General features: G+C 62.8%; 57 protein-coding genes and 1 tRNA gene (2 of these 58 running past the window's edge). 26 read left to right on the top strand and 32 right to left on the bottom strand.

Going from position 1 to position 56,122, the window contains the following annotated elements; genetic code table 11:
- Positions 1-242: the 5' end (the start) of a threonine/serine dehydratase gene (locus tag X757_RS144205; protein WP_023726972.1), read on the bottom strand. 700 nt of this gene lie to the left of the window's left edge; only the first 242 of its 942 coding nucleotides appear in the window; it begins with the start codon at positions 240-242; its stop codon lies beyond the left edge, outside the window.
- A 50-nt stretch (positions 243-292) separates the two neighbouring features.
- On the opposite strand from X757_RS144205, the gene X757_RS144200 reads away from it, so the two are divergent.
- The gene (locus tag X757_RS144200; protein WP_023694025.1) at positions 293-595 is read left to right on the top strand and encodes a helix-turn-helix transcriptional regulator; all 303 of its coding nucleotides are present in this window, start codon (positions 293-295) and stop codon (positions 593-595) included.
- Positions 596-614: 19 nt separating this feature from the next.
- Here the strand turns inward: X757_RS144200 and lysA are convergent, their stop codons facing one another.
- From lysA to argH, 3 genes are all read right to left on the bottom strand, one after another.
- Complete coding sequence (gene lysA, locus X757_RS144195) at positions 615-1,883, bottom strand: diaminopimelate decarboxylase (RefSeq protein WP_023726973.1); 1,269 nt, start codon at positions 1,881-1,883, stop codon at positions 615-617.
- Between the two features lie 64 nt (positions 1,884-1,947).
- Positions 1,948-2,154: a hypothetical protein gene (locus tag X757_RS144190; protein ID WP_023673325.1), complete on the bottom strand. Its 207-nt coding sequence runs from the start codon at positions 2,152-2,154 to the stop codon at positions 1,948-1,950.
- Between the two features lie 68 nt (positions 2,155-2,222).
- Positions 2,223-3,623 (bottom strand): argininosuccinate lyase, encoded by a 1,401-nt coding sequence (gene argH, locus X757_RS144185; RefSeq protein ID WP_023726974.1) that lies wholly within the window; start codon positions 3,621-3,623, stop codon positions 2,223-2,225.
- Positions 3,624-3,657: 34 nt separating this feature from the next.
- Between argH and X757_RS144180 the strand changes: the two genes are divergently transcribed.
- Entirely contained in the window at positions 3,658-4,350 is a 693-nt protein-coding gene (locus X757_RS144180; RefSeq protein WP_023726975.1) for a TlpA disulfide reductase family protein, read from the top strand.
- Between the two features lie 99 nt (positions 4,351-4,449).
- Here X757_RS144180 and X757_RS144175 read toward each other — a convergent pair whose 3' ends face one another.
- Positions 4,450-6,897, bottom strand: coding sequence for an EAL domain-containing protein (locus X757_RS144175; protein ID WP_023726976.1), 2,448 nt, complete (start codon positions 6,895-6,897; stop codon positions 4,450-4,452).
- A 147-nt stretch (positions 6,898-7,044) separates the two neighbouring features.
- Positions 7,045-7,191: a hypothetical protein gene (locus X757_RS1000000168085; protein ID WP_023685332.1), complete on the bottom strand. Its 147-nt coding sequence runs from the start codon at positions 7,189-7,191 to the stop codon at positions 7,045-7,047.
- 185 nt (positions 7,192-7,376) lie between these two features.
- Between X757_RS1000000168085 and ugpB the strand changes: the two genes are divergently transcribed.
- The 4 genes from ugpB to X757_RS144155 all read left to right on the top strand — a co-directional run bounded on the left by ugpB (position 7,377) and on the right by X757_RS144155 (position 11,569).
- A complete protein-coding gene (gene ugpB, locus X757_RS144170; protein ID WP_023726977.1) occupies positions 7,377-8,687 on the top strand; it encodes a sn-glycerol-3-phosphate ABC transporter substrate-binding protein UgpB in 1,311 nt (436 codons plus the stop codon).
- 70 nt (positions 8,688-8,757) lie between these two features.
- Positions 8,758-9,642 (top strand): sn-glycerol-3-phosphate ABC transporter permease UgpA, encoded by an 885-nt coding sequence (gene ugpA / locus X757_RS144165; protein WP_023726978.1) that lies wholly within the window; start codon positions 8,758-8,760, stop codon positions 9,640-9,642.
- A 9-nt stretch (positions 9,643-9,651) separates the two neighbouring features.
- Positions 9,652-10,500: a sn-glycerol-3-phosphate ABC transporter permease UgpE gene (gene ugpE, locus X757_RS144160; protein ID WP_023698704.1), complete on the top strand. Its 849-nt coding sequence runs from the start codon at positions 9,652-9,654 to the stop codon at positions 10,498-10,500.
- A 7-nt stretch (positions 10,501-10,507) separates the two neighbouring features.
- Positions 10,508-11,569: a sn-glycerol-3-phosphate import ATP-binding protein UgpC gene (locus X757_RS144155; protein WP_023726979.1), complete on the top strand. Its 1,062-nt coding sequence runs from the start codon at positions 10,508-10,510 to the stop codon at positions 11,567-11,569.
- Positions 11,570-11,604: 35 nt separating this feature from the next.
- Here the strand turns inward: X757_RS144155 and X757_RS144150 are convergent, their stop codons facing one another.
- The 3 genes from X757_RS144150 to X757_RS144140 all read right to left on the bottom strand — a co-directional run bounded on the left by X757_RS144150 (position 11,605) and on the right by X757_RS144140 (position 15,417).
- Entirely contained in the window at positions 11,605-12,687 is a 1,083-nt protein-coding gene (locus X757_RS144150) for an ABC transporter ATP-binding protein (RefSeq protein ID WP_023701410.1), read from the bottom strand.
- Positions 12,684-14,255: an iron ABC transporter permease gene (locus tag X757_RS144145; RefSeq protein WP_023694015.1), complete on the bottom strand. Its 1,572-nt coding sequence runs from the start codon at positions 14,253-14,255 to the stop codon at positions 12,684-12,686. Before X757_RS144145 ends, X757_RS144150 begins: the two co-directional genes overlap by 4 nt.
- Before the next feature lie 154 nt (positions 14,256-14,409).
- Positions 14,410-15,417, bottom strand: a complete 1,008-nt coding sequence (locus tag X757_RS144140; protein ID WP_023726980.1) for an iron ABC transporter substrate-binding protein — start codon at positions 15,415-15,417, stop codon at positions 14,410-14,412.
- Positions 15,418-15,621: 204 nt separating this feature from the next.
- On the opposite strand from X757_RS144140, the gene X757_RS144135 reads away from it, so the two are divergent.
- The 3 genes from X757_RS144135 to X757_RS144125 all read left to right on the top strand — a co-directional run bounded on the left by X757_RS144135 (position 15,622) and on the right by X757_RS144125 (position 19,025).
- Positions 15,622-16,173: a sigma-70 family RNA polymerase sigma factor gene (locus X757_RS144135; RefSeq protein ID WP_023685326.1), complete on the top strand. Its 552-nt coding sequence runs from the start codon at positions 15,622-15,624 to the stop codon at positions 16,171-16,173.
- 1 nt (position 16,174) lies between these two features.
- Positions 16,175-16,888, top strand: a complete 714-nt coding sequence (locus X757_RS144130; protein WP_023726981.1) for an NrsF family protein — start codon at positions 16,175-16,177, stop codon at positions 16,886-16,888.
- A gap of 211 nt (positions 16,889-17,099) precedes the next feature.
- Positions 17,100-19,025, top strand: coding sequence for a PAS domain S-box protein (locus tag X757_RS144125; protein WP_245271423.1), 1,926 nt, complete (start codon positions 17,100-17,102; stop codon positions 19,023-19,025).
- Between the two features lie 27 nt (positions 19,026-19,052).
- On the opposite strand, the gene X757_RS144120 is transcribed toward X757_RS144125, so the two are convergent.
- The 7 genes from X757_RS144120 to X757_RS144090 form a co-directional block, all read right to left on the bottom strand.
- Positions 19,053-19,931: a 3-hydroxybutyryl-CoA dehydrogenase gene (locus tag X757_RS144120; protein WP_023671668.1), complete on the bottom strand. Its 879-nt coding sequence runs from the start codon at positions 19,929-19,931 to the stop codon at positions 19,053-19,055.
- Between the two features lie 120 nt (positions 19,932-20,051).
- Positions 20,052-20,981 (bottom strand): electron transfer flavoprotein subunit alpha/FixB family protein, encoded by a 930-nt coding sequence (locus tag X757_RS144115; protein ID WP_023671669.1) that lies wholly within the window; start codon positions 20,979-20,981, stop codon positions 20,052-20,054.
- Between the two features lie 20 nt (positions 20,982-21,001).
- Entirely contained in the window at positions 21,002-21,751 is a 750-nt protein-coding gene (locus tag X757_RS144110; protein ID WP_023671670.1) for an electron transfer flavoprotein subunit beta/FixA family protein, read from the bottom strand.
- 215 nt (positions 21,752-21,966) lie between these two features.
- Complete coding sequence (locus X757_RS144105) at positions 21,967-22,767, bottom strand: rhomboid family intramembrane serine protease (protein ID WP_023701412.1); 801 nt, start codon at positions 22,765-22,767, stop codon at positions 21,967-21,969.
- Between the two features lie 31 nt (positions 22,768-22,798).
- Entirely contained in the window at positions 22,799-23,380 is a 582-nt protein-coding gene (locus X757_RS144100) for a cob(I)yrinic acid a,c-diamide adenosyltransferase (protein WP_023671672.1), read from the bottom strand.
- 19 nt (positions 23,381-23,399) lie between these two features.
- Entirely contained in the window at positions 23,400-23,591 is a 192-nt protein-coding gene (locus tag X757_RS144095) for a twin transmembrane helix small protein (RefSeq protein ID WP_023671673.1), read from the bottom strand.
- Positions 23,592-23,615: 24 nt separating this feature from the next.
- Entirely contained in the window at positions 23,616-24,482 is an 867-nt protein-coding gene (locus X757_RS144090) for an SDR family oxidoreductase (protein ID WP_081726921.1), read from the bottom strand.
- Positions 24,483-24,542: 60 nt separating this feature from the next.
- Between X757_RS144090 and X757_RS0134500 the strand changes: the two genes are divergently transcribed.
- Positions 24,543-25,394, top strand: a complete 852-nt coding sequence (locus tag X757_RS0134500; RefSeq protein ID WP_023671675.1) for a YihY/virulence factor BrkB family protein — start codon at positions 24,543-24,545, stop codon at positions 25,392-25,394.
- On the opposite strand, the gene X757_RS0134505 is transcribed toward X757_RS0134500, so the two are convergent.
- Positions 25,391-26,266 carry a DMT family transporter gene (locus tag X757_RS0134505; RefSeq protein ID WP_031251419.1) on the bottom strand — a complete coding sequence of 292 codons (876 nt, stop codon included), beginning with the start codon at positions 26,264-26,266 and terminating at the stop codon, positions 25,391-25,393. The genes X757_RS0134500 and X757_RS0134505 overlap by 4 nt on opposite strands.
- A 219-nt stretch (positions 26,267-26,485) precedes the next feature.
- On the opposite strand from X757_RS0134505, the gene X757_RS144085 reads away from it, so the two are divergent.
- Positions 26,486-26,773: a hypothetical protein gene (locus X757_RS144085; RefSeq protein WP_023701414.1), complete on the top strand. Its 288-nt coding sequence runs from the start codon at positions 26,486-26,488 to the stop codon at positions 26,771-26,773.
- On the opposite strand, the gene gluQRS is transcribed toward X757_RS144085, so the two are convergent.
- On the bottom strand, positions 26,774-27,649 hold the full coding sequence (gluQRS, locus tag X757_RS144080; protein ID WP_023701415.1) for a tRNA glutamyl-Q(34) synthetase GluQRS: 876 nt from the start codon (positions 27,647-27,649) through the stop codon (positions 26,774-26,776).
- Between the two features lie 73 nt (positions 27,650-27,722).
- Here gluQRS and X757_RS144075 point away from each other — a divergent pair, with 73 nt between their 5' ends.
- Positions 27,723-28,364, top strand: coding sequence for a DNA-3-methyladenine glycosylase (locus X757_RS144075; RefSeq protein WP_023685318.1), 642 nt, complete (start codon positions 27,723-27,725; stop codon positions 28,362-28,364).
- A gap of 127 nt (positions 28,365-28,491) precedes the next feature.
- Positions 28,492-29,049, top strand: a complete 558-nt coding sequence (locus tag X757_RS144070) for an HNH endonuclease (protein WP_008874122.1) — start codon at positions 28,492-28,494, stop codon at positions 29,047-29,049.
- Between the two features lie 404 nt (positions 29,050-29,453).
- Here the strand turns inward: X757_RS144070 and X757_RS144065 are convergent, their stop codons facing one another.
- Positions 29,454-29,972 carry a disulfide bond formation protein B gene (locus tag X757_RS144065; RefSeq protein ID WP_023726983.1) on the bottom strand — a complete coding sequence of 173 codons (519 nt, stop codon included), beginning with the start codon at positions 29,970-29,972 and terminating at the stop codon, positions 29,454-29,456.
- 63 nt (positions 29,973-30,035) lie between these two features.
- Positions 30,036-30,620, bottom strand: a complete 585-nt coding sequence (locus X757_RS144060; protein ID WP_023673756.1) for a YqaA family protein — start codon at positions 30,618-30,620, stop codon at positions 30,036-30,038.
- A gap of 205 nt (positions 30,621-30,825) precedes the next feature.
- Here X757_RS144060 and X757_RS144055 point away from each other — a divergent pair.
- The 6 genes from X757_RS144055 to X757_RS144035 all read left to right on the top strand — a co-directional run bounded on the left by X757_RS144055 (position 30,826) and on the right by X757_RS144035 (position 35,007).
- A tRNA-Leu gene (locus X757_RS144055) sits at positions 30,826-30,910 on the top strand.
- 93 nt (positions 30,911-31,003) lie between these two features.
- Positions 31,004-32,389, top strand: coding sequence for a tyrosine-type recombinase/integrase (locus X757_RS144050; protein ID WP_031251420.1), 1,386 nt, complete (start codon positions 31,004-31,006; stop codon positions 32,387-32,389).
- 90 nt (positions 32,390-32,479) lie between these two features.
- A complete protein-coding gene (locus X757_RS144045; RefSeq protein ID WP_023726985.1) occupies positions 32,480-33,667 on the top strand; it encodes a hypothetical protein in 1,188 nt (395 codons plus the stop codon).
- Between the two features lie 316 nt (positions 33,668-33,983).
- A complete protein-coding gene (locus X757_RS1000000168090; protein ID WP_023726986.1) occupies positions 33,984-34,259 on the top strand; it encodes a hypothetical protein in 276 nt (91 codons plus the stop codon).
- On the top strand, positions 34,259-34,642 hold the full coding sequence (locus tag X757_RS1000000166855) for a DUF805 domain-containing protein (RefSeq protein WP_031251422.1): 384 nt from the start codon (positions 34,259-34,261) through the stop codon (positions 34,640-34,642). The genes X757_RS1000000168090 and X757_RS1000000166855 overlap by 1 nt, the downstream gene beginning before the upstream one ends.
- 44 nt (positions 34,643-34,686) lie before the next feature.
- On the top strand, positions 34,687-35,007 hold the full coding sequence (locus tag X757_RS144035) for a DUF6804 family protein (RefSeq protein ID WP_023726988.1): 321 nt from the start codon (positions 34,687-34,689) through the stop codon (positions 35,005-35,007).
- A 91-nt stretch (positions 35,008-35,098) separates the two neighbouring features.
- Here the strand turns inward: X757_RS144035 and X757_RS144030 are convergent, their stop codons facing one another.
- Positions 35,099-35,779 (bottom strand): hypothetical protein, encoded by a 681-nt coding sequence (locus X757_RS144030; protein WP_156933459.1) that lies wholly within the window; start codon positions 35,777-35,779, stop codon positions 35,099-35,101.
- 166 nt (positions 35,780-35,945) lie between these two features.
- Here X757_RS144030 and X757_RS144025 point away from each other — a divergent pair, with 166 nt between their 5' ends.
- Positions 35,946-36,581 carry a recombinase family protein gene (locus X757_RS144025; protein WP_023726990.1) on the top strand — a complete coding sequence of 212 codons (636 nt, stop codon included), beginning with the start codon at positions 35,946-35,948 and terminating at the stop codon, positions 36,579-36,581.
- A gap of 177 nt (positions 36,582-36,758) precedes the next feature.
- Here the strand turns inward: X757_RS144025 and X757_RS144020 are convergent, their stop codons facing one another.
- Positions 36,759-37,394, bottom strand: coding sequence for a hypothetical protein (locus X757_RS144020; protein ID WP_156933460.1), 636 nt, complete (start codon positions 37,392-37,394; stop codon positions 36,759-36,761).
- A 922-nt stretch (positions 37,395-38,316) separates the two neighbouring features.
- On the opposite strand from X757_RS144020, the gene X757_RS144015 reads away from it, so the two are divergent.
- Positions 38,317-38,772 (top strand): hypothetical protein, encoded by a 456-nt coding sequence (locus X757_RS144015; protein ID WP_198024417.1) that lies wholly within the window; start codon positions 38,317-38,319, stop codon positions 38,770-38,772.
- Between the two features lie 688 nt (positions 38,773-39,460).
- Positions 39,461-39,964: a ribonuclease H gene (locus X757_RS144005; RefSeq protein WP_023726994.1), complete on the top strand. Its 504-nt coding sequence runs from the start codon at positions 39,461-39,463 to the stop codon at positions 39,962-39,964.
- Between the two features lie 225 nt (positions 39,965-40,189).
- Here the strand turns inward: X757_RS144005 and X757_RS143995 are convergent, their stop codons facing one another.
- Entirely contained in the window at positions 40,190-40,372 is a 183-nt protein-coding gene (locus X757_RS143995) for a DUF3606 domain-containing protein (protein WP_023726996.1), read from the bottom strand.
- A 124-nt stretch (positions 40,373-40,496) separates the two neighbouring features.
- On the opposite strand from X757_RS143995, the gene X757_RS143990 reads away from it, so the two are divergent.
- Both X757_RS143990 and X757_RS143985 read left to right on the top strand, forming a co-directional pair.
- Positions 40,497-41,372, top strand: coding sequence for an RNA ligase family protein (locus tag X757_RS143990; protein WP_023726997.1), 876 nt, complete (start codon positions 40,497-40,499; stop codon positions 41,370-41,372).
- A 120-nt stretch (positions 41,373-41,492) separates the two neighbouring features.
- Complete coding sequence (locus X757_RS143985; protein ID WP_023726998.1) at positions 41,493-42,179, top strand: DUF2726 domain-containing protein; 687 nt, start codon at positions 41,493-41,495, stop codon at positions 42,177-42,179.
- Positions 42,180-42,285: 106 nt separating this feature from the next.
- On the opposite strand, the gene X757_RS143980 is transcribed toward X757_RS143985, so the two are convergent.
- The 8 genes from X757_RS143980 to X757_RS143945 all read right to left on the bottom strand — a co-directional run bounded on the left by X757_RS143980 (position 42,286) and on the right by X757_RS143945 (position 49,855).
- Entirely contained in the window at positions 42,286-42,471 is a 186-nt protein-coding gene (locus tag X757_RS143980) for a hypothetical protein (protein ID WP_023726999.1), read from the bottom strand.
- Positions 42,472-43,747: 1,276 nt separating this feature from the next.
- The gene (locus X757_RS143970) at positions 43,748-44,323 is read right to left on the bottom strand and encodes a cation transporter (RefSeq protein WP_023673757.1); all 576 of its coding nucleotides are present in this window, start codon (positions 44,321-44,323) and stop codon (positions 43,748-43,750) included.
- Between the two features lie 139 nt (positions 44,324-44,462).
- Entirely contained in the window at positions 44,463-45,614 is a 1,152-nt protein-coding gene (locus X757_RS143965) for a YncE family protein (RefSeq protein WP_023727002.1), read from the bottom strand.
- 75 nt (positions 45,615-45,689) lie between these two features.
- The gene (locus X757_RS143960; RefSeq protein ID WP_023727003.1) at positions 45,690-46,970 is read right to left on the bottom strand and encodes a GNAT family N-acetyltransferase; all 1,281 of its coding nucleotides are present in this window, start codon (positions 46,968-46,970) and stop codon (positions 45,690-45,692) included.
- Positions 46,970-48,373 (bottom strand): lipopolysaccharide biosynthesis protein, encoded by a 1,404-nt coding sequence (locus tag X757_RS143955; protein WP_023727004.1) that lies wholly within the window; start codon positions 48,371-48,373, stop codon positions 46,970-46,972. Before X757_RS143955 ends, X757_RS143960 begins: the two co-directional genes overlap by 1 nt.
- Before the next feature lie 264 nt (positions 48,374-48,637).
- Positions 48,638-49,141, bottom strand: a complete 504-nt coding sequence (locus tag X757_RS143950; protein ID WP_023694007.1) for a hypothetical protein — start codon at positions 49,139-49,141, stop codon at positions 48,638-48,640.
- Positions 49,142-49,299: 158 nt separating this feature from the next.
- The gene (locus X757_RS1000000166865; protein WP_084624964.1) at positions 49,300-49,605 is read right to left on the bottom strand and encodes a hypothetical protein; all 306 of its coding nucleotides are present in this window, start codon (positions 49,603-49,605) and stop codon (positions 49,300-49,302) included.
- Positions 49,583-49,855, bottom strand: a complete 273-nt coding sequence (locus tag X757_RS143945; RefSeq protein ID WP_023727005.1) for a DUF4242 domain-containing protein — start codon at positions 49,853-49,855, stop codon at positions 49,583-49,585. The genes X757_RS1000000166865 and X757_RS143945 overlap by 23 nt, the downstream gene beginning before the upstream one ends.
- Before the next feature lie 244 nt (positions 49,856-50,099).
- Here X757_RS143945 and X757_RS143940 point away from each other — a divergent pair, with 244 nt between their 5' ends.
- Positions 50,100-52,688, top strand: a complete 2,589-nt coding sequence (locus X757_RS143940; protein WP_031251429.1) for an AAA family ATPase — start codon at positions 50,100-50,102, stop codon at positions 52,686-52,688.
- Positions 52,689-52,909: 221 nt separating this feature from the next.
- Here the strand turns inward: X757_RS143940 and secA are convergent, their stop codons facing one another.
- Positions 52,910-55,642 carry a preprotein translocase subunit SecA gene (gene secA, locus X757_RS143935; RefSeq protein ID WP_023672992.1) on the bottom strand — a complete coding sequence of 911 codons (2,733 nt, stop codon included), beginning with the start codon at positions 55,640-55,642 and terminating at the stop codon, positions 52,910-52,912.
- A gap of 244 nt (positions 55,643-55,886) precedes the next feature.
- Between secA and X757_RS143930 the strand changes: the two genes are divergently transcribed.
- On the top strand, positions 55,887-56,122 hold the 5' portion of the coding sequence (locus tag X757_RS143930) for a peptidylprolyl isomerase (protein ID WP_023672991.1). Its footprint extends 685 nt past the window's final position; 236 of the gene's 921 nt are visible here — the first part of the coding sequence; the start codon lies at positions 55,887-55,889; the stop codon falls past the right edge of the window.

Here is a 56,122-nt window from a genome sequence, read left to right on the forward strand (position 1 = left end):
CCGCCCGAAGCCGCAACCACGCCGGCCGCAGGCACCGGCCGTTCGAGCAGATTGGTGAAGGCGCCGCGCGCTTTGAACGAACCGGAATGCTGCAGGCATTCGAGCTTGAGGTCGACCGCCAGCGGCGGCCGGTCGAAATCGGCCATGTCGACGCGCAGCACCGGCGTGTGCCTGATATAGCGGCGGATGCGCGGTTCCATCGCGGCAATGCGTTCGCGCGTGACGGTGTTGCCGTTCGTCATGACCATCTCCTTGGGATTGACAGCAATTAGTAACTTGGCAAAATGGCTAAATGCAAGAGGTTGATGTCTTCAAGGCGATCGCCAACGAACGCAGGCTGCAGATCCTCGACTGGCTGAAGGATCCGCAGGCGCATTTCCCGGCCCAGGCAGACGGCGATCTGGTCGAGGACGGCGTTTGCGCGCTGCTGATCGCGGAGAAGCTCGGCATTACGCAGGCGACGCTCTCCGAACATATGCGCGTGCTTACCCAGGCCGGCCTGCTGCGCCCCAAGCGCATCAAGCAATGGACGTTCTACCGCCGCGACGAGGACAGGATCGCCGACACAAGGATGCTCATCCAGAACCGGCTGTAGCGCAGCCGGCGCTGCGGCTCTATGCAAGCCAGTCGGGCACCGAATCCAGGCCGATCAGCTCGTCATAGGTCTGGCGCCGGCGCACGACGTGGAAACGGTCGCCGTCGACCAGAACCTCAGGCACAAGTAGGCGGGTGTTGTAGGTGCCGGATTGCACCGCGCCATAGGCGCCGGCGGTGGTGACGGCAATTAGGTCGCCAGACTTGAGCCGGGGCAGGTCACGGTCGAGGCCGAGATAGTCGCCTGTCTCGCAGACCGGGCCGACGACATCGACCGCCATGCGCGGCGTGTCGGCCGGCGGCTGCACCACCGGCTTGATGTCGTGGAAGGCATCGTAGAGCGTTGGCCGGATCAGATCGTTCATGGCGGCGTCGACGACGAGGAAGTTCTTGGCGTCGCCTTCCTTCACGAATATCACTTCCGAGACCAGGATGCCGGCATTGCCGACGATCAGCCGGCCCGGCTCGAACATCACCTTCACCCCAAGCTTTGTCAGATGCTTCCTGACGATATCGGCATAGGCATCGGGCAGAGGCGGCGGGCTGTTGTCGGTGCGGTAGGGGATGCCGAGGCCGCCGCCGAGATCGACATGCTCGACGGCGTGGCCATCGGCGCGCAGCGCGCCGACCAGTTCCGCCAGAAGCGCGAAAGCATCGTCAAAGGGCTGCAACTCGGTGATCTGGCTGCCGATATGGGTATCGATGCCGATGGGCTTGGTGCCCGGCAAACCGGCCGCGCGGGCATAGACCTGGCGCGCCCTTTGCCATGGAATGCCGAACTTGTTCTCGGCCTTGCCGGTGGAGATCTTCCTGTGCGTCCTGGCGTCGACATCCGGGTTGATGCGCAGCGAGACCGGCGCCACCTTGCCGAGCGCGGTGGCGCGGGCCGACAGCAACTCCAGCTCCGGCTCGGATTCGACATTGAAGCAGAGAATGCCGGCCTCGAGCGCAAAATCCATTTCGCGCGCGGTCTTGCCGACGCCCGAGAATACGATCTTGCTGGCCGGGATGCCGGCGGCGAGCGCGCGGCGCATTTCGCCTTCCGAGACGGTATCGGCGCCGGCGCCGAGCTTTGCCAGCGTCCGCAGCACCGCCTGGTTGGAATTCGCCTTCAAGGCGTAACAGACCAGCGTGTCGAGACCGGCAAAAGCCCCGGCGAACACCCGGTAGTGCCTCGTCAAGGTTGCCGTCGAATAGCAATAGAACGGCGTGCCGACGCTTGCGGCGATGTCTGGTATCGCCACGTCCTCGGCATGGAGCACGCCGTCGCGGTAGTCGAAATGGTTCACGAGAGTGTTTCCGGAAGTTGGAGCACGAGACCTGGCCAGAAAGACCAAGCCGGTCTCATCGGCTCTAGATCAGCGGGTCCAGGATGAACTTCTTGTCCACGACCGGTTTTTCCGGCTCTGGCGGCACCGGCTGTTTGGCGCGCTCGGCGTCCTTGCGGGCCTGGACGGCCGCTTCATAGGGCGTGTCGAGACCAGCCTTACGGCCGCAAGCGGTCACGGCAGCCATCGCCGTCAGCAGCGTCAGCGTCACCAAAATCCTGCTTGCGGTCATCGATCCATCCGTCCGAAACTTTGTGTGCTGCGCTTTTAACCGAGTTTTAGGCGCATTGCACCCCGGCATCATGCCTTGGCGATGCGCTTTTTCCAGCTGCGGATCTGCTTCCTGACCTCCGATGGCGCGGTGCCGCCGAAGCTGGTGCGGCTCTTGATCGAATTCTGCACCGCCAGCACCGAGAAAATGTCTGCCGTGATGCCGGGATTGATCGACTGCAAATCCTCCAGCGACAGCTTTTCCAGGCTCACCTTCTTCTCTTCGGCCACCGCCACCGCGCGGCCGGTGACATGGTGTGCCTCACGGAAGGGCAGGCCCAGCGTTCGCACCAGCCAGTCGGCGAGGTCGGTCGCGGTCGCGTGGCCCGAGCCGGCGGCCTTCTTCATCGCGGCGGCATTGACCGTCATGTCGCGCACCATGCCGGTCATCGCCGCCAGCATCAGATCGAGCGTCTCGGCGGCGTCGAAGACCGATTCCTTGTCTTCCTGCATGTCCTTGCCATAGGTCAGCGGCATGCCCTTCATCACCGTCAGCAGCCCGACGAGATGGCCGGTGACGCGGCCGGTCTTGCCGCGCACCAGTTCGGCGGCGTCCGGGTTCTTCTTCTGCGGCATGATTGAGGAGCCGGTGGAGAAACTGTCCGACAGTCTGACAAAGCCGAATTGCGGCGTCGACCAGATGATGATTTCTTCGGCGAGCCGCGACAGATGCGTGGCGCAGATCGCGGCCAGGCTCAAGAACTCCAGCGCGAAATCGCGGTCGGAGACGCTGTCGAGCGAATTGCGCATCGGCTCGCGGAAGCCGAGCGCCTTGGCGGTCTTGTGGCGATCGATCGGAAAACTGGTGCCGGCAAGCGCTGCCGCGCCGAGCGGGCTTTCATCCATCCGCTCGATGGCGTCGCGGACGCGCGACAGGTCGCGCGAAAACATCTCGACATAGGCCATGCAATGGTGGCCGAAGGTCACCGGCTGCGCCGCCTGCATGTGGGTGAAGCCGGGCATCACGGTCGCCGCATGCTCCTCGGCGCGATCGAGCAAGGCTGAGATCAGCCCCTTCAGCGCCTCGGCGACGCGAAAGCACTCGTCCTTGACCCAGAGCCGGAGATCCACCGCCACCTGGTCGTTGCGTGACCGCGCCGTGTGCAGGCGGCCGGCGGCCGGGCCGATCAGATCGGCAAGGCGGGCCTCGATGTTCATGTGAATGTCTTCCAGCCGGGTCGAGAACTCGAACGTGCCGGCCTCGATCTCTTTTAGGATCGTGTTCAGCCCGTGAGCGATTTTTTCTTGATCGGCCGCCGAAATAATGCCCGTTTCAGCCAACATCTCGCTGTGGGCGATCGAACCTCGTATGTCTTGGGCATAGAGTTTGCGGTCGAACGAAATCGACGCGTTGATCGCTTCCATGATCGCGGCCGGACCCGAGGCAAAACGTCCGCCCCACATCTGGTTGCTGGCCTTCTTGTCGCTCATCGCTATAACCCGTGCTCCGGAGCAGTCTTAGAAAATGGCAGACGGTAACAGATACTTCCCGGCCCCGCGCCTGATCCTCGCCGCTTTGCTGGCGGGCGTGCTGGCCGGCGCGGTCGCGGTATATGTCAGCGAGAGCGGGTCTGGCAACAACGCAGCCACCGGCAGCGCACCTGCGGCCGGCGCGGGCAACAGCAAGAACGATGTCGCCTGCGCCGCCAAGAGCGACCGCGCCAAAAAGGTTGCCGCCGCGGCCACCGGCCAGGTGGCGGCATTGCTGCCCGCCGATCCGCCGCAATCGCTGAAAAGTCTCGCCTTCAACGGTCCCGACGGCAAGCCGATGACGATCGCCGATCATGCCGGCAAGACCGTGCTGCTCAACCTGTGGGCGACGTGGTGCGCGCCCTGCCGCGCCGAAATGCCGGCGCTCGATGCCTTGCAGAAGGAAAAGGGCAGCGATGCCTTCGAAGTGGTCGCGGTCAATGTCGATGCCGGCGACGATGTGAAGCCGAAGAAGTTCCTCGCCGATATCGGCATCGGGTCGCTCGGCTACTACCGCGATTCGACGCTGGCGCTGTTCAACGACGTCAAGACGCGTGGCTTGGCGCTAGGCCTCCCCGTCACCATGCTGATCGACGGCGAAGGCTGCCTGATCGCGCATATGAACGGACCGGCAGAATGGTCGGGACCGGATGCCAAGCGCCTGGTCGAGGCCGCACTCGCCCCTTAGAGCGGTTCACCGTTTCGTCGAAACGGCTACCCGCGCTAACTTTTTTGTTTCGACGCAATTTCGGACGGAAAACCGTTTCACACTTTTCCTGAAATTGCTCTAGGCTGAGCGCAGGGCCGCCGCCGGCGGCAGCATCAAGATGCTGCCGCCGCGTTGTTTGACGCTGGCGTCGTCGTGTGCCGCCGGCGCCGCGACGCCGGTCAGTTCGCTGAACGCCTCGATCGGGCTCGGCCGGCCTAGATAGTAGCCCTGGCCGATCTCGCAGGCCTCGGCGTCGAGGAATTTCAGCTCGCCCAGCGTCTCGACGCCCTCGGCCAGAACCGGCAGGCCGAGACCGCGGCCAAGCCCCAGAACGGCGCGCACGATGGCTGCCACCTGGCCGTTGCTGTCGACTGATTTGATGAATGAGCCGTCGATCTTGATCTTGTCGAAGGGGAAGGCGCGGAGATTGGACAGCGAGGAGTAGCCGGTGCCGAAATCGTCCATCGCCACACGCACGCCAAGCGCCTTCACCTGGCGCAAGGTCGCCAGCGCGCGCGGCATGTCCTTGACCAGCGCCGTTTCGGTGATCTCGAGTTCGAGCCTGCCGGGCGTCAGGCCGGAGCCGAGCAGGACTTCATGCACCTTGCGGCTGAAATTCGGATTGTGGAGCTGCACCGCCGAGACATTGACCGCGACGGTGAGATGGTTCTTCCAGCGCGCTGCCTCGGCGCAGGCCGTCGCCAGCACCCATTCGCCGATCTGGATGATGACGCCGCTGTCTTCGGCCACCGGAATGAAGGTCGCCGGCGACACGTCGCCGCGCTGCGGATGATGCCAGCGGATCAGCGCTTCGAACCCAACCATCCGCCCGCTGCTGATCTCCTTTTGTGGCTGGTAGACGAGGCGAAACTCATCGCGCGCCATGGCCTGGCGCAGTTCGTGCTCCATCACGCGCCGGTCTCGCGCCTCGGCGCCCATCGAGGCCTCGAAGTAACGGTAGGTGTCTTTGCCCTCGGCCTTGGCGCGATAGAGCGCGGTGTCGGCTTGGCTGACCAGGATTGTCGGCTCATCGGCGTCGAGCGGATAAAGTGCAATGCCGATGCTGGCCGATACCAGGCCGCCACCGACCGACAGCCGGTTTTCCTCGCGCATGGCAGCCAGCACCGCCTCGGCGATGCGGCCGGCCGCCTGCGGATCGGGAAGGTTCGGAGCGATGATGGCGAACTCGTCGCCGCCGAGACGCGCCAGCATCTGTCCGTGGCGGAGCACGGCGGAGGCGCATAGCGCCACCTTCTGCAGCATGGCATCGCCGGCGCCATGCCCGAACAGGTCGTTCACTTCCTTGAAGCGGTCGAGGTCGAGCAGCAGCAGCGCAAGATGCCCGCCCTTGCCGCCGCGGTCCATTGCGGCAATTTCGGCCTCGAGCCGGCCGGAGAAACTGCGGCGGTTGGGGAGCCCGGTCAGCGGGTCGAAATGGGCGAGGCGCAGGATCTCCTGCTCGGCCTTCCTGCGTTCGCGGATGTCGCGCACGGCGACAACGCTGTGCCGCTTGCCGCAATAGTCGATGCTCCTTGCGATAAGTTCGACGGGGATGGTGGCGCCGTCATGGGCTCTGAGTTCGGCTTCCTGTGCCTGTCCGCTGCAGTCGGACATGCCGGCCGCGGTGCGTTCGCCGAAGAGGTCGCCAAGCAGCATCGCGTTCAGCACTTCCGGCGCAATGCCGGTTAGCGCGGCGATGCTGTCATTGGCGCTGACGATGCGGGCGCCGTCGCAGACGATCAGCCCCTCGACGGCGGCGTTGGCGAGGCCGTGCATGCGCTCGGCCTCGAGCTTGTGACGCCGGAAGCGAAGGTCGATCCACAATGCTGCGGCTGAAAGCACCAGGATAGCCATGCTGACTGCAGCGGCGGCGAAGGCCTGCGACATCGGTTCGACCGTGAACTGCGATATCTCGATGGAGGAGTCCGGGAAGATCGACACCGCGCCCATCGCGATGAAGTGCAGGCTGCAGATCGCCAGCGTCAACAGGATGGCGGCGGCGATTGTGGCCTGCATGGACGGCCGTCGCAACACGACCAGCAGCGCCAGCGCGGCGAGGGTGACGCCTGTCAGCACCGAGACGCCGACCAGCAGCGGGTTCCAGACGATGCGCCCTTCGACCTCGAAGGCGGCCATGCCGATATAGTGCATGGCGGCGATACCAGCGCCGAGGACCGCGCCGCCGACCAGAGGGTAGTCGATGCCCCGGCGCAAAGTGGCGATCCACATGCCCGCAGCGGTCAGGGCGACGGAACCGGCGAGCGAAAGCGCCGACATTTCCGTATTGTAGGCGTTGGGGATTCCGGGAGAAAAGGCAAGCATTGCGATGAAATGCGTCGCCCAGATACCGAAGCCGGTGGAAGTGGCTGCTATCATCAGCCAGGTATAGCGGTTGCGCTCGCTCGAGCGGTCGACATGGCGAAGCAGGTTGACCGCCGAGAAGGAAGAAATACCGCAAATGAGCGCTGCCAGTGCGACCAGTCTCAGATCGTGCTCATGCACGATACAATTATAGACCGTCAGCATCTCGCCCCACCTGCTCTCCCACAGCAATCAAGCCGTCCACTTGATTAGTATGCCACGCTTGACGAAGAATCGGTTATGCGAACTACAACTACAGCGGGTTTTTCGGGTTGTACGTTGCGGCGATCCTGTCTCATTCCAGACGCACGGTTACAGCAGCGCCTGGCGCGATGCCGCTCGGCCGATCTCGATCTGGCCGAGCGCCGGTTTGGCGGCCGCACGGTGCAGGTGCGTGGCGCTGTCACGCGGGCCCTTCACGCATCGCTGGGCGGTCGGCGATCCTTGCAGGCCCACCATGCCCCATTCTATCGCTGAGCCGGCTTGGCATTTCTCTCTGTCCTCGTTGCAAGGCGAGGGGGCGCGAAGTTAGCCGGGTATGAAATTCACGAAACAGCAACAAATCCGTTGTCCGATTGTCATCAGCGACACATATTGCGTTCGCGGGAGCACCCCTTTCGCCAATGACAAACGGGAGATGAAACATGAAGTTGTTCGGCTTTGCGGCCGGTGTTGCCGCCACCTTGACCCTGCTTTCCACCACCTCCGCCTTCACCGCCACCCAGATCAGTTGGTGGCATGCAATGACCGGCGCCAATGCCGAGGTGGTCGACAAGATCGCCAAGGATTTCAATGCCAGCCAGAGCGACTATGAAATTCTCCCTGTTTTCAAGGGCACCTATCCCGAAACGCTGAATGCCGGCATCGCTGCCTTTCGTGCGGGGCAAGCGCCCGACATCATCCAGGTGTTCGACGTGGGTACCGGTGTCATGATGGCCGCCGAAGGTGCGATCAAGCCGGTGGCCGATGTGCTGACCAGCGCCGGCGTGACCTTCGACAAGAGCCAGTATTTGCCCGGCATCGTCGGCTACTATTCGAAGCCGGACGGGACCATGCTGTCCTTCCCCTATAATTCCTCGTCGCCCATCCTCTACTACAACAAGGATATCTTCCAGAAGGCCGGGCTTGATGTGAACAATCCGCCAAAGACCTGGAACGAGGTGTGGGAAGCCGCCAAGAAGATCAAGGCGAGCGGCGCCGCTTCCTGCGGCTATACCTCGACCTGGTTGACCTGGATCCACCTTGAGGCCTTCGCTGCCTGGAATGACGTTTCCTATGGCACCAACCAGAACGGACTTGCCGGAACCGACGTCGAGCTCAAGATCAATGCGCCGATCTTCGTCAATCATTTCCAGGCGCTCGCCGACCTGGCCAAGGACGGCACCTTCAAATATGGCGGCCGTACATCCGAAGCCAAGCAGATCTTTCTTGCCGGAGAATGCGGCATCTTCACCGAATCGTCGGGGGGTCTCGGTGACATCGTCAAGTCGGGCATGAACTACGGCATCGGCCAGCTTCCCTATGATAGTGACGCCAAGGGCGCGCCCCAGAACACCACGCCGGGCGGCGCCAGCCTGTGGGTGTTCGGCAACAAATCGGACGAGGAATACAAGGGCGTCGCGGCGTTCTTCTCCTACCTGTCCAAGACCGAAGTGCAGGAGTATCTGCATCAGAAGTCGGGTTATCTGCCGGTGACGCTCGCTGCCTATGAGGCGACCAAGAAGTCCGGCTTCTATGACAAGAACCCGGGCCGTGAGACGCCGATCCTGCAGATGCTGGGCAAGGCGCCGACCGAGAACTCGAAGGGCGTGCGCCTCGTCAATCTGCCGCAGGTGCGCGACATCGAGAATGAGGAGTTCGAGAAGATGCTGGCCGGCCAGCAGACTGCGCAGCAGGCGCTCGACAACGCGGTCGCACGCGGCAACAAGGCGATTCAGGAAGCGATCGGAAACTGAAGCGATTGTCAGTTGAACCTCGTCCACGCGGACCCGCGTGGACGATTTCCTGAATAGCGAGGGAATCACCCTGTCTCCACGCGTCGTCTTTCCCAACAAGACCCTGCCTTACCTGCTGGTGGCGCCGCAACTCGCCATTACGCTGATCTTTTTCTACTGGCCGACCGGGCAGGCGCTCTACCAGTCGATGCTTAGGGAAGACCCGTTCGGGCTGAAGAGCAAGTTCGTCGGGCTCGCCAATTTTCGCAAGGTGCTGGCCGACCCGGCCTACCTCAACTCGATCAAAGTTACGCTGGTGTTCTCTCTGGCGACCGCGATGGTCGCCATGGGTGTGGCCCTGTTGCTTGCCGTCATGGCCGAGAAGGTGGTGCGCGGCAAAGGCCTTTATCGCACGCTGCTGATCTGGCCGTATGCGGTGGCGCCGGCGATTGCCGGCATGTTGTGGCTGTTTCTGTTCAACCCCTCGATCGGTTCGCTGGCCTACGCCTTGAGAGGTCTCGGCATCGCCTGGGATCCCTTGCTTAACGGAAGCCAAGCCATGATCCTGCTGGTATCTGCGGCTGCCTGGAAGCAGATCAGCTACAATTTCCTGTTCTTCGTCGCCGGGCTGCAGGCGGTGCCGAAGACGTTGATAGAGGCGGCGGCCATGGACGGCGCCGGGGAGACGAAGCGCTTCTGGACCATCGTCTTCCCGCTGCTCGCACCGACGACCTTCTTCCTGCTGGTCGTCAACACTGTCTATGCGCTGTTCGACACTTTCGGTATCGTTCATGCCGTCACCGGCGGCGGGCCAGGCAAGGCCACCGAGACGCTGGTCTACAAGGTCTACAATGACGGTTTCGTCAATTTGATCCTCGGCGATTCGGCCGCGCAGTCGGTCATCCTGATGGTCATCGTCATCTCACTCACGGCCATCCAGTTCCGCTATGTGGAACGCAAAGTCCACTACGGTTGAGCGCGAGCGATGATTGGTCAGTCCCCGCTTCGCGCCCTCATCGCCCACGCCGTGCTCATCCTGGGCATCCTGATCGTCGCTTTCCCGATCTACTACACCTTCGTTGCCTCCACGCAGACGCTGCAGACCATCCTCAAGCCGCCATTGCCTCTTTTGCCCGGCGACCAGGTCTGGAACAATTACAGCGAGGCGCTGTTCGGCGGTGTCGGCCGCATCGGCGGCGTCAGTGTCGGCCGATTGCTGCTCAACACCACGATCATGGCGCTCGGCATCGCGGTGGGGAAGATTTTCATCTCGATCCTTTCGGCCTATGCGATCGTGTTCTTCCGTTTTCCGCTTCGGATGGTCTTCTTCTGGCTGATCTTCATCACACTGATGCTTCCCGTCGAGGTGCGCATCCTGCCGACCTACAAGGTGATGGTCGATCTCGGCATGATCGACACCTATGCCGGCCTGATCATTCCGCTGATCGCCTCGGCCACCGCCACGCTTCTGTTTCGCCAGTTCTTCATGACCATCCCAGGTGAGTTGGTGGAAGCGGCGCGTGTCGACGGCGCCGGACCATGGCGCTTCTTTTTCGACATCCTGCTGCCGCTGTCGCGCACCAACATCGCAGCACTGTTCGTCATCCTCTTCATCTATGGCTGGACGCAGTACCTGTGGCCGCTGCTCGTCACCAACAGCAACGACATGAACACCATCGTCATCGCACTTAGAAAGATGGTTTCCTTCGCCGATGCCGATACCCAATGGCATCTGGTCATGGTCACCGCGATGCTGGCCATACTGCCGCCGATCCTGATCGTGGTGCTGATGCAACGCTGGTTCGTGCGCGGACTTGTCGATTCCGAAAAGTGAGAAGCCGATGGCGACCGTCGATCTGAAGGATGTGAAGAAGGTCTATCCCAGCGGCGTCGAGGCGGTGAGGGGTGTCTCCATCGCCATTCCCGACAAGGAGCTTTGCGTGCTGGTTGGGCCGTCCGGCTGCGGCAAGTCCACGCTGCTGCGGATGATCGCCGGGCTTGAGACCATTTCTTCCGGCACCGTCGCCATCGACGGCAAGATCGTCAACACGATCGGTCCGACCGAGCGCGACATCGCCATGGTGTTCCAGAACTATGCGCTCTATCCACATATGAAGGTCTACGACAACATGGCCTACGGGTTGCGCAACCGGGGTACTCCCAAGGACGAGATCGACAGCAGGGTTCGCTCGACCGCCAAGGTGCTGGAGCTCACGGCGCTGCTCGACCGGCGCCCGCGCGAGCTTTCCGGCGGCCAGCGCCAGCGCGTGGCCATGGGTCGCGCAATCGTGCGCAATCCAAAAGTCTTCCTGTTCGACGAACCGCTTTCCAACCTCGACGCCAAACTGCGCGGCCAGATGCGGGTTGAAATCAAGAATTTGCAGCGCTCGCTCGGTGTCACCTCGGTCTACGTCACCCACGATCAGCTTGAGGCGATGACGCTGGCCGATATTCTCGTCGTCATGAATGGCGGATTGGTCGAGCAGACGGGCGCGCCGCTTGACATTTACGAGAAGCCGGCCTCGACCTTCGTCGCCTCCTTCATCGGCGCGCCGCCGATGAACCTTTTGCCTCTTTTGCAAGCATCGGCTGGTCCAGCGCTGATTGATGGCAAGACGATTGACTTTGCGCCCACGAACGCCGCCACGCTTGGCTTCCGCCCTGAGGATGCCGACGTCACCTTCAGTGCCGAGGCATCATCCGGCGCGCTTATTCTGCCTGCGGCGGTCGAGGCGGTCGAACCTGTGGGAGCCGAAAGCTTTCTTCACTGTGCCGCCGGCGGCAACCGCATCGTCGTGCGTGTGGCCGGCCGCGCCACGGCCAAACCCGGCGATCAACTGCGCGTCGTGGCCAGGGCCGAGAAGCTGCATTGGTTCGACAATGCTGGGAAACGAGTCGATTGACGCAGCCGCTCGCGCCAATCCGACGCATCGGCAGTTCAGGCGAAGACATGCGCCTTGCCGGAGACGGTCAGGCGCACGATCTCGCCGACGGAAGGCGCGTCGATACCCGGTTTGCGCAGGATCAGCGGCGTGCTGCCTATTGCCGCGGCGTCCGGCGGATCGGGGTTGTTCAACAGCCGCACGGCAATGGTGCACATCGAGCCTGCGAATTCCGAGTCCGTCACCTCGGCGAATATCGTGCCCGCAGGACCCGACATGCCTTCGCGCGACGTGCGCTTTACCTGCACCTGCTCCGGTCGCAGCATGATGCGGGCGATGTCGCGCCGCTCCTTCGAGTCGACGGCTATGCGACCAAGCGAGGAGGTGGCGAAGCCGCCTGAAATCTTTGCCGGCAAGATGATGGCGTCGCCAAGAAACTCGGCAACCATGCGGTCTTTCGGCTGCAGATAGAGTTCTCGCGGTGTGCCGATCTGAGAGAACTTTCCGTCGCGCATGACCGCCACCTGGCTGGCGAAGGACAGCGCCTCGGCCTGGTCGTGGGTGACCAGGATGGTGGTGATGCCGGCGGCTTCGAGTAGTTCGGCGACCGCCTTGCGCATCGAGGCGCGCAGACCGGTGTCGAGCGCCGAGAACGGTTCGTCGAGAAGCATCAGCCTGGGCTTCATCGCCATGGCGCGGGCCAGCGCCACACGCTGCTGCTGGCCGCCGGAGAGCTGGTGCGGGCGGCGCTTGAGGATCGCCTTGTCGAGCCCGACGGTATAGGCGAGCTCGGCGATGCGCTCGGCGCGCTGGTCCTCGCCGCGGGCCATGCCAAAGCCGATATTGTCGCCGATGCTGAGATGCGGGAACAGGGCGCCGTCCTGCGCCACCAGGCCAATGCCGCGGCGGTGCGCCGGCACCGCATGGCCGCCATTGGCCAGCACCTCGCCGTCGAGCACGACGCGGCCCTGGTCGGGCGCCTCGAAGCCGGCGATCAGCCGCAGCAACGTCGTCTTGCCGCAGCCGGACGGGCCGACGATCGCGGTGCGACTGCCGCTTGCGGCGCTGAGCTCGATGCCGGCAAGGGCTGCGACCGGGCCGTAGTGCTTGGTGAGGCCATTGATTTCGAGAAAGCTCATCGCCCGGCCATCCGTTTCGACTGGACATAGAGCAGCCAGGTCAGCGGCAGCGACATCGCCACCATGATGAAGGCGTAAGGGGCGGCGGAGGCATAGTCGATCTCGCCGCTATAGGACCAGAACGCCATGGCCAGCGTGCGCGTGCCGTTGGGCGCCAGCATCTGGGTGGCGGTCAGCTCGTTCATGATGCCGAGCGCGACCAGCGCCATGCCGGCCGCAGCCCCCGGCGCCGACAGGCGAATCGTTGTCGACCAAAGCGCCTTCAGCGGCGGCCGGCCAAGGCTGGCGGCGGCGCGTTCGAGCTCGACCGGCGCCTGTGCGATCGAGGCTCTGAGGCTGATCAAGGCGCGCGGCAGGAACATCAGCGCATAGGCGACCAGGATGGTGAACAGCGTCTGGTAGAGCGGCATGGCGATGCGCACGGTGATGGTGACCAGCGCCAACGCGATGACGACGCCGGGCAGCGAACCGACAATGTAGTTGCAGCCCTCGAGCAGCCGCTGCAGCGGCCCGGGCGCGCGGATCGAGATCCAGGCCATCGGCATGGCGGCGATTGTTGCCAACAGGGCGCCGGCGAGCGCCAGGAAGAGCGTCTGGCCAAGCGCCAGGCCGATCTCGTCGAAACGCCAGACATCGGCGCCGCCGGCGACCAGCCAGCGGCCGATGGTGACGAAGGGCACGCCGATGGCGAGCAGCGTGGTGATGGCAGGCAGAGCCAGGCAAGGCAGCGTGGCGCGCCCGAGCCTGGTGCGCTGCTGGCGGCGCGCGGCACCCGAGCCTACGCGGGCATAGCGTTCCTCGCCGCGCACCAGCACCTCCAGCGCGAGCAGCACGAAGCAGCAAGTCACCAGGACGCCGGCTAGCATGTTGGCGGCGGGACCGTTGAAGGTCGACTGGAACTGGTCGACGATCGCCGTGGTGAAAGTGTCGAAGCGGATGAAGACGTAGAGGCCGTATTCGGCCAGCAGATGCAGGCCGACCAGCAGCGCGCCGCCGCAAATGGCCAGTCTCAGCTGCGGCAGCACGACACGCCAAAACACCCGCCATGGTCCAAGGCCGAGTGCTGCGGCTGCGTCCTCCAAAGCAGGATCGAGCCGGCGCAGAGCCGCCGCCAGCGGCAGATAGAGGAACGGGAAATAGGCGAGAACCGAGACCAGCACGCCGGCCCACAGGCCGTGCAAGGTCGGCACCATGGTGATCCAGGCGTAGGAATGCACGAAGGCGGGGATGGCGAGCGGCGCCACCGACAGCCAAGCCCACAGCCGGGCGCCGGGCAGGTCGCTGCGCTCGGTCAGCCATGCCAGCGTCACCGACAGCACGGTGGCGATCGGCACGGTGAGCGCCACCAGAAGCACGGTGTTGACCAGAAGTTCGCCGACGCGCGGCCGGAAGACCAGGGCCGAAGCAGTGTCCCAGCCGATCTGCACACCGATCCAGATGATGAACGCCAGCGGCAGCAGCGACAGCAGCGAGACAATTATGGCGGCAAGCGCGATCCAGGACATGGGCTTCCGGCGGGACCGCCCGACTGTCTGGCCTGAACGTGCGAGATCGACCGCAGTTTGCATCAGCTCGACCGCGCCACTGCCGCCGGGGCGGGGGCGCCGCAGGCGCGGCCGGAAACGCAATGTGTTGTCATGGACAATGCCATCTCGAAAACAGAGCGCTCCTGCGGAAAGTCCGGCAGGAGCGCAATCGTTGCCCTTTTAGGACGAACCCAGCCTAAAGCAAGCCGGCTGCCGTCATCAGGTCCGTCACCTTTTTGGAGTTCAGTGTCGCCGGATCGACCTTCGGCGCCTGCAGGTCGGCCAGCGGCACCAGCTTGGGATTGGACTGCGCGTCCTTGCCGATAGCGTATTCGAAGGACGTGCCGGTCTTCAGCACGTCCTGGCCGCCTTTCCCGGTCACCCATTTGAGGAACGCCTGGGCTTCCTTCGGGTGTTTGCTCGAGGCGAGCACGCCGCCGCCGGAGATCGAGACGAAAGCGCCGGGATCCTGGTTCTTGAAATAATGCAGTTCGACGTTCTTGCTGTTTTCGCCGGTCTTTGCCTGATCGCCGAAATAGTAATAGTGGTAGATGATTCCGCCTTCGATCTCGCCGGCATTGACCGCCTTCATCACCGTGCCGTTGCCCTTGTAGGCGGTGAAATTCTCCTTCATGGCCTTCAGCCAGTCGGCGGTTGCGGCTTCGCCCTTGAGCTCGAGCAACGCGCTGACGATGGCCTGAAAATCGGCGCCGGAAGGCGAGGCTGCCCAGCGGCCTTTCCAGCTCGGATCGGCGAGATCGAGCATCGATTTGGGCAGCTTTTCGGCCGTGAGCTTGGTTTTGTTGTAGGCAAAGACGGTGCTGCGCGCCGCGACACCCACCCATCTGCCGCTGCTCGGCTGGAATTCGGCCGGGACTTGCGCCAGCGTGTCGGCGTCGACCGGCGCGAAAAGGCCCGCCGCTTCGACCAGGGTCATCGCCGGCGAGTTTTCGGTCAGGAACACGTCGGCCGGCGAAGAAGCGCCCTCGGCGACGATCTGGTTGGAGAAATCGCTGTCGCCGCCATTGCGCAGCGTGACCTTGATGCCGGTTTCCTTGGTGAAACCTTCGACCCATTCCTTGGCCAGGCTCTCATGCTGGGCGTTGTAGACGATGATGCCGGCATCCGCGGCCATCGCCGGCCCGGCGATCATGCTCACGGCCAGCGCTTTGGCCCCCGCTAGGGTGGAGAGCGTGTATCTCATGGCGTCATCCTCAATCTCGGTGGTTCTGGTTTCGCAGGCTGCACCTATCGATACCTGACAGCAGTAGTCAACATTGCTCGGCTGCTTCAATCGGTCGCCGCTCCCGCAAACTTTCGTGATTTTGCGGCACTTTGGCTTGGACATCATTTCGCCGGACACGTAACAAATCGGTGCCGAGGCGCGAAGATCGGGGAGTGAACTCTTGTGAGCGGCAAGGATGAGGCCGAGCTTTCCCGGCTGATGCGGGCCGCGATCGCGGGAGATGAAAGGGCCTACGCCGACTTTTTGCACCGGATCGCCGCGCTGGTTCGCGGCTTTGCGAGGCGCAAGATCGTACAGGGCGGGGTCGATCCCGAGGATGTTGTGCAGGAAACCTTGCTGGCCATTCATGTGAAACGGCATACCTGGCGCCAGGACGCGCCGGTGTTGCCATGGATCTATGCGATAGCCCGCTTCAAGCTGATCGATGCTTTCCGGCGGCGCGGACGGCGCATCGAAATCGAGATCGACGAGATCGCCGAGACCTTTGCCGAGCCGGAAACCGAGACCGTCAGCGAACGCGACATCAACCGGGCGCTGGACGGACTGCCGGCTGCGCAGCGTTCCGTCGTTTCTTCGATCTCGGTCGACGGCCGCTCCATCGGCGAGACGGCGGCCACGCTCGGCGTCAGCGAGACGGCGGTGCGGGTGTCGCTGCATCGCGGGCTTGCCGCGATCGCCAAGCGATTTGGGCAGGGGCGCTTCGGGCGGCAGTGACATGAGGACGGAGGATCTCATCAAGGCACTCGACGCCGACACAAGCAGCAAGGCGATGCCGCTGCGCTCGGCCTGGTTGATGGCGGCGGCAGCCGCGGCGGTGATCGCGGCTCTGGTCTTCTTTCTCACCATCGGCCCGCGTCCCGACATCATGACCGCCATGCACACGATGCGGTTCCTGGCGAAGTTCGTGTTCACCATCGTGCTCGCCGTCACCGCCTTTGGCCTGGTCCGGGCGTTGTCGACGCCGGGCGCTTCGACGGCAAGAGCCGCGGCCTGGATGCTGGCGGCGCCGCTGCTGGTGGCCGTGGCGGTGGCTCTCGAACTGTTCATGGTGCCGGAGCCGATGTGGAGCACGCGCATGGTCGGCTCCAACATGATGATCTGCATGGGCTTCATCCCGCTGATCGGCATCGGCCCGCTTGCCGTCTTNCGCATGGTCGGCTCCAACATGATGATCTGCATGGGCTTCATCCCGCTGATCGGCATCGGCCCGCTTGCCGTCTTCCTGTGGATGCTGCGCTATGGCGCGCCGACGCGGCCGGTGTTGGCCGGGGCGGTCGCGGGACTGCTCGCCGGCGGCCTGGCGGCGACCTTCTACGCCGCGCACTGCTTCGACGATTCGCCGCTTTTCGTCGCCACCTGGTACACGCTCGCCATCGCCGTCCTCGCCGGTCTGGGCGCGCTCGGGGGACGGTTCTTCGTGCGCTGGTGACCGGGCCGTTCAAGATCGCCCAATAATCACCGATCCTTAATCATGCCGGGAATTGTTTGCGGGTTCACCGTGTTGCCGGTGGCTCCGGCGCAACCTTTCCTTAAAATCGATCATCCAGTGTTTTTTGCAGAAATGTGTTGCGCATGGGGTGGCATGCACAGTGATGCGACGAGAGCGAAAAAGCCTGCGGGCTGACAGTCAGGTGGCTTTGGTGCTTGCGGCCGGAGGGCTTTGCGCTGCCGTGGTCGCGCTCCTGCTGTCGCGGCTCGATGTCAGCGCCGAAGTGCTGAAACTCTGCCTGCAGATATCGGTGCCGGTCGCCGCCGTTGCGCTGATTCTCGCCGCCCTGTTCATTTACCGGATACTGGACGACCGCCGGCAGATCGCCGAAAGCGAGCAGCGTTTCCGCCGCGCCATGGAGGATTCGGCGATCGGCATCGCCATTGTCGGCCTCGACGGCCGCATCCATGAAACCAACCCGGCCTTCGCCGCCATGCTCGGCTATAGCAAGCAGGAGATCGAGGCGCTGACCTTCTTCCAGATCACCCATCCCGACGATGTGCAGATCGGCCGTGAGACGATGGACGGCATGCGGGCGGGCACCGTCAACGCCTTCCACTTCGAAAAGCGCTACCTCAGGAAGGACGGCACGCCGGTATGGGCCCATCTTGCCGGTTCCGTCATTCGCGACGAGAAGAGCGGGAGCCCGCTCTACCTGGTCTCCCAGATCGAGGATATCGATGCGCGCAAGCAATCCGAGGCGCGCATAGCCGAGGCCGAAACGCGCTGGAATTTTGCCCTGGCCAGCGCCGGACAAGGCGTCTGGGATCTTGATATGCGGAAGGGCGGCACCACCTACTCCGCCACCTGGGTGAAGATGCTGGGCTATGCCGATGGCGAACTGGACGGCGACCCCGACCGCTGGCTGGCGATGATCCACCCCGACGATCGCGAAAACGTCGCCGAAGCCGATCGTGCCCATCTGGAGGGCAGGACACCGTTCTTCGAAGCCGAGTTCCGGATGCGCCACAAGGATGGCCACTGGGTCTGGATCCTCGACCGCGGCAAGACGCTCGAACGCGACAAGGACGGACGGCTGGTCAGGGCCATCGGCAGCCTGACCGACATCACCCAGCGCAAGCAAACCGAGGAAAGCCTCATCGTATCGGCGGCAATGCTGGCCGACGAGAAGGAGCGGCTGAGGGTGACGCTGCAGTCGATCGGCGACGCCGTCATCTGCACCGATGCCGCAAACCGCATCACCTTCATGAACCCTGTCGCCGAAAAGCTCACCGGCGTTGTTGGCGCAGAGGCGCTCGGCAAGACGCTTGGCCATGTCTACTGGGCGGTGGACGAAGAAACCGGGCAAAGGATCGGCATGACGCGGCCGGCGCTCGGCAGCGCCAGCCCTGTCGACCAGAACAGTCGCGCCGTCCTCATCCGTCGCGACGACACACGCTGCAGCATCCGCCAGGTGGTGTCGCCGATCATGAACGACCGCCAGGAGTTCTGCGGTCTTGTCATTGTCTTCCAGGACTTCACCGATGCGCGCGCCTTGCAGCGCCAGCTCGCCTATGCCGCCGCGCATGATGCGCTGACTGGCCTTGCCAACCGTTCGAGCTTTATCCGCACCATGGAGGAACTGGTCGACCGGAGCCGCAAGGCCGGCACAGCCAGGCCGGCGGGCGAACATCATTTCATGTTCATCGATCTAGACCATTTCAAGCTGGTCAACGACACTGGCGGGCACGCCGCCGGCGACGCCTTGCTGAAGCGGGTTGCCGAGGCCATTCGCGGTGCGCTTGGGCCGGAGGATATCGTGGCCCGCCTCGGCGGCGACGAATTCGCGGTCATCCTGAAAGCCGGGCCGAGCGCCGGCGCCAGGATTGCCGCACGCTCGGTCATCGACGCCATCCGCGGCCTGCAGTTCAGCTGGGACGGCCGGCCGCATGCGATCGATGCCAGCATCGGGCTGGCGCCAATCCACAGCAACAGCGGTGAAGTCGACGAGATCATCGCCCGGGCCGATGCTGCCTGCTATGCGGCCAAGGCCGCCGGCCGCGGCTGTGTTTCCGTGGCGCCTGACGATACCGGGTCAAGAGGCCAAGCAGAGCCGCCGCTTGCAGCGGCGTCCTGAGGGAGCACGGAACTTTCGTTCTGGTGGTTAGCGCGTCGGAACCGGATGCTCGCCGCGATAGTCGTAGAAGCCGCGCCCGGTCTTGCGGCCGAGCCAGCCGGCCTCGACATATTTCACCAGCAGCGGGCAGGGGCGATATTTCGAATCCGACAGGCCGTCATGCAGCACCTGCATAATCGACAGGCAGGTGTCGAGGCCGATGAAATCGGCGAGCTGCAGCGGTCCCATCGGATGGTTGGCGCCGAGCCGCATGGCGGTGTCGATGGCATCGACCGAGCCGACCCCCTCATAGAGCGTGTAGATCGCCTCGTTGATCATCGGCAACAGAATGCGGTTGACGATGAAGGCCGGAAAATCTTCAGAGACGGTGATGGTCTTGTCGAGCTGTTTCACATAGGCCTTGGCCGCCTCGAAGGTCTGATCCTCGGTAGCGATGCCGCGCACCAGTTCGACCAGCTTCATCAGCGGCACGGGGTTCATGAAATGTATGCCGATAAAACGCTCGGGACGGTCGGTCTGCGCCGCAAGCCGGGTGATCGAAATCGACGAGGTGTTGGTCGCCAGAATGGCTTCCGGGTTGAGCTGGGGACAGAGCTGCGCGTAAATCTTGCGCTTGACCGTCTCGTCCTCGGTCGCCGCCTCGATAACCAGATCGGCACCGGCGAGATCAGCCATGGTGGGGGCTGCGGAAATGCGCGCCATCGCTTCGTTACGCAGCTTTTCCTCAAGCTTGCCGGAGCCGACCTGACGGGCCATGTTGCCGCTGACCGTGGCAATGCCCTTCTCGATACGGTCGGGCGAGACGTCGTAGATCAGCACCTTGAAACCCGAAAGTGCTGATACATGCGCGATGCCGCCGCCCATCTGGCCGGCGCCGATGATGCCGATCGTCTCGATCTTGGCCATTTGCAGCGATCCCGTCGAAAAGGCCTTTGCGGCCTGCTTTTTGTGCAGTGCAAACTAAAAGGGTGGGGCAGCTTCGTCTACCCCACCCTTTCACAATTTAATACGCTTTGGCAGAGAGCGTCAAAGCGCCTTTTGCAGTTCCGGCAGGATGACGAACAGGTCGCCGACCAGGCCGTAATCGGCAACCTGGAAGATCGGCGCCTCTTCGTCCTTGTTGATGGCGACGATGACCTTCGAATCCTTCATGCCAGCAAGGTGCTGGATGGCGCCGGAAATGCCGACGGCAATATAGAGGTCCGGCGCCACGACCTTGCCGGTCTGGCCGACCTGCCAGTCATTCGGGGCGTAGCCGGCGTCGACGGCAGCGCGCGAGGCGCCGACGGCTGCACCGAGCTTGTCGGCGACCGGCAGGATGACTTCCTGGAACTTTTCCGAGGAGCCGAGCGCGCGGCCGCCCGAAATGATGATCTTTGCCGAGGTCAGCTCCGGACGGTCGGTTTCCGAGAGTTTGTTCTCGACGAAAGTGGAGAGGCCGGGATTGGCCGCGGCCTTCACCGTCTCGACAGCTGCCGAGCCGCCCTCGGGGGCAGCCTGGAAGGAGGCGGTGCGCACAGTGATGACCCTCTTGGCGTCGGTAGACTGCACCGTCTGGATCGCATTGCCAGCATAGATCGGCCGCTTGAACGTGTCTGGTGAAACCACTTCGATGATCTCGGAGACTTGCGCGACATCGAGCAGGGCCGCCACGCGCGGCGCGACGTTCTTGCCCGACGAGGTCGCCGGCCCGATTATGGTGTCGTAGGCGCCGGCCAGCGAGACAACGAGTGCGGCGAGCGGTTCGGCGAGGCGCTCGGCCAGTTCGTCGGCCTCGGCCAGCAGCACCTTGCTCACGCCCTTGAGCTTGGCGGCGGCGTCGGCAGCGCCTTTGGCGCCTTTGCCGGCGACCAGCACATGCACGTCCGAACCGATCTGCAGCGCCGCCGAGAGCGCTTTGGCGGTCTGGTCGGAAAGAGTTGCGTTGTCGTGTTCTGCGATGAGGAGAATGGTCATTTTATCTGTTCCTTCCAGTCTCAGAGCACGCCGGCTTCGTTCTTCAGCTTGTCGACCAGTTCGGCGACGCTCTTGACCTTCACGCCCGCCTTGCGGCCGCTGGGCTCCTCGGTCTTGAGCACCTTCAGGCGCGGCTTGACGTCGGCGCCGTAATCGGCCGGGCTCTTTTCGTCGAGCGGCTTCTTCTTGGCCTTCATGATGTTGGGCAGCGAGGCGTAGCGCGGCTGGTTGAGGCGAAGATCGGCGGTGATGATCGCCGGCATCTTCAGTTCCACCGTCTGCAGGCCGCCATCGACTTCGCGCGTCACCTTGGCCTTGTCGCCGTCGAGCACGACCTTGGAGGCGAAGGTGCCCTGTGCCCAGCCGAGCAGGGCGGCCAGCATCTGGCCGGTCTGGTTCGAGTCATCATCGATCGCCTGCTTGCCGAGGATCACGAGGCCGGGCTGCTCGGCGTCGACGACGCCCTTCAGCACCTTGGCGACGCCGAGCGGCTCGGTCTGTTCATCTGTCTTGACCAGGATGGCGCGGTCGGCGCCCATGGCGAGCGCGGTGCGGAGCGTTTCCTGCGCCTGCTGCGGGCCGATCGAAACGACGATGATCTCTTCGGCCTTGCCGGCTTCCTTCAGCCGGAGTGCCTCTTCCACCGCGATCTCGTCGAACGGGTTCATCGCCATCTTGACATTGGCGAGTTCAACCGCCGAACCATCAGCCTTGACGCGAACCTTGACGTTCGCATCCACAACCCGCTTCACGGGCACAAGGATCTTCATTTGCCTGTCACCTCTCCTGAGATATCCGGGCGCGCTATAGCAGCGTGCGCCTCCGCAGAGTTGTCGAAAGCCGACATTCCTGACTGAATTGCGGCCAAACGGAATCCTGGCCGGACGAATTCTGGTCTTCTGCCGCCTAGCGGTGGCGCTCTCCGTAGTTGTGGCGACGCAACACGTCAATATGCCACGGCAGCGGCCAAACCACTCAAATCGGTTCAGTTGTGACCGGAAGCGCCACCCCGGCCCCAACGCGTCTCAGGTTGCACGGGAGCCGGACCGGCTGGCGCCGGCCCAATAGAAGCGGCTGGCTGATCGGCGGGTTCCGGCTCGCCGTCGTCACCGGCGAGCAGCGGCACGCCGCGGCTGCGCATGATGAGCACCAGCACGCCACCGGCAATGATGCCGCCAATGTGGCAGGCCCAGGATATCTGGTTTTCGCCGCCGGCGGCAAACATCACCACCTGGAAGCCGATCCACAGGATCAGCGGGATGAAGGCCGGGATACGCAGCGGAATCCGGGCAAAGACCAGCACCCACACTTTCACCCGGGGGTAGAGGACCAGATAGGCGGCGACGACGCCGGCAATGGCGCCGGAGGCGCCGATCAGCGGAACCTCCGAACTCCAGGCGACGAGCCCCTGCAAGAAGGCGCCGGCGATGGCGCAAAGCAGGTAGAAGATGAGGTAGCGGATGTGGCCGAGTGCGTCCTCGACATTATCGCCGAACACCCACAGGAACAGCATGTTGCCGCCGAGATGAAAGATATCGGCATGCAGGAAGGCATAGGTGAGGTAACTCAGGCTCTCCGGAATGACGACGAATTGGGGCGAGAGTTCTGCCGTATCGTGGACAACGGAAGGAATAAAGCCGAGGCCGAGCACGGCGGCATTGTTGAAATTTTCGCCGCCGATCGTGGTGATGAGAAAGACCAACGCGTTGGCCGCGATCAGGCCGATCGTCACATATTGCAGCCGGATGTGGCGCAACCTGTTGGAGTCGTAAAGCGGGATGAACATGCCCCAAGCCCTTTCCCGCCTTCGAGAAAATTCAGCGGTTCTTGCCGGGCACCCATAACACGTCGGCATTTCCGTTGTCATTGACCGCACGGGCGGCGACGAACAGAAAGTCGGAGACGCGGTTTATGTATTTCAGCCCCTCGCGATTGACATGTTCGGCCGGGTCCTGCGCCAGCGCCACCATGATCCGCTCGGCCCGTCGCGCCACGGTGCGGGCAAGATGAAGTGCTGCCGCCGCCGGCGTGCCGCCATTGAGCACGAAGGATTTGAGCGGCTGCAGATCCTTGTTGAGAAGGTCGATATCCTTTTCGACGCGGTCGGTCTGCGAGGCGATGATGCGCAGCGGCTCGTAGCCCAGCGGCTTGCCGTCGTCGGGCACGGCGAGATCGGCGCCGAGGTCGAACAAATCGTTCTGGATGCGGGACAGCATGGCGTCGATGGCGGGATAACTTGCCGCTGTGTGCAGGCGGGCGATACCGATGCAGGCATTGGCTTCATCGACGGTGCCGTAGGCATCGACGCGCAGGTCGGATTTCAGCCTGCGTTCACCGGTGCCGAGGCCAGTGGTGCCGTCATCGCCGGTGCGGGTGTAGATCTTGTTGAGCTTGACCACGTCGCCTCCCGAACGGCCGTCACTTGCGGGTGAAATACACCACCAGCAGGATCAGTGCCAACGCCAGCGCCTGCAGCAGCACGCGTGCCTGCATCAGCTTGTTCGAGCTCACACCGGAGCCGCCGCGCATCATGTTGATGAGGCCGCGGACAAGCACGATCACCACGGCGACCATGACGAGGACGAGGAGGACTTTGATGACGGTTGCCATGATCTGTTCCCAGTTCTGTTGCGATCAGGCGCGTCCGGCCAGAACGCGGTAGAGCATCGATGCCGGCAGGATGCGCTTGAGCATCACGCCGATCCTGGCCGGCACTGTTACCACATAGTGCGGGCGCGGGCGCCGCGACAGAAGAGCATGGCGCAAGGCCGCATAGACCACCTCCGGCCCCTTTTTCAGCGGCGATGAACTGCCGCCGGCCCGAAGCCGCGCCAGTTGCGCGGCATAGGCGACGTGGTGGACGGAATTCTCGTGGTCGATGTTCTTCAGGAACCAGAACAGCCCGTTGCTGGCGATTTTCGAGGTCACCGGCCCCGGTTCGATCAGCGAGACATGGATGCCGCTGCCCCTGAGTTCCTGCTGCATGCACAGCATCAGGCCTTCGATCGCGTGCTTGGAGGCTGAGTAGGCGCCGCGAAAAGGCACCGGCGCGAGCCCAAGGATCGAGGAACAATGAACGAGGCGGCCATGTCCCTGGCGACGCATTACCGGTACGATGCGTCGGGTGAGGTCGTGCCAGCCGAAGAAATTGGCCTCGAACTGCTCGCGCAATGCCGCAACCGGCAGGTCTTCCACAGCGCCGGGCTGTGCATGGGCGCCGTTGTTGAACAGGGCGTCGAGGCGTCCGCCTGTCCGCTCCTGCACCGAGCCCACAAGGGCTTCGATAGAGTCCGGCTCACGGTAATCGAGGTAAAACGCCTCGATGCCGTCGGCTTCAAGTGCGGCTATGTCATCCGGCTTGCGCGCCGTTGCAAACACGCGCCAGCCATCCGCCTTCAGCGCACGGGCGCAGTAGGCGCCTATCCCGGACGAGGCGCCGGTGACGATGATGGTGCGCAACTCTTTGGCAGGCGGCATCGTGGTTTGAGCAAGGGTTGCCATTTGCCACAATCCCTTCCCATATTCGCGGCGTCGAGACAATCGAAGGGAACGCGGCTCTTGATGCGGAATATCGTCGTGCTGCGCCGCGTGCTCTATGACGCGCTTGGCCATTTCAACACCGATGACGGCTGGGCCATGGCCAGCCATCTGGCGATCACTTCGCTCATGGCGCTGTTCCCGTTCCTGATCTTCGCCACCACGCTGGCGAGCTTCCTCGGCGCGCAGGCGTTCGCCGATACTGCCGTGCACCTGGTCTTCGACACCTGGCCCGAACAGATCGCCAAGCCTATCGCGCGCGAAGTGCTCAACGTGCTGACCGTGCGGCGCACCGATCTTTTGACCTACGGCGTGCTGCTGGCGGCCTATTTCGCCTCCAACGGCATCGAGGCGCTGCGCACCTCGCTCAACCGCGCCTACCGCGTCGCCGAAACGCGCGGCATCATCTACCGCCGGGTGCAGAGCATTTTCTTCGTGCTGATCGCGACGGCCGGTTTCCTGGCGATCAGCGTGCTCCTGGTCTTTGCGCCCTTGCTGGCGCGGCTGGCGGAAGCTCATTTCGAGTGGATCAAACCCTATACGGGCACGATCACGCTGTGGCGTTACGTCATCGCCTCAACCGTCATCATTGGTGGCTTGTTTGCCGTCCACTATTGGCTGCCGGCGGGCAAGCGCCGCTTTGTCTCGCTGGTGCCTGGCATCATCTTCACTCTGGCTGCGTGGCTTGTCGGCTCGACGATGTTCGCGACCTACCTCGACCATTTCTCGTCCTATGTGACGACCTATGCCGGCCTCGCCTCGATCATGATCGCCGTGGTTTTCCTCTATATGCTGTCGGCGATCTTCATCCTCGGCGGCGAACTCAATGCGGCGATCAGCCGCTTTCTCGAAGCGCGCGCGCGTGTCGGCAGCTAGGTTTTGGCTGGCCGAGCCGTGGCCAGCCCGACGCCGAGCGTCGCGATTGCCATGCCAACGATCTGCACGAGGCTGAGCCGTTCGCCGAACAGCGCCCAGGCGATGACAGCGGTGACGGCCGGCACCAGGTAGAACAGCGACGCGACCTTCGACATCTCGCCGTCGCGAATCATCACCATCAGCAGGAAGATGGCGCCGATCGACAGCACCAGGACCAGCCAGGCCATGGCGAAGATCAGTTCCCCGTTGATGATCACCGTATGGGTCTCAAGGGCCAGCGAGGCCAGGATCATCAGCGAGCCGCCGCCGATATATTGCCACATCGTCGCCGCCACCAGGTCGCCACCCGAGGCATAGCGCTTCTGCCAGATGGTCCCGGCGCTCATGCCCAGCACCGAGACCAGCGACGCCGCCAGGGTTTCGGGCGTAACGCCGCCGCCGAGAGCGCCGAGCTTCGGCCACAGCACGATGATCACCCCCACAAGGCCGACGGCAAGGCCGGCCCAGTGGCGCGGCAGGATGGCCTCGCCGAGGAATCGGCCGGCAAGCACGGCGGTGATCAGTGGCTGCAGGCCGACGATCAGCGCCGAAAGCCCGGCGGGCATGCCCCTGTGGATCGCCCAGAACACCGCGCCGAGATAGATGCCATGCATGAGGATGCCGGCGACCGTGGCGTGAAGCGCTTCTGCCCTTGTGGCTCGCTTCGAGCCAAGCACGAGCATCAGGCCGGCGAGCAGCAAGGCGGCGATGACAAAGCGGGCCGCCAAAAAGGTGAAGGGCTCGGCCCAGGGCATGGCGTAGCGCGCGCCGATGAAACCTGTCGCCCACAGGACGACAAACGAGGCGGGGATGAACCGCTTGAGACTGTGCATTTTCGGGGAAGCCGTTTCCGGTGGAGAGGTCCGATTCGGTGAAGAGACAAATACGGCAATTGCTCTAATGCGGTTCAATCCGGCAAGCAAAGCGAAACAATTGGTACATAAGTTCATCCTGATGTAGGAGGTGGTCGAATTCAAAAGGCGGCGTCAGGGCAATCGACTTCTGTCGATCGATCCGGCGACATGGCGTTTTGGCTTCGACAGGGAGCGCGCATGCTGTTGCATCTCGATACAAGCTGGCTGTTGATGACGGTGGCCAGTGTGGCCGTGTTCGGCTTCTTCTTCGGTTCAGCGCTCGACGCCATCATGCAGGAGGACGGTTTTGGGTCGACCGGCAACACATTGCTGTTCACGCTCGGCTTTTTCGTCGCGGTCATGGCCGCGAACGAACATGGCATCGTCCTGAGAGATCTGAAGCTCGCGGTTGCCTGGGGACTGGGCGGCGCCTTCGCGTTTATCGGCGCGTTGGCGCTGCTCAAGGCGGGGCTGGCCCGGCTTTAGTCATAGCCCGACCAGCCGCCTGACATCGTCCGGCGACATGCCTGCCTGCCTCAGTGCGGCAAGGCCGGTATCAGCAAAACTCTTCGACAGTTTGCGCCCATCAGGTCCGAGTATGAGACGGTGGTGGAAATACTGCGGCTGGCCGAGGCCGAGCAATTCTTGCAGCAAGCGCTGGATGCCAGTCGCGGAATAGAGGTCGCGGCCACGCACGACATGGCTCACACCTTGCAGGGCGTCGTCGACGACGACGGCCAGGTGATAGCTGGTCGGTATGTCGCGGCGCGCCAGAATGACGTCGCCCCAGTCTTGCGGACGCGCCTCGACGCGCTGCGTCGCCGAAAGCGTCTCGTTGGTGAATTCGCGCCAGGACAAATCCGTGCCGACGCGCGCCAGCGCCGCCTTAACGTCGAGGCGCCAGGCGAAGGGCGCATTTTCGGCGATGCGGCGGTTGCGTTCGCTGATCGGCAGCGCCTTGTCGGCGCCGGGATAAAGCGGCACGCCGTCCGGGTCGCGCGGCCAGTCGCGGCCGCGCTTTTCGCTGTCGGCGATGAAGGCCCTGATCTCGCCACGGCTCATGAAGGCAGGGTAGACGAGTTCTTCGCGGACCAGCCGGTCGAGCACGGCCTGATAGTCGGTGAAATGCTCGGCCTGGCGCCGCACCGGCTGTTCCCATTCGAGACCTAACCATTCGAGGTCGCGAAAGATGCCGGCCTCGAATTCAGGCGTGCAGCGGATCGTGTCGATGTCCTCGATGCGCAGCAGCAGGCGGCCGCCGGCCGCACGCGCCAGTTGCTGGTTGAGCAGTGCCGAACAGGCATGGCCGAGATGCAGTTCGCCATTCGGGCTCGGCGCGAAGCGGAATGTCAGGAGCGTCATCTCACAAGCGGCAATCGGGTTGTGCAGCGGTTTTGCCAATTGCTACCGTGCGGTCGGTTCAGGAACAAGAAACATGCAACGCATCGCGACACTGGACGATATTGCGCGCGGGCTGGATGCGCTTTGCGCAATCGATCCGCGCCTGGAAAAGGTGCGCGGCATGGCCGGAGAGGTGCCGCTGCGGCTGTCGGAGCCCGGCTTTCGAAGCCTGGCCTCCATTATCGTTTCGCAACAAGTATCCCGTGCGAGCGCCGATGCCATTTTCGGCCGGCTGGTGAAACTGGTCGATCCGCTAACGCCGCAGGCGATCCTTGCCGCCGGCGAGGACATGTTTCGTGAGGCTGGGCTGTCGCGGCCGAAGCAGCGCGGTCTGATCGCGGTTGCGCAGGCCGTGGTTGAGGGGCTCGACCTGCATCACCTCTGTTCGCTCGACGCCGAAGAGGCGATCGCGGCTATGATCGCGGTGCCGGGCATCGGCCCGTGGACGGCGGAAGTCTATCTCCTGTTTGCCGCCGGCCACCCCGATATTTTCCCCGCGCGCGACGTCGCGCTGCAGAGCGCGGTTGGCCACGCGCTCGGCATAGAGCCGCGTCCGCCGGAGAAAACGCTGATCGCTCTGGCCGAATCATGGAGCCCGTGGCGAGGCGTCGCATCGCGGCTTTTCTGGTCCTATTATCGCGAAACCAGGGGCCGGGACGCAGCACCTCCGGCCTGAAACCGTAAAAAAGCATGAAAATCCTGCATTTTTGCCGCTTTTGGCTGATGACAATCCGCTTCACATCCCTGTCATGTCGGGCTTACAGTATCCGCGCCGATCGGTTCTAGAACGAGGAGGTCAACAAGTGACGGTTGCCGTATCTCCGGATGGGCTTCCTGCGCTGGTGCTGAATGCGGATTACCGTCCGCTCAGCTATTACCCCTTGTCGCTCTGGTCCTGGCAGGACGCCATCAAGGCGGTGTTCCTCGACCGGGTCAACATCGTCGCCGAATACGAGCATGCGGTGTCTTCGCCGACCTTTTCGATGAAGCTGCCCAGCGTCGTCAGCCTGAAGGCCTATGTGAAGCCGTCGAGGCACCCGGCATTCACCCGCTTCAACGTGTTCCTGCGCGACCGCTTCCAGTGCCAGTATTGCGGCACGCCCGAGGATCTGACCTTCGACCACGTCATCCCGCGCCATCGCGGCGGGGCGACGACGTGGGAGAATGTCGTCGCCGCCTGTTCACCCTGCAATCTGAGGAAGGGCGGCATGATGCCGGCGCACGCCAAGATGTGGCCGCTGCAGAAGCCCTACCAGCCGACCGTGCACGACCTGCACAACAATGGCCGGCTGTTCCCGCCCAACCATCTGCATGAAAGCTGGATGGATTATCTCTACTGGGATGTGGAACTCGAACCGTAGGGATCGTTCGAGAATTCGCAAGGCTGGCCGCCTGAAGCGATTTTGCGCTTCCGATGCTCACACGCCTGCCAGACCCTATCGGAACAGCTCGGCTGCGCTCACTTATCGGCGGCATCGCCTTTAAGGACCGGCTTCCCCCACTCCGTCGCTGCTTCGCAGCGCCACCTCTCCCCCCTCCGGAGGGAGAGGAAGGGAGCCCCGCTGGAGGAGCGCTGGCTGTAGAGTAGCGCCGGCTGTAATAGGCTCGCGCCTTTCCTCTACCCCGTCGATCGGGGGAGAGGTGGTTCGGCGAAGCCGAGACGGAGTGGGGGTCGACCTGGCTCGGACGTCGAAAGCCGCGCCACGCGAACCAGTCTGCAGAATTTTTGCTCGAACTCTGCGTCGTGGCGCTCGATCGAATTAGCTCAATCGCGCGCCATTGCCCCGCGAAAGGCGACGGCGGCGAGGATGAAGCTGGCGATGGCGTTCCAGCCGGCCAGCGACAGGCCGAGGATACGAAGGGCTGCCTTGTCGCAGGATGGCGGCACGAATTTGTCGAGCGCGTCGAGCACGCCCTTGCCGCCGGTATCGACCGGGCCGGCGCCGGCCGTGCAATCGGCCGGGCCCTGCCACCAGGCCCATTCGACGCCCGAATGATAGACGCCGAGATAGAGCCCGTAGAGCATCAGCAGGCCGCCGACGGCAAGCAGGCCGCGCGACAGCCATGCGGGTGCGCTGAACATCGAGGCGATCACCGCCAGCAGCATCAGCGGGGCGCCGATATAATAGGGCGTGCGCTGCTCCAGGCAGAGATGGCAGGGGATGTAGCCGCCTATGTGCTGGAAGGCGAGCGCGGAGCCGACCGTGGCGGCCATGGCGACGGCGAGAAACAAAGCGGTGCGCGTGCGCTGGCGTCCGGTATCGGCTGTCATCGTGGCTGTCATGTTTCGTCCGTTGAATTCGCCGTCCGCCGGCATAGTCCTGAAACCACCGCCCGCCTTGGGCGGTCAGAAGGCGTATTTGACGACGATATAGAGCAAAATCAGGGCGGCGGCGCCGGCGCCGACGATCAATCCCAAACGCTTCTCGATGAATTCCTTGATCTCTTCGCCATAGCGGCGCAGCAGCCAGGCAAGAAGCAGGAAACGAGCGCCACGCGCCAGGATGGCGGAGACGATGAAGACGAAAAGATTGACGTGGAGGGCGCCTGCCAGAATGGTGACCACCTTGATCGGCGGCAGGTGGGCGGCACCCGATGTGACGAGCAGCACCAGCATCAGCCCGGTGCCGGCCGACTGCCACCTCTCGAACGCGTCAAGGCCGCCAAAGTGCTCCAGCATCGGCCGTGCTATCGTGTCGTAGGCATAGTAACCGATCAGCCAGCCGGCAATGCCGCCCAGCACCGACGCGACAGTAGCGGTCAGCGCGTAGCGATAGGCGCGTTCGGGCCGCGCCAAAGCCATGGGCAGGTACAAGACGTCGGCAGGTATGAAAAACACCGAGCTTTCGACGAAAGCGATGAAGGCCAGCCACCATTCGGCGGATTTGCGGGCCGCCAGCGACAAGGTCCAGTCGTAAAGTCCGCGAAGCATCGGCTCTCCTGGATGCAGGTTGCCACACGCAACGCGCTTTGATGCGCGTCTGTCTAGAAAGATTTTCCGCGCCGCACAATGGCAGGAGCTTCACGAAACAGAAAGGCGGGCTTTTGCCGCAAGCAGGGCACGGCGGCGCATTTGGCCAGTTGACGAACAGGCCTCCAACCGTATAGTCCGCGCCCATCCAGGCCTTTGGGCCTGAGCCCCTATGGCGGAATTGGTAGACGCGCTCGACTCAAAATCGAGTTCCGCAAGGAGTGCTGGTTCGATTCCGGCTAGGGGCACCATTTCCCACCCGAGACACCTTGAAACCCAAGGATTGCAAGGGCCTTCGCTTTCCCCGAGGTACACTTTTAGGTACACCAAGGGGTACAAATCGAATGAGACTGGTTTTGAAACACGTCCAGAAGCGTGGCGACATTTGGCGCTATAGGCGCAAGGTCCCCGGTCCGCTCCGGGAGATACTGGGCAAAGGCGAGCTGGTCGCACCGCTGGGCGGAAGCGAGCAGGAGGCCGTCAAGCGATATGGCCGGGTGCATGGGGCGGCCGAGCAGACTTTGGCCGACGCCAAGCTCCGGCTAGCCGAGGCACAGGGGCTAATTCCCCCGCGCACCGAAACGCCATTGGATCGCTTCGCCAAAACACGAGACGCCATCCGGGAGCTTGGCTTTGACCCGGAGGCGCCCTCCAGTGAGGCAGAATGGTTCCGACGCTCTGCCGTGGCCGAACGCTTGGTTGCCGGGAGGCCGAGAGATCCGGAGACCGGCTATCCCGTCGAAGTTGCACCGGGCGAGACCGCACTTATCTCGGCCCTACATTCGGGGCTCGGAAAGGCGCCGCTTCCGACACTAGAGGACGCCAAGAGGCTCTACCTCACCGACCGAGCCAAACGCTCCGGGGCTAGCGAATTGGCGCGGAAGAAGGACGAGCAGAGGGCGGAGCGTGTCGTGGGCCACATCATCGAAGCTCTCGGGAAGAACCCTGTGCTTACAGAGTTGCGCCGGTCAGACGCCCGCGCTGTCCACGACCATATGCTCCGCGTCATCAACAGCCCGTCAACTGTCGACAGGTACTTGAACGACACTAGGGCGATCATCAATCACGCTCTGAAGGAAATGGACCTCGGCCACATCGCAAACCCCTTCACGGGCCTAGAGGTGCGAAGCGGGGACGAGGGCGAGACGGCGAAGGACAAGCGGCGTTCGCTCACGAAGGCCGAGCTTGCGGCCATTCGTTCGCGGATTGATACACTGTCCCGCGCCGACGACCTCAAGCACCTTTGGCGCATCCTTGAAGGGACTGGGTGCCGGCTCGCAGAGGTGACCGGTGCCAGGACCGTGGACGTCACAGTGGATGAGGAGCTACCCCATATCAGTGTCCAGTGGCACGAGGGCCGGCGCCTCAAGACGCACTCGTCGCGCCGCAAGGTGCCTTTGGTGGGGGAGGCTCTGGAGGCGGCAAAGGCCGCGCTAGAGGCGGCAGGAGAGGGTGCCTTGCTATTCCCTCGCTACGGCGGGGATAGTGGCCCCACGAGCGCGTCGGCGGCCCTCATGAAGCACGTTCGGGCCATCGTGAAAGACCGCAAGGCCACGGTCCACTCCCTTCGGCACAATATGAAGGACCGCCTCCGGGTGGGTGGAGTTGCGAAGGTCACCCAAGACATGATCCTCGGGCATGCAAGCGGGGGCGTGGGGGAGACCTACGGGAGCGATGAGGCGCGGCTTAAGGTGGCGATGGAGGCCATGATCAAGGCAGAGCGCCTATAAGTGTTGCGGATCGACCTTAACTCCCGGAGTGGAGCGAATCGCGTATAAGTGAACCCGAAGCTTCGGGCAGCCCCACTTAAGCAGAGCGAGATGGCACTTGTTTCTTATGTTCTAGGTGATTGCCCCGGCTGCGGCGCGAAGAACAGCTTCGGCAACGTGGATGTTTACGACCACTACGTCTACCTCGGATGTGGCGCTTGTCGTTACAACGAGCGCCTTCCCCTTCCTCCCGTCAAGAAGAAGGTGCTCTATCTTGACCAGTTCTTTTTCAGCCATGCCATCCGGGGGAAGGATGCGCCGTTTGTTGAGGCCGCCGAGCGCATTGCGGAGCTTGCGAAGTTACAGCTGCTCGTCGTTCCGTACTCCGATGTCCACGAAGACGAAACCCACCAATGGGCTGGCCACGAGCGCCTATTGGAGTTCATAAAGAACACCTCGCGGGGCTATGAGTTTGAGCCGACATACCAGGTTGTACAGACCCAGTTGAACCGCGCCTTTGACGCTTGGCGAGCGGACGGGCCGGACGCGTACGGTCCCCAGCGGCGAGAAGCCTTCCGCGAAGAAATTGATGTGTGGGACGGGTATTTTCGTATTGATGTGGGAGAGTACCACAAAGACATTGAGCTTGTCCGTAGGCTGAAAGCCGAAGCAATTGACGGCCTTGTTGACCTCTTTCCGGGCTGGCGCCGAAGCGTCACAACGTTTGTGCAGGACGTGCAACTTGAACGAGACGACGCCGCGCGGGGGTACATCGGAGCCTTCCATACGTACATGTTGCGGTTAGCGGAGGGGGACTACGGTGCCTTATGGAATTCGCCGATCGACGCCACGGTCGTCAGAAACTTGACCTATCGGTTTCCTCGCGACGCATTGCCGGAGGACCGGCTCAAGCGGGTGATAGAGTTTCTGACCTCCGAGCATTTCGCCAACACGCCATACCACGATATCCAAAGCAGGGTGTACGGCACCCTCAAGGCCATGGTGCGCGGCGGGGATTACCCGAACCGTGACAAGAGCATCGCTCGCCTTTCGGGGTTCTATTTCGACGTAAAGCACATATCGACGTACGCGCCATACTGTGACGCTTTCCTGATGGACAACGCGATGGCCGAAATCGTCAACCGAGGCGGCGTTGATTTGGCTGGCCGCTATGGAGTGCAGGTGTTCAGTCGCAATAACTGGGACGCGTTCCTCGGATGGCTTGAGGGCCTAAAGGACGGCCTCACAACCGAACACCGCGAGGGCCTGAAAGCGGCGTATCCTCGGCTAAAGGTTTAGCCGAACCTCGCCCTATGCGACGCGTACTGCATGTAGCACGTCCACCGCCTTGCCGAGCGAGTCCGGATGGCTTGTCCACAAAAGGGAACCGTGGACAATACTCCTTTCACGCCGCGCTGTTGACGGCCGTCCGGGAAGTTACCGGGAAAGAAGTGGCGTTCATCCGGTGGAACGGGACCGGGCCAGTCAGTTAGCACCAGAAGCGCCGCACTGACCTGTAAAAAGCTGTGATATCCGAAGGTCCTTTGCTGTCGGCACTTGATGCTGGCACGTATCGCGGTGTTACATTCGCGGCGAGACGAACAAGGGGTGGGACATGCAAGTATTTTTTGTAATAGCCTATTTTATCATAGGGTTCGTACAGCTTTTCGCCATTGCGGACGGCGCAGGACATGCCTTTCGAGTAGGAGGATTCGCGAGTTTCATCATCGCGGCGTTTCTTACCTACATACCAATTGTCGGTGCCGGGTTCGGTGTTTACGGAGCCGTTACGGCATGGGGGTGGCCCATCTGGCAGGCTCTTATTTTGTTCTTTTGGTATGTGATAGCCGCCGTCGTTGTTTCCATTGTCCAAGGTGTGGCTGGCCGCTGATGGGATTGGCGCCGCATGATGGATGGTTTTCTGCCTCAATAAGGCGAAATAGGCAGAGCTTCGTGCTGGCAAACCTGCTGCTCGTCGGCGTCCTCGTGTGCGTCGTCTTGGTTCTGTGGGTTTTCGCGCCCTCGAAGCGAAACGGCTATCTGATCTTACTCGTTTTTCTCGTGCCGTTTGTGCTCTGCCAATACTTCCTTACAGGCCAGCGCCTGCGAGACATGGGGCTTACAGGGTGGCTGGCTCTTTTGTGGCTTCCTGTTGGGATCGCCGACAACTACGTCGGGGGCGCTGCGACATTGGCGTTCATTCTCGTGCTGTGTGTCGTGCCTGGAACTGTTGGACCGAATCGTTACGGACCGGACCCACTAGCGGTGCTCTAGGGACCGACCGACATTCACTCACAGGAGCCGAGGGTGATCCGAAGATGACCAAGCATCAAGCCGCGCTGATCCCTGCTGTCGCCCTCGTTCTGGCGCTGGCCCCATGGCCCTACGCTTACTATCAATTGCTTCGAGTTGTCGTCACGGTGTGGGCTGTGGCCATCGCGTGGGATCAATATCAACTCGCCAAGCGGTGGACACCGTGGGTGATTTCTTTCGCGGCTGTAGCGGCGCTGTTCAATCCGATCGCTCCCATATACCTCGTCCGCGAGGTTTGGGCCGTCTTTGACCTGGTTGGCGCTGCTGTGTTCGCGACCTTTGGGTTGACGGGTTGGTCGCGCAAAGACACCTCAAAAGGCCAATAGCGGTTAGTGAGGGTCGCCTGAAAATGGCGGAAAAATCCGAGGGCTTGAACTCGACAATTGCGGAACCGCGATACCCCCCACGGGGCCGCCTTCAACCTCGCGGCCGCTGTCGCGTCTCGGCCCCCGCTTTGGGCACATTGTACGTGACTTGAGGCAAAGCTAACCTGTCTTCGGCAGTCATCGAGTTCGCCTCTGCGAAGAGACGGGGAAGCAGCACTAATACCTCCTCTTCGACATGCTTTGCAGTGTGATCGACTAGGTTATAAAGCAGCTGCAAGTGCGCATGATCAGTCAGGCCCGGCATAATCATGAGGGACAAGATGTCTTGCACTTCCCCAAGTGAGCCGAGCACGAGGCTCGGTGCCGTAAACGACATTTCACTCTCATTGTGCACCAGATGTTTATCGCGGATCGCCCTCCAGTAATTGAAGCCGTCGAGGGCGTCCGGCATTCCCTTGAACACCCGCTCCGCTTTTAAGGGGCCAACAACTCTGTTTTCGCCAAAGCAGGAAAAGAATTTCACGGCGATCCCGACAAGCATCGCCTCTCGCACCATCTGCTGCTCGGCTGGGACGCGGCCCAACTCGCGTAGAGCGTTCACGCAAAACATAAGGGCCGATTGGTGCAGTCGGAGCCGCTCAAGCCTCTTTGCCAGTTTCGATTTCAGGATGACCACGAAAGATGCGTCCGGATAGCCTTCCACATGGAGATGGCCATCAACTATCCGAACGCCGGTCGGTCCGGAGTAAGGTCTCTTTTGTTGGTCATTCACGACGCGCTCCTGAAGTCTGCTCGCCCACCCTTAACGGGACAGCCCGCTAGGGTATAGCCCAACGTACATGGGAGGTCGTGTCTGAAAGAGTGTCCGCTAGGGTTGACTTCGATCAACGGACAGTCTAGTCAGCGGACACCACGCTAACGGACAACGAGGAAGCCCCATGTCCAAGACCATTCTCTACGCCCGCGTCTCAACCGTTGACCAGACGCTCGAACACCAGCGGACCCATGCGGAGGCCGCCGGGTTCACGATAGACGACGTAGTGGCCGACCACGGGGTGTCCGGAGTGAGCACCACGCTTGCCGAGCGCCCCGAGGGCCGCAGGCTTCGGGATATGCTGCGCCGGGGAGACACGCTTGTTGTGCGTTGGGTTGACCGGCTGGGCCGCAACTATCAGGACGTTTGCGACACAATCCGCGAGCTGATGCGCAAGGGCGTGGTCGTCCGGACCGTCATCAACAACATGACCTTCGACGGGGCCACGAAAGACCCCATGCAGCAGGCCGTGAGGGACGCGCTCATCGCCTTCATGGCCGCGACGGCCCAAGCACAGGCCGAGGCCACGAAAGAGGCCCAGCGGGCAGGAATAGAGGCCGCTCGGGGGCAGGAGGACCGCTATAGGGGTCGGAAGCCCAGCTATGACCGAGCCGCGCTCCGTGCCGTTGCTGACATGCTGGCGCAGGGGCAGGGAACGTCCGCCGCCGCCAAGGCATCAGGGCTCACGCGTCAGACAGTGCTGCGGATCAAGGAAGACCCTGCGGCCGCCGAGAAGGCACTTGCGGCTTGGGGTATGTGAGGGGGCGCCGAGATGGTCTACACATTGGCAATGACCTTCCTCGTCCTCTATGGCGTGTGCGGAGCAGTGGCGTTCATCAGGAAGGTTACCGGACGATAAGGGGTCTTCGCATGAGACTGCTGCCGCCCGCTCAACGCGAGACGGGCGTGGATACACACTTCGTACACCGAGGGGCCGCTATGCCCGCCTCTTGGACAGACCGATGATCCGCAGGGCCTCTTGAACATCTTCCGGGTTTGCGACCTGAAAACGCGTGTAGCCGGGCCGGTCAATCTTCAGTTCGAGTTTGGAAGGGCCGAAGCGTTCGGGCAGCCCCCTTACAGTAATCGAGAGACCCTGCACGCGGGGCTGCACAATCACATACCAGAAATTGTCCGGCACGTTGCTGAAGTTCAACCTCTTCCCCCTCTTCAGATCACCAGAGGAGGCTGCCCGCACGCCACGCAACACTTGCTCGGCGGTCTTCATAGGAGCGCCGGTGAGCACGGTCCTAGCCACCCGGAGGAATTCCTTATCTCCCGGGCCAAAGGAGATGCTCTCCTGTGATCCGGCATCGGTACCTCCCGTCGAGTTTTGCGCGACGATCAGCAGGCGATCAGATGTGCCCAAGTTCAGCACGGTCGTCCTGGACGCGTCAAAGCGGACGCTTTTGGCGCTGCCATCGAACACGGGCTCTTCGACGCCCAGAATGCTTATCGTCCCCTTTGACGCTTTTGGCTCGCCAAGCATCTGTAGCGTGTGAGGGGGAGTGCTCCCGGACCAAATGCCGTCAGCAAGCGGTTTGGCGTTCTCTATCAGCATGAAAATCGACACTGTCATCTCCTTTAAGATGCGCTGGCTAGCGCAAAACCAGATCAACATGAGAGCATATAGACCCGGTGCCGCCTTCTGCCAAGGGGCAAAGGGCGGCCGTCGGCAACTTTCTTGGGCACACTTCGGGCACAAGAGCCCGCCAACGCCTTGTGCTGCAAGGCTCCGCACCAGATTAGGTTTCTGATGTTACCTATCTTCTTGAAATAACTGCGTTATTGTCGTTGACGCCGCCTCCGAAGTGCACCATATTGGGTCCACGCATACCCGAGCGGTGGGCTAGTCCTGACCGCTGAACCCTGAAGTCCAACCTGCTCAAACCGGCCCCCGGCCCAAGAGCCCCAATCCAAAACCAGTTTGGCTGTACTGCGAACAGCCCGGTCGATTGCAGCCATGCCTGAAGTGCGCTTAGGGGCCGCAGCGGGACCGTACGGGGCAAGACGATGATCCCCGGCCGAACCATAGTCATGGAAGCGGACTTCGCATTCGGGACCGGCACTCTGCCGGACATGCGAGCACCGCATTTGCCGCCAATCCGGATTAGCCTCCGGAGCGGGAGCGGAACCAAGGGGGGAAACCCACAAGGTGGAACCGTGAACCGGGCAGGTCAGGACGACACCCGGCGGCGACCAGACACCATCAAATCATGGTCGGGGAAACTCGGCCTTTTTTTCAATTCATCCGTCCCTCTGTGCTTAGGGGCGGATACAAACATTAGGAGAAATGAATGAGAACATGTCGCGCTGCACATTGCGGCGCACCTACATCCTCCCGCTTCAGCCCGCACTGTCGGCGCCACAAGAGCCGACTACGGCGCCAGGGCGATGTCGAGCAGACTGCCATCAGGCGAAGCGAGCTTGCTCCCTACGTCGCCCGCGTCCAGGAGCGTATCGCCAAGAACGACCATAGCCCCCTTTGGGGCCACTTGGATGCCCGCTGGGCCGCCATGGCAAGCTCGGCGAGGGACACCGCCAGCAACCGGGTCCAAAGCCGCTACCAGCGACAAGCAGCGCATGAGGTCATCAACCTCGATGCGGAATGCTCCGCAAGGGACATAGCCGGCACTGCGATGGCGATGTTCATGTTGTGGAGCGAGAGGCCGGAGCGGTTTCTGTCCGATGCGGCCTTTCGACTGCAACTGGTCAAGCGGGTGCGGGCACTCTCCAGCAGACAGTCGGGGCTTCGCTACGACCACCGAACGGGCAAGCAGGAGCGTGTCTACCGGGAGCTTGCTCCCAAGGCAGGAATGATTGTCGCTAGTGACCTGACAGCCGCCTTTGGGGGTGCTGGACTACAACTCGCCGAACTCGAAAAACGTGATCAAGAAAGGAAGCAAGCGATGACTGACGAAATCAACCAAGCCCTTCGGGAGTTGGTGTGACAGCCATTGAACGGAGGAGGGACAGCTAGGCGGTGGAGTACTTTGACGAGGTACTCGACCGAAAGACCGGAGAGCTTGTCCGGTTCAGCAAGGGTGAATGGATCACCATAACCGAGATGGGTACGAGTTTCAGAGCAGGCCCGAGAAAAGCGAGGACCATTCTCCGAGAGATGGGCGTTCTACAGATTGAAGACCGTGGTGGTCATAGTAGACAGCGCCTTGCACGATGGGTCGTCCAACGCGGGTGGGGGAAGCGCCTCCAGCCTAAAGGGAGCTACCCGTTCGATGTGGTCGGTCCTGAAGCCCAACAGTGGATTGCTGAACGCTGGGTCGAGACTGCGGACAAGCTTCACGCCAACACCTCGAAGGGGGAGAGCGGTTCGGCCGCTTCTGCCCTTCAGCGGTTCAAAGCGGGCCGGTTACACCCCATGAGAACCCAGCAGGAAATCTGTTGGTTGATTGACCACTTTCCGTCTCTGTCACAGTCGGAAATCGCCTCTATTGTTGAAGTCAGTCAGCAGCTTGTCAGCAAGTTTGCCGGCATACGGCAGGCCCAGCGTGACAAGTGGTTAGAGTGGCAGCGGAGTGCTGCCTAGATCAGTACCACCGAGTTGGTAGGCGTGACGTACATAGACATATTACCCAAGCCCACAACACCTTCAAAACTTATCCCACGAGGAGCAAGCGTATGAGCACTTTCACCGAGGGGCCTTCGGGCCTCCGGCTCGTCGTCCATTGCGACGGCGCATGTATTGGCAACCCCGGCCCCGGTGGCTGGGCTGCAACCATCAAAGTCATGGACGGCGATCAGGAGATCAGCCGGACGCAAGTCGTCGGCTCGGAACCGGCGCAGACAACCAACGTCCGGATGGAAATGAGCGGAGCCATCGGAGCCCTCCGCGCCCTTCCGGAAAACGACGGCACTCCGGTCGCGGTCTTCTGCGACAATAATCTGGTCAGTAAGGGAATGAACGAGTGGCTCTCCGGTTGGATTAACCGGGGGTGGCGGACCGGTGACAAGAGGCCGGTGGCAAACAGGGACCTTTGGCAAGAGCTTCTCACACTGTCCGCAGGCCGGGACATCTCCTGGCACTGGGTCAAGGGCCACGCCGGGGACCCTCACAACGAGGAAGTCGATGCGCTTGCAAACGCGGCCGCAAGGCAAGCGCTGCAACTAGCCCAAGGCGGTTAATGGCCGCCTAGTATCGGCCCGGTGCAGCGATGTGCCGGGGCGCTACTCATGCATCCATCTCCAGCGGCTCGTGCCCCGGCTGCTCATGCCAGATGACCTGCCGGAGGTCGCGCTCATCGACCCACTGGCCGCACCTCTCACACCGATGAAGATGGTCCCGCTCTTTCACAGGCTCGCCACCATGTCGTTTGCCCACAATCGGCGGTCCGAGGTCTGATAGCTTCGTCAAAGGCCGGCCATCGCCTTCGCTTCGCGCTCAATGGTGGCACGGTCACTGCCATGCTTCCTGATTAGCTCTCGGGCTTCCGGCATGGTGAGCTGGAATTTCCGGGCCAAGTAGGCGACCTCATATTGTTCATCACTCCTGTCGAGGTCGTGAAAAACGCGTTTGCTCTCGTCGTCGGGCATCGATCAATCCTCCTGCGCAGGAACCTCCACCGCGCACGAATGTTCCCGTCTGCTATTTTAGTAAGATCTAACGGAACGCTTACAGGTTCCCGATATTGTGTGAAATCGGAGTAGCGGGGTTCGCATGCGTAAGCCTGACAGCGGGGTCCAGTTGCGCTTCATCCGCCCTATGGAGCCCGAGCTGGTCGAACAGCCGCCCAAAGGTGGCGAATGGGGCCATGAGGTCAAGTTCGACGGCTACCGGACCCAAATCATCAAGGACGCTGACGGCATTCGCTTCTACACCAAAAACGGCTTCGACTGGACAGACAAGTACCGGCCACTTGCCGAAGAGGCGAAGACGATTGCGGCGGAGAGTTTCATTATCGAAGGAGAGACTATCGTCACGAACGAGGCGGGACTTTCGGACTTCCATGCGCTTCGCTCGGCCATCACGAGACGGCCCCAAGACCTTTATTTAGTGGCTTTCGACCTCCTGCACCTTGATGGCCGCGATCTGCGCGACATGCCGCTGAAGGACAGGCGAGAAATCCTACAGGCGCTCATCCCAGCCGGCGGGCATATTCAGTTCAGCGAGGCGCTTCCGGGCACCGGAGATGCCGTCTACCTCCTTGCCTGCGAGGCCAACCTGGAGGGCATCGTCTCGAAGCGCCTCGACAGCCCCTACCGCAGCGGCGCAACGATGAACTGGCGCAAGATCAAGTGCTACGTCGAGAAGGAAATGGACATCATCGGCGTGAAGCGAGAGACCGGAAAGCCGGCCGTGGTGCTCATGGCAGACAAGGGCCACTACATGGGAGGCGCCTTCGTCACCTTCAAGGCGGATAAGAGGCAGGCCCTGTGGGACCGCGTTCAAGGTAGGGTCGGCGCTCCGCCGCCCAAAGGGCTTGCCAGAGAGAAGGCCGAGTGGCTGAAGCCGGGATTGGTAGGGCGGGTCAAGTTCCTCAAGGGTGAGGAGAAGCTTCGCCATGCGTCGCTGAAGGACTTCTGGGAAGAGTGACCTCGTGGTGAGCGGGTCAGAGGATGGGCTGTCCCGCTTGGCGTGGACGGGACTACCCCCTGACCGCAACCTTCTTTACTGTTACAGTTTCAGTTCGGTGCGACGAGGTATCCTACTTGCATGCCGCCAGAGCTAAATGAGCAAGCGCAGCAAATCATTCCGCTACTCGGCATCCTCTTGATTGGTGCCTTCGCGGGCATGGCGTTGGAGCGTTTCCTGTCGCGGAAGCGGAGGCAGGAATGGAAGCGGAGGAACCGCTGGCGCGGGGTAAGCGGGCGCCACGACGGCGACATTCTGGGCGGCCTGTGGCCTGTCCCGAAACCTGTAGCGCCACTACTGAAACCAACTGATCCCGCAGACCAGTTGCGGATTGTTATGGGGGCGAGCTTCACAATCCAACCGCTCTTGAACAGGAGCGAGGTGCGCCTCTTCAAACAGCTTGATCGCATGGTGATCGGCTGCAATCCGGGATGGCAGGTGATGGCCCAAGTGTCGTTGGGCGAAATTCTGCGCTGCGCAGACGCAGACGCCTATAGCTGCATCAACTCGAAGCGCGTGGACCTCCTGCTTGTGGATGAGAATTGCAGCCCTCGACATGCGCTCGAATATCAAGGCCATGCGCACCACCAAGGGAAGGCAGCGGCACGGGATGCCGTCAAAAAGGAAGCGTTGAGGCGGGCCGGTATCGGGTATCACGAGATTATTGGCGGGCACACGACGCCATCTGACCTAAGACGGCTGGTCGAAAAACTCGTTGAGCGCTCTGCGCCGCCTGACGGTGCGCCTACAGCGGAACCCGATCTGTGATGCGTTTCGGCAGTTTACAGGGAGAAATGCCAACCAGTGGAGTATGCCATCTTTCGCTGCGCTGATCGGGGCGACAATACGGATCGGCCTATACCTATCGTCGGAGCTACCACCGCTCTGATAAACCGGCACCTTTCAGAAAACGCGCTTCTCGAAGAAGCGACGCCCAATTGTACACACCCAATACGACAATAAGCTCGCGGGCCTGTGCATCGGTGATGCCGGCCTCTTGCACCAAGCGCTGCACAATCAAGTCAGATGCGGTCGGCGCCGGGCCGTGCTCATCGTGCATCTCGCTTCCCCATCGAAACACAACCGAATTTTAGGGCGCGGGCTGCGCAGGGAAAGCCCTCTGGTCCGAAAACGTACATAGAACCTGACGGCCGGCCATATTTTGGTGATTAGGAAATCCTCCGCCAGGCGTGCTACATGAGGCATGGAATTCCATCTACCCGAAGCCTTCAACCACGTCGTGCTATCGCGGGTCCTACGCGCCAGCCTTGCGCACCAGCGGGCGCAAATGCTTGCCTCGCTTGCCGAGCTAGCCCGAGTTCGGACCGAAATCAGAGAGGCCGCAGCCATCCGCGCTCATCTGCGAGCGTGTGCTACCCAGCCGTGGGGGGAGTGGTGGCAAACGGCCTCTTTCTTCGCCGCCAGTGACCCCCTGCGCTAATTGAGCGTCACGTCCGGCGACCTTCAGGCGGGCGGGGCCGCGTTGCCTTCGCCAACAGGAAGATAGGCAATCCCAAGACGGACGATCTGATCTTCGACGGCATCCGCTCTCAAACGCTTCCCCGAGTGGGCACGAGTGCGGCCGTGAGGGGCCTCGGAAAATAAAGTCGCTCAAGGTGTAAATAACTTTGGCTCTGCAACGTATTAGAGCGGGTAACGTCCAAAAACAGAGGAGAGCGGTTGTGACAAATGCCTGGGAGAACGTGAGGTCCTCGGACTACTATCGCAGTGTCATGCAAAACATGGGGCGGCCGAGTGGCGGCAATCGGGTGAGGTATGGAAAGCGAGGGGAGGGCGTATTGCCCAACTACCAAGTTGAAGCTGTGGATGGCGTCGTCGTCTGTTTCTCCGCAAAGAGCCATCGCCAAAGTAGGACCTATTCCAAGTTCCAAGACCAGAACCTCTCAAGGCCTTACAGCTTCGCTGAAGTTCAGGAGATGCTTGAGAGGAGCTTGAGTTCGTCGCCCCCTTCATAGGGCTGAAGCGACCGCCAGTCCGTTGACAGAGGTACACCGACGGGCTATCGAAAGGTACACCGAGGGATCGGTGCCTCGGGAGCAGGTCTCGCGCAAGCGCTTGTATTTCAAAGATAAAGCTCGGGTAGGAACGCTAGTTAGAAATCCCTCGCCGTCCCGGCTAGGGGCACCATTTTTGATCTCACGCCAGTTCGCTTCGCTCATGGGCTCCGATGGGGCGGCCTGACCGGCCGACGGGCGGTCGCCCTTGCGAACCCTCCGGGTTCGAACAGTGCCTCGAACACAGAGCCAACCGCGGCTGCTGAGGATGACAGCGATAGCGCCAATCAGCGGCGGCCGGTAGCCCCGCTCTACGTGCTCTCAGGCCGCCGCACGGTGTTCTTCACGGGCAGCTTCCCACACTTCGCGGGCCGCGTCGGCGTTCATGACCGCGATCCCCAATCCCACCGCCAAATCGGGCCACGCGGAATGCCAGAGCAAGGCCGTGACCAACCCTGCGGCAATAATGGCGATGTTGGCCAAGGCGTCGTTGCGGGCCGACAGGAAGGCCGCCTTTGTGAGGCTGCCGCCACGATGCCGGTGCGCGGCCAGCATGTAGGCGCAGGACAGGTTGACGGCGAGAGCGCCAAGTCCCGCCAAGGTCAAGGCGATGGGCTGCGGCGGCACCGGCACGTTGAACTTCTCCCAAGCCGTCCAGAGCGTTGCCAGACCCGGCATGAGAAGGATGAGCGCCAATGCCATCCCCACCCGCGCACGGGAGCGCACAGACCACCCAAGTGCGAGCAGGATAAGGAGGTTCACGGAAGCATCTTCAAGAAAGTCGATGCTGTCGGCGAACAGGGACACTGATCCAATGGCGAGCGCCACAGCGAACTCGATCCCGAAATAGGCAAGATTGAGAAGCGCGACGATGAGGACGATGCGGCGAAGGTTCATCTTCTGGCAGTATCCGAAACCAGTGTGTGGAGCTACAGCTTCGCGGTTTCCAAGGAAAGCCCCTGCTCGTTCCGGGTCCCGGCCGATGGGCGGTTGCCCTTGCGACCTTTTGCGTGCGAGCCGCGCCTCGAACACGGACTTAGCGCATATTCCCCGTATGCCCTTGCGAATACCGCCCCGGCTGTGGCCACACCGTCAGGCCGTGCGGCTCTGAGCCAACCCGAAACTTGGTCACCGCGCCTGATGTCGTGTCGATCATGTAGGCGGCACTGTCGAAGCGGCCGGACAGCCATAGTTGTTTGCCGTCGGCGCTGACGTTGCCCATGTCGGGGCTGCCGCCGCCGGGGATCGGCCATTGCGTGACGACCGCGCGGGTAGCGAAGTCGATCACGCTCACGCTGCCTGGGCCCTTTGCCTTGCCCTGCTCCATCTTGTGCGAGCCGCGGTTCGAGACGTAAAGCCGCTTGCCGTCGCGGCTGACGACGAAGCCATGGGCGCCGATGCCGGTCGGAATGAAGCCGATCTCCTTGAAACTGTCGCCATCGACGAGGAACACGCCGTCATTCATCATGTCGGCGACGTAGAAGACCTTGCCGTCGGGCGAGAGGCGGATGTCTTGCGGCATGCCCATTTTCGAAAAGTCGAGATGGCCAAGCACCTTCTGGTTCTTCAGGTCGATCTTGGCCAGTCCGCCATTGCCGTATTCGCAGGTGAAAATCGCGTAGGCGCCGTCGGCCGAGAAATCGGCGTGGTTGATGCCGGGGCAAGTGGGTGTGGGCAGGCTCGACTTCAGCGCCATGGTGTCGGGATCGCGGAAATCGAGCCGCTCCAGGGCTTCGTCGACGACGATGGCCGCGCCCGGCATGAAATACAAATTGTAGGGATCGTCCACGGCGATCTGCGGGCCGGGCTTGCCGGTCATCGGGTCGATCGGCGTCAGGCTGCCGTTCTTGCCGGTGCCATTGTTGGCGACCCAGAGCGTCTTCAGGTCCCAGGACGGCACGACGTGCTGCGGTTTGCTGCCGACCGGGAACCTGTCGACTTCCTTGAGTGTCATGGTGTCGATCACCGTGACGCTGTTGGAGGAGCGGTTCGGCACATAGACGCGCGGCAGTGCACCCAGCGTGGCCGGGCTGAGATGGCCGGCGGCGGTGTGGCTGTAGATGTTGATGGACGGCGCGGGCTCGCTGCAATCCTCGGGACAGCTATCGGCCCAGGCGCGGACAGGCAGCAGTGCAAGCAGCGAAAAGGCCGCACGGGGACCGGCGTGACGCAAAAAGGTTCTGATCATCAGGATGGCTTGTCGTGAAGGCCGGCCGAAATTGCCGCCGGAGCCATAGCTGGTGTCTTGCCGTTGATCCAGTGGCTATCGCCGTCCCAGCAAACTCTTCACGCGATTGCGCAGCAGGCGGGCCATGTTGCGGGTCTCGCGGTAGAGATGCAACTGCGAGGCTGCCTGGCGGGCGAGGCGGTCGGCATCCGGAGTCAGCCCGATCACCAGCGAGCCCATCGGCTTGCGCTCGCTCCACAGCCGGCTCATCACCGGATGGTCGGGCACGGCGCAGGAATCGGTCATCATGATGTTGGGGTCGTCGAGATGCTGCCTGGTCACCTCGATCATCAACAGCGTGCCCGGCGAATAGGTCGCCAGCGTCTCGTCATAGGCGGTCTTCCAGGTGTAGGCGACGCCGGCCTCGACGAAGACGACCAGGCAGGCGATCGTGCGGCCGTCCAGCGTCAGCGAATGGATGCGGCACATGTCGTGCTCGGCCAGCCGGTGCACGGCTTCGCGGGCAAAGGCGGCGCGGTAGCGGTCGATGGCCATGGCGGTGCGCTCGCGGCCCTTCCAGCCGGCCGCCTCCAGCGTCAGGAAACTTTCGATGGCGTGGCGGATTTCGTCCGGTCCCCGCGCCACGATATGTCCCAGCCTGCCGAGATCCCCCAGGCGCCGTTTCAGGCGGCGGAATTCGCGGTAGTGGTGCGCGCGCAGCGATGCTTTCAAATAGGCCTCGCCGTCGAGGGTGCTTTCGAGCACCGGCCGGTCCGCCTTGCCGGTGGTGACCATTGTCAGGCCGCGCGTCTCGGCAACGGTGGCCAGCACGCTGGCCAACGGGCCGTCGAGGCGCATGTCGGGCAGCACGAAGACCTTCGGCAGCTTCAGATGCGGCCGCGACAGCATGCCGAAGAAATCCTCGACGACGCCGATCGGGTCGTCATGGTCGACCAGCGGCGTGCCGATCGGGCCGAACGGGCTCGACCAGGTGCGCATCACCGGAACGCCGAGCGGCACGGCCGGCCGTTCGACCGAGAACGGCACCAGCAGGCGCAGCCGGTTGCGGTATTCGTCGCCGTCGCGGATCACCGCCAGCTTGACCTCGCGATCTTCCAGCCTGGGCATGGCCGGCGCCAGAAAGCGCGGGTTGAAGAAAACGTTGGGCTCGATCGTGCGGGTGCACAGATAGTCGAGTTCCTCGACCAGTTCGAAGCCGGCCGAAGCCGGATAGATCGCCAGCTTGCGCAGCGGCCGGTTGTTGGCGAGGATCTCAAGGTGCGCCGGATCGGCGTCGCGCGCCAGGCCGGCAAGGCCGGACACCATGGCGCCGGCCGGACCGCCGCTGGTTTCCTCGATCAGCGGGATGGCGGCCATCAGGCGGCTTCCTCGGCAGCGGGCACGAAGATCAGCATGACGATGCCGAGCTTGCGCCAGACGGTGAAGGACAGGGCGCTGGCCTCGAAGACCATGGCGAGGCTGGTGGCGATCGCCGCCCCCCACAGGCCAAAGAGCGGGATCAGCACCACGTTGAGGCCGATGTTGAAGGCCAGCGTCATGGCATAGACGGCGGCGCAGATGTTCTGGTTGCCGCTCATCGTCAACAGGCTTTCGCAAGGGCCGACGGCGGCGCGCGCCACGACGCCGAACACCAGCAGGAACAGCAGCGGATAGCCGTCGGTGAATTCGGGCCCGAACAGCACCAGCATCGGTTCGCCGAGCGCCAGCACCAGCAGCGCCATCAGCAGCGACGGCCAGAACGTCCACGACACGGTCTCGCGGGCGAAGGCGGCGAGCTTTTCCGGTTCGCCATGGGTGAACTGCGCATAACGCTGGGCGACGCCGGCCTTGACGGAGAAATAAACGAAATGCACCAGCGCCAGCGTTTTGACGGTGGCGAAATAGACGGCGACGTCATTGGGCTGGAGATAGGCGCCGACCATCAGCACGTCGGCGTTGGTGAGCAGGAAGAAGAAGCTTTCGACCAGGAAGATCGGCAGCGAGACGATGAACCACTCGGCGAAATGCACCTTCATCGGCCCGGACGGGATATTCCTGCCCATGCGCGTGGTCACGCCGATGAGCTGGCCGAGCGTGGTGGCGTAGGTGGCGGCGATCGAGGCGAAGATCGCTGTCCTGGCGTCGGGCGCATAGCCCAGCGCCAGCATCAGCGCCATCAGCGCCAGGATCAGCACCGGCCGCACCAGATAGGTCGGCGACAACGCAAACAACGCCCAGGAATTGGCGCGTGACTGGCCTTGCAGCAGATCGCCCATGGCGATCATCGGCAGGCAGAACAGGCCGAGGATGAAGGGCATTACATAGTAGCTCTCGATCCAGTTCGCGCACAGCCAGACGCCCAGTGCGCCAAGCCCGGCGATCGCGGTCGAGGCAATCAGCACGAACAGGCGGCTGGCGACCACGATGCCGCGCAGTTCGGCGAGCATGTTGCGTTCGCGGTATTCGGGGATGAAGCGGATCACCGAAGTGTGGAAGCCGAGGCAGGCGAGGTTGCCGACGATGACCATCGTCACCCAGACGAGGACGAAGATTCCGTATTCGAACGAGCCCATCCAGCGCGCCATCAGCACCTGGCTGATGAAGGCGATGACGGCGCTGACGATGCGGATGGCAAAGGCGATCAGCGACATGCGCCCGGCTTCGCCGCGCTCGTCGGCGGTGAACAGCACCGCATCGATCCGGCCAAGCAGCGGCCCCATGCGCAACGCCAAGCGCTGCGGCAAGAACCGCCCGGCCGTCGTCGCCGCGGAAAAGCGCACCCCGATGTCTCTCCGTTTTCCGCCTGTTTCCAAGCTTTCGATGTATCCGAAACACCTTAAGAAAGGGTGGGCAGGTGCGGGTGCGCCGAGGGGCCAAGGACGGCCGCGTGTGCAAGGTGCGTCATCGTATGCCGGGGCATAATAAAAGGCGAGCGAACGCCGGGGAAGACTGGGGAGCCGGTCGGCGTTTCGCTCGCCCCTCCCCCGCCAAGGGGGATGGCCAGGCACCGGATGTCCGGTGCCCGAGGTGTCACATGTGAGGCGTTACATCCCCTTCATGGCGTCGCACGACACGTTCGGGTTCATGTCGGCAAAGGCGCCCGTCGGGTTCTGTTTCCATGCCCAGACGTGCAGTTCGTAGAACGGGCCGAGGCCGTAGCGATTGGGGGCGCTGTTGAAGTTGAACAGCTGGCCTTCGAGCGAGGCCGGGCCCTTCGAGGTGATGTATTCGACCGCTATCAGCTTCAGGCTGCCGTCGGCCGTCGGCTCGTACATCACCGCTTCGGGCTTGGCGACATCGACGGCATCGTCCTTGAGATAGGCGCCGTTGACATAGTGGATGCCCATGGCGCCGCCGGTGATGCCGCTGGCGCAAGGGATGGGGGCATAGCCTTCGGCAGTGGCGGCTGCCACATTTTCGAAGCGGCTGTTGGCGGCGCGCACCTTTTCGGCCAGCGGATTGGCGTCGTGCGCCTGGGCGGCCGCACCCGCCGCGATCGAGATGGCGGCGAAAGCCGCGAAGCGTGTCGTCCAAAGAGTTATGGTCATGGTCTTCCGTCCGTTTGTTGACGCTTAAGGCGACGGCGGCCGATCAGGCTGCCCGAAACGCTGCGGCGTTGGTTTAGGATTTGGTTTGTCCGTCCCGGTTCATGCGATGCGGCTTCCGTTGCCGGGCTTTGGCCGCAACCCTTAAAAACCGTGCAAAATCAACGATCCCAAAAGTAATATTGCCAATATTCCTGCGGGACGTCCCGCTCCGAGAGCCCGATGTCGCGCCTCAGATAGTCGCCTTCCGGGGGCAAGCGCCGCCTTTCAGACAGATACGCAGGCAGCTTCGACGCGAACCGCCATAGACGGCCGAGCACGGAGATTGGCCGGCCGGTTTTTCCCAGGACAGGCCCGATTCCACCGAGCGGCAGGCCATCAGGCAGTTCGCCACGGCCGCGAAGGACAGTTTGATGCTCATCGTCGTGGCGACCGAACGCAGGATCAGAGGTAAAAGTAAGGGTCAAGAACCCGCACCTCCGTGATCTTGTCGACCGGCAGCGAGTTTTTCTCAGCGGTGCTGCGGATCGCTTCGGGCGTCGGCGCGTCGTAGATGCAGAAGCTGTGCTTCTTGTCGGGCGTGACGAAGGACTGGATCCAGGTGACGCCCTTTTCGGCATTGCGCATGACGACGCCGCCGACCGCAGTGGCGCCGATGTCGGTCATCGGAATGTTGAGGCCGTCCGGAAATGTGCGTTCAATCAGATAGCGAGGCATGGAAGACTTCCTTTTCCATTGGTTCACGCTCGATCGGAGCGCGGCTGGACGTTGACCACGCCGGCCCGGCCCGCGCATCGGAACGATTCCCCATATTGGACGGGACGATTCCCTATATTGGCGTCGTTCTTTGTGGAAAGAGGCACGGCAATGTGTGCAAAGTCACATTGCGTCGCTTTCTTCACGGGCTAATCGTGAGCGGCCCGCCATGGTGGGAAAACTCCGATCCTGTGAGACGATGACAATGATGCTTCTGGAACGGCAGACGCAGCTGCAGCAGCTCGAGACACTGCTTGGCGATGCAATAGGCGGCCATGGCCGAGTCGCGGTGCTGGCGGGGGAGGCCGGCGCCGGCAAGACGGCGATTGTCGAGGCGTTCGCGGCCCGTGTCGGGCAGAGCGCGGCAATGTTGCGCAGCGCTTGCGAGGATCTGTCGATCCCCGATCCGCTGGGGCCGCTTTACGATCTGGCCCGTGAGGCGCAATGGGCGCTGCCGCGCGCAATCGACGCCCGGCATGGGCAGAGACTGCCGCTGTTTTCCGATGCGCTCGACGCCTTTGCGGCCAAGGGACCGAGCCTGCTGGTGATCGAAGACCTGCACTGGGCCGATGATGCCACGCTCGATTTCGTGCGCTTCCTCGGCCGGCGTATCGTCAACACCCACATCCTGCTGTTGCTGACGGCCCGCACCGACCGCAGCGAAGGACAGATGCGGGTGCGCCGCGCCCTGGGCGAAATCCCGGCCGGCAGCGTGGCGCGCATCGACGTGCCGCTGCTCAGCGAGGCGGCCGTGCTGTCGCTCGCCGATGCGGCCGGCCGCGATGGCGACGCCATCTACCGGGCGACCGCAGGCAATGCCTTCTTCGTCACCGAATTGTTGTGCGCCGAAAACGAAATGGCGCTGCCGGCAAGCGTGCGCGACGCGGTGCTGGCGCGGGCCGAGCGGCTGTCGGTTGGCGCCCGGGCCATGCTCGACGCGGTGTCGGTGTTTCCGCGCCGCGCCGACGCCTGGGCCTTGCAAGGCCTGTGCGGCGTCGCCAGCGCCGGCCAGTTGGCCGAGTGTGTCGCCAACGGCCTGCTTGACGATCTGGGCGACGGCTACGCCTTCCGCCACGACATCGCGCGACGCGCCATCGAAATGATGCTGACGACGTCGCACAGGCGGCAGTTCAACCAGCGTGCGCTGGCGGCACTGCTCGAAAATGGCGACGTCTCCACAGGCCGCCTGGTGCATCATGCGGTCGAGGCGCACAATCTGGCGGCGGTGCGCGAACTTGCGCCAATCGCCGCGCGCGAGGCGTCGCGCGTCGGCGCCCATCGCGATGCCGCCGGCTATTACGAGATCGCCTTGCAGCAGGCCGACAGCCTGCCGGTGATCGAGCGCGCCGCGCTCTACGAAAGTCATGCCTTCGAGTGCCATCTCATCGGCAAGATCGATGATGCGCTTGCAGCGCAGGGACAGGCGCGCCGGTTGCATCAGGCAGACGGCAACAGGCTGAAGGAGGGCGACAGCCTGAGATGGCTCTCCCGGCTGAGCGAAATGGGCGATGACCGCGAGGCGGCGGCCGCCTTCGGCGCCGAGGCTGTGGCGATGCTGGAAGCGGCTCCCGCCGGTCCCGAACTCGCCATGGCCTATTCGAACCTCTCACATCTGGCGATGCTGTCGGAGAGGGTGGAAGACACGCTGTTCTATGGCGAGAAGGCAGCGGCGCTGGCTGCGCGCATGAACCGTCCCGACATCGCCTCGCATGCCCTCAACAATGTCGGCTGCGTCGAGCAGTGGCTCAATCCGGATGCGGGACGCCTGCGCCTCGACCAAAGCCTTGAAATTGCGCTCCAGGGCAATTTCCAGGAGCATGCCGCGCGCGCCTTCACCAACCGCGCCTGTTTCGAGATCACCCAGATGAGCTACGACGCGGCACGTCCGGTGCTCGAGAGCGGCATCCACTATTGCACCGAGAACGACCTCGGCACCTGGCGCGACTATCTCAGGGGCATGCTGGCCGATGTGCAGCTGCGTCAGGGCCAATGGGATGAGGCCGCCGCGACGGCAAGCGATGTCATCGACAATGAGCGGACAACCACCGTGGGCCGGTTTCCGGCGCTGCTGGCACTGGCGAAACTGCGCCTGAGGCGCGGCGATCCCTCGGCCGAGCCGCTGTTCGCCGAAATGGCGCGTCTGGTCGGAAGCGGCGGCGACCTGCAGATGCTGAGCTCTTACGCGGCGCTGATGGCGGAGCAGGCATGGCTGGGCCTGGCCGACAGGCAAGAGGCGCTGGCGCTGATCACCCGCGCCGAAACGCCGGTGCGCTCGCGTGCCCATGTCGGTGAGCTGGCTCTGTGGCGAACATTGCTCTCTCCCGATATGCCGGCCGGCGACACCGCCGAGATGGCGACACCATACCGGCTGCTCCTGACCGGCGACTGGCGTTCGGCTTCGGCACTCTGGTCCGAATTGAATGCGCCATACGAGCGCGGACTGGCGCTCATCCTCGGCGATGACGAGGGGCAGCGTCTGGCATTGGATATTTTCGACGGCCTGGGGGCAAGGCCGGCGGCCCAGCGCCTGCGCGATATCATGCGCAGGAACGGCGTTGGCGGCATCGCCCGCGGCCCGCGCCGCTCGACGCGCGCCAACCTCGCCGGCCTCACCTTGCGCCAGATGCAGGTGCTGCAGCTGATCGAACGCGGCCTGTCCAACAAGCGGATCGCCGAGCAATTGACGATTTCGCCAAAGACGGTCGATCACCATGTCTCGGCGGTGCTGGGCAAGCTGGACGCGGTCTCGCGCGGCGAAGCGACGGCGGCGGCGCGCGATTCGGGGTTGTTGTGAGGTTTTGACGAGGGTTGGACCGAGAGGTCGCGATCCTTCGCACCCCCCTCTGTCCTGCCGGACATCTCCCCTCAAGGGGGAAGATTGGCTGTCACTGTGGCTTTCGCCAATTGTCGAAATTGAAAGAAGTTACGGCGCCGAAGCTGCTGATCTCCCCCCTTGAGGGGGAGATGGCCGGCAGGCCGGAGGGGGGTGCTGTCCCGCCGACCTAGCCGCTGAAATCAGGCAAACGCGCCGTGGCAGTGCTTGTATTTCTTGCCGGAGCCGCAGGGGCAGGCTTCGTTGCGGCCGATCTTGCCCCAGGTCGCCTGGTTGTTCGGATCGCGGTCTTCGGGAGCGACGATGGCGTTGCTCTCCTGGCGGACCAGAAGTGCGGTCTCGCCACCCTCGAAATCGTCCTCGCCCGTGGTGCCGTCAATGTGGCTGCCGAACATTTCAGGCGCTTCGGGCGGCGGCGCTTCGGCGGCCTGGCGGACCAGTTCGACGCGCATCAATTGCGCGGTGACGGCCTGGCGCAGATTGCCGAGCAGCGCCTGGAACAGCTCGAACGCCTCGCTCTTGTATTCCTGCAGCGGGTCACGCTGGGCGTAGCCGCGGAAGCCGACGACCGAACGCAGATGGTCGAGGTTGACGATGTGCTCGCGCCACAGATGATCGAGCGTCTGCAACACCACCGAGCGTTCGACATAGCTCATCACGTCTGGGCCGAAGCGCTCGGCGCGCTCCTTGGCGGCGGCGTCGGCGGCCTTGGTCAGGCGCTCGCGGATGTCGTCCTCGGCAATGCCTTCTTCCTTGACCCAGTCCTCGACCGGCAGGTCGAGATTGAGGAATTCGGCGACCTCGGCCTTGAGGCCGGCGACGTTCCACTGCTCGGCATAGGCGTTTTCGGGGATGTTCTTGGTGACGATCTCCTCGATGACGCCTTCGCGCATCTCGGCGATCGTCTCGGACAGGCCTTCGCCGTCCATCAATTCGATGCGCTGCTCGAACACCACCTTGCGCTGGTCGTTCGAGACGTCGTCGTATTTCAACAGGTTCTTGCGGATGTCGAAGTTGCGCGCTTCGACCTTCTTCTGCGCCTTTTCCAGCGCCTTGTTGATCCACGGATGGATGATGGCCTCGTCTTCCTTGAGGCCAAGCTTCTGCAGCATGCCGTCCATACGCTCGGAGCCGAAGATGCGCATCAGATCGTCCTGCAGCGACAGGAAGAATTTCGAACGGCCGGGGTCGCCCTGGCGGCCGGAGCGGCCGCGGAGCTGGTTGTCGATGCGGCGCGATTCATGGCGCTCGGTGGCGAGCACGTAGAGGCCGCCGGCGGCTAGCGCCTTTTCCTTCAGGCGCTCGACATCGGCAATGATTTCCTTTTCGCGCGCCTCGCGCTCGGGACCAGCAGGCATGTCGCCCAGTTCGTCCTCGATGCGCATCTCGGCGTTGCCGCCGAGCTTGATGTCGGTGCCGCGTCCCGCCATGTTGGTGGCGATGGTGATGGCGCCGGGCTTGCCGGCCTGGGCGACGATGGCCGCTTCGCGCTCGTGATGGCGGGCGTTCAGCACTTCGAAATCCTTGAACCCTTCCTTGCGCAGGCGCTCGGCCAGTTGCTCGGATTTTTCAATGGAGGTGGTGCCGACCAGCGTCGGCTGGCCCTTGGCGCGCGCTTCCTTGATCTCCTTAACGATCGCCTTGTACTTCTCCTCGACCGTCCGGTAGACCTCGTCGTCCTCGTCCTTGCGGATGACCGGCAGATTGGTCGGGATCTCGGTGACTTCGAGGCCGTAAATGTTGCCGAACTCCTCGGCCTCGGTCAGCGCCGTGCCGGTCATGCCGGACAGCTTCTTGTAGAGGCGGAAATAGTTCTGAAAGGTGACGGAGGCCAGCGTCTGGTTTTCCGGCTGGATCGCCACATGCTCCTTGGCTTCGAGCGCCTGGTGCAGGCCTTCCGAATAGCGGCGTCCCGGCATCATGCGGCCGGTGAATTCGTCGATGATGACGATCTCGTCATTGCGGACGATGTAGTCCTTGTCCTTCTGGAACAGCCGGTGCGCCTTCAGCGCGTTGTTGACGTGGTGGACGATGGCGACGTTCTCGACGTCATAGAGCGACTCGCCCTTGAGCAAACCGGCCGCGCGCAGCAGGTTTTCCAGCTTCTCGGTGCCTTCTTCAGTGAAGATCGAGGTCTTCTGCTTCTCGTCGATCTCGTAGTCGGCTGGGCCGAGCTGCAGCATGAAGGCATCGATGGTGTTGTACATTTCCGAACGGTCCTCGAGCGGACCGGAAATGATCAGCGGCGTGCGCGCCTCGTCGACCAGGATGGAATCGACTTCGTCGACGATCGCGTAATTGTGGCCGCGCTGCACCATCTGCGCGCGCTCATACTTCATGTTGTCGCGCAAATAGTCGAAGCCGAGCTCGTTGTTGGTGGCATAGGTAACATCGGACGCGTAGGCGACGCGGCGTTCCTCGTCGGACAGGCCATGGACGATGACGCCGACCGAGAGGCCGAGGAATTTGTAGACGCGGCCCATCCATTCGGAGTCGCGGGTGGCGAGATAGTCGTTGACGGTGACGACATGGACGCCCTTGCCGGCAAGCGCGTTGAGATAAACGGGCAGGGTGGCGACCAGGGTCTTGCCCTCGCCGGTGCGCATTTCGGCGATGCCGCCATTGTGCAGCACCATGCCGCCGATCAGCTGCACATCGAACGGGCGCATGCCGAGCACGCGGCGGGATGCCTCGCGGACGGTGGCGAAGGCCGGCACCAGCAGGTCATCGAGCGTAGCGCCGTTGGCGATATCCTGGCGGAATTTTTCCGTGCGGGCCTGAAGTTCGGCGTCGGACAGCGCCCGCATCTCGTTTTCCATGGCGTTGATCGCCTCGACACGCGGCCGGGTCGATTTTACGCGGCGATCGTTGGAGGAACCGAAAACCTTACGGGCGAGACCGCCGAGACTGACCATCCGATGGTCCTTTCGATAGAATTCTCAATTTTGAGATGAGCGCCGGCCGGCCCCATCAATTCCGCGTGAAACGCGGACAAACACAAAAAGCGCCCGGAAAACGGTTCTGGACGCAAAGTCGTTGGACAGATAAGAGGGGGCTCAACTGATGTCAACGCCGCGTTAGCCCTATGGGCAGCGCCAAATTCCGCCACAATCCGGCTGATCTGCAAGCCCTACCAATCCCCCCTTGGAGTTAATCTTGATGTCCTTACTGTTTCGCCGTGCGTCGCTCGCCAGCCTTGGCCTGGCTTTCGGCCTGTCGGCCCTGTCGCTGTCTCCGCTGATGGCCCAGGAAGCCGCTCCCGCCCCGGCCAATGCCGCAGCAGCGCCGGCGGCAGCCCCCGTCGATCCGAACGCCGTCATCGCTACCGTCAATGGCCAGAAGCTGACCGAGGCGGACCTTGGGCTTGCCGAGGGCGAGCTGTCGCAGCAGTTCTC

The sequence above is a fragment of the Mesorhizobium sp. LSHC412B00 genome, from assembly GCF_000503035.1.
Lineage (GTDB): Bacteria > Pseudomonadota > Alphaproteobacteria > Rhizobiales > Rhizobiaceae > Mesorhizobium.

Coding starts and splice junctions, on each gene's coding strand:
- X757_RS144200 (WP_023694025.1), top strand. CDS start 293: ATGCAAGAGGTTGATGTCTTCAAGGCGATCGCCAACGAACGCAGGCTG.
- X757_RS144190 (WP_023673325.1), bottom strand. CDS start 2,154: ATGACCGCAAGCAGGATTTTGGTGACGCTGACGCTGCTGACGGCGATG.
- argH (WP_023726974.1), bottom strand. CDS start 3,623: ATGAGCGACAAGAAGGCCAGCAACCAGATGTGGGGCGGACGTTTTGCC.
- X757_RS144180 (WP_023726975.1), top strand. CDS start 3,658: ATGGCAGACGGTAACAGATACTTCCCGGCCCCGCGCCTGATCCTCGCC.
- X757_RS144175 (WP_023726976.1), bottom strand. CDS start 6,897: ATGCTGACGGTCTATAATTGTATCGTGCATGAGCACGATCTGAGACTG.
- X757_RS1000000168085 (WP_023685332.1), bottom strand. CDS start 7,191: ATGGTGGGCCTGCAAGGATCGCCGACCGCCCAGCGATGCGTGAAGGGC.
- ugpB (WP_023726977.1), top strand. CDS start 7,377: ATGAAGTTGTTCGGCTTTGCGGCCGGTGTTGCCGCCACCTTGACCCTG.
- ugpE (WP_023698704.1), top strand. CDS start 9,652: ATGATTGGTCAGTCCCCGCTTCGCGCCCTCATCGCCCACGCCGTGCTC.
- X757_RS144155 (WP_023726979.1), top strand. CDS start 10,508: ATGGCGACCGTCGATCTGAAGGATGTGAAGAAGGTCTATCCCAGCGGC.
- X757_RS144150 (WP_023701410.1), bottom strand. CDS start 12,687: ATGAGCTTTCTCGAAATCAATGGCCTCACCAAGCACTACGGCCCGGTC.
- X757_RS144145 (WP_023694015.1), bottom strand. CDS start 14,255: ATGCAAACTGCGGTCGATCTCGCACGTTCAGGCCAGACAGTCGGGCGG.
- X757_RS144140 (WP_023726980.1), bottom strand. CDS start 15,417: ATGAGATACACGCTCTCCACCCTAGCGGGGGCCAAAGCGCTGGCCGTG.
- X757_RS144120 (WP_023671668.1), bottom strand. CDS start 19,931: ATGGCCAAGATCGAGACGATCGGCATCATCGGCGCCGGCCAGATGGGC.
- X757_RS144115 (WP_023671669.1), bottom strand. CDS start 20,981: ATGACCATTCTCCTCATCGCAGAACACGACAACGCAACTCTTTCCGAC.
- X757_RS144110 (WP_023671670.1), bottom strand. CDS start 21,751: ATGAAGATCCTTGTGCCCGTGAAGCGGGTTGTGGATGCGAACGTCAAG.
- X757_RS144105 (WP_023701412.1), bottom strand. CDS start 22,767: ATGTTCATCCCGCTTTACGACTCCAACAGGTTGCGCCACATCCGGCTG.
- X757_RS144095 (WP_023671673.1), bottom strand. CDS start 23,591: ATGGCAACCGTCATCAAAGTCCTCCTCGTCCTCGTCATGGTCGCCGTG.
- X757_RS144090 (WP_081726921.1), bottom strand. CDS start 24,482: ATGGCAACCCTTGCTCAAACCACGATGCCGCCTGCCAAAGAGTTGCGC.
- X757_RS0134500 (WP_023671675.1), top strand. CDS start 24,543: ATGCGGAATATCGTCGTGCTGCGCCGCGTGCTCTATGACGCGCTTGGC.
- X757_RS0134505 (WP_031251419.1), bottom strand. CDS start 26,266: ATGCACAGTCTCAAGCGGTTCATCCCCGCCTCGTTTGTCGTCCTGTGG.
- X757_RS144085 (WP_023701414.1), top strand. CDS start 26,486: ATGCTGTTGCATCTCGATACAAGCTGGCTGTTGATGACGGTGGCCAGT.
- gluQRS (WP_023701415.1), bottom strand. CDS start 27,649: ATGACGCTCCTGACATTCCGCTTCGCGCCGAGCCCGAATGGCGAACTG.
- X757_RS144075 (WP_023685318.1), top strand. CDS start 27,723: ATGCAACGCATCGCGACACTGGACGATATTGCGCGCGGGCTGGATGCG.
- X757_RS144065 (WP_023726983.1), bottom strand. CDS start 29,972: ATGACAGCCACGATGACAGCCGATACCGGACGCCAGCGCACGCGCACC.
- X757_RS144060 (WP_023673756.1), bottom strand. CDS start 30,620: ATGCTTCGCGGACTTTACGACTGGACCTTGTCGCTGGCGGCCCGCAAA.
- X757_RS144050 (WP_031251420.1), top strand. CDS start 31,004: ATGAGACTGGTTTTGAAACACGTCCAGAAGCGTGGCGACATTTGGCGC.
- X757_RS144045 (WP_023726985.1), top strand. CDS start 32,480: ATGGCACTTGTTTCTTATGTTCTAGGTGATTGCCCCGGCTGCGGCGCG.
- X757_RS1000000168090 (WP_023726986.1), top strand. CDS start 33,984: ATGCAAGTATTTTTTGTAATAGCCTATTTTATCATAGGGTTCGTACAG.
- X757_RS1000000166855 (WP_031251422.1), top strand. CDS start 34,259: ATGGGATTGGCGCCGCATGATGGATGGTTTTCTGCCTCAATAAGGCGA.
- X757_RS144035 (WP_023726988.1), top strand. CDS start 34,687: ATGACCAAGCATCAAGCCGCGCTGATCCCTGCTGTCGCCCTCGTTCTG.
- X757_RS144025 (WP_023726990.1), top strand. CDS start 35,946: ATGTCCAAGACCATTCTCTACGCCCGCGTCTCAACCGTTGACCAGACG.
- X757_RS144005 (WP_023726994.1), top strand. CDS start 39,461: ATGAGCACTTTCACCGAGGGGCCTTCGGGCCTCCGGCTCGTCGTCCAT.
- X757_RS143995 (WP_023726996.1), bottom strand. CDS start 40,372: ATGCCCGACGACGAGAGCAAACGCGTTTTTCACGACCTCGACAGGAGT.
- X757_RS143990 (WP_023726997.1), top strand. CDS start 40,497: ATGCGTAAGCCTGACAGCGGGGTCCAGTTGCGCTTCATCCGCCCTATG.
- X757_RS143985 (WP_023726998.1), top strand. CDS start 41,493: ATGCCGCCAGAGCTAAATGAGCAAGCGCAGCAAATCATTCCGCTACTC.
- X757_RS143980 (WP_023726999.1), bottom strand. CDS start 42,471: ATGCACGATGAGCACGGCCCGGCGCCGACCGCATCTGACTTGATTGTG.
- X757_RS143970 (WP_023673757.1), bottom strand. CDS start 44,323: ATGAACCTTCGCCGCATCGTCCTCATCGTCGCGCTTCTCAATCTTGCC.
- X757_RS143965 (WP_023727002.1), bottom strand. CDS start 45,614: ATGATCAGAACCTTTTTGCGTCACGCCGGTCCCCGTGCGGCCTTTTCG.
- X757_RS143960 (WP_023727003.1), bottom strand. CDS start 46,970: ATGGCCGCCATCCCGCTGATCGAGGAAACCAGCGGCGGTCCGGCCGGC.
- X757_RS143950 (WP_023694007.1), bottom strand. CDS start 49,141: ATGACCATAACTCTTTGGACGACACGCTTCGCGGCTTTCGCCGCCATC.
- X757_RS143945 (WP_023727005.1), bottom strand. CDS start 49,855: ATGCCTCGCTATCTGATTGAACGCACATTTCCGGACGGCCTCAACATT.
- X757_RS143940 (WP_031251429.1), top strand. CDS start 50,100: ATGATGCTTCTGGAACGGCAGACGCAGCTGCAGCAGCTCGAGACACTG.
- secA (WP_023672992.1), bottom strand. CDS start 55,642: ATGGTCAGTCTCGGCGGTCTCGCCCGTAAGGTTTTCGGTTCCTCCAAC.